36 protein-coding genes (1 of these 36 only partly in view) are annotated in these 43,789 nt (G+C 55.9%); 18 read left to right on the top strand and 18 right to left on the bottom strand.

Annotated elements, in window-relative coordinates:
* Positions 1-133: 133 nt before the first annotated feature.
* Positions 134-1,747 (bottom strand): GMC family oxidoreductase, encoded by a 1,614-nt coding sequence (locus tag ACR0CR_RS16795; RefSeq protein ID WP_480601264.1) that lies wholly within the window; start codon positions 1,745-1,747, stop codon positions 134-136.
* Positions 1,748-2,062: 315 nt separating this feature from the next.
* Between ACR0CR_RS16795 and ACR0CR_RS16790 the strand changes: the two genes are divergently transcribed.
* A complete protein-coding gene (locus ACR0CR_RS16790; RefSeq protein WP_480601262.1) occupies positions 2,063-3,622 on the top strand; it encodes an acetolactate synthase large subunit in 1,560 nt (519 codons plus the stop codon).
* A 65-nt stretch (positions 3,623-3,687) separates the two neighbouring features.
* On the opposite strand, the gene ACR0CR_RS16785 is transcribed toward ACR0CR_RS16790, so the two are convergent.
* A complete protein-coding gene (locus tag ACR0CR_RS16785; RefSeq protein WP_480601260.1) occupies positions 3,688-6,081 on the bottom strand; it encodes a fatty acid cis/trans isomerase in 2,394 nt (797 codons plus the stop codon).
* A gap of 195 nt (positions 6,082-6,276) precedes the next feature.
* Between ACR0CR_RS16785 and ACR0CR_RS16780 the strand changes: the two genes are divergently transcribed.
* The 3 genes from ACR0CR_RS16780 (at position 6,277) to ACR0CR_RS16770 (ending at position 9,198) form a co-directional block, all read left to right on the top strand.
* On the top strand, positions 6,277-7,035 hold the full coding sequence (locus ACR0CR_RS16780; RefSeq protein WP_480601257.1) for an IclR family transcriptional regulator: 759 nt from the start codon (positions 6,277-6,279) through the stop codon (positions 7,033-7,035).
* A gap of 69 nt (positions 7,036-7,104) precedes the next feature.
* Positions 7,105-8,514 (top strand): selenium-binding protein SBP56-related protein, encoded by a 1,410-nt coding sequence (locus ACR0CR_RS16775; RefSeq protein WP_480601255.1) that lies wholly within the window; start codon positions 7,105-7,107, stop codon positions 8,512-8,514.
* Between the two features lie 6 nt (positions 8,515-8,520).
* Positions 8,521-9,198, top strand: a complete 678-nt coding sequence (locus ACR0CR_RS16770; RefSeq protein ID WP_480601253.1) for a hypothetical protein — start codon at positions 8,521-8,523, stop codon at positions 9,196-9,198.
* A gap of 63 nt (positions 9,199-9,261) precedes the next feature.
* Here the strand turns inward: ACR0CR_RS16770 and ACR0CR_RS16765 are convergent, their stop codons facing one another.
* The 7 genes from ACR0CR_RS16765 to ACR0CR_RS16735 form a co-directional block, all read right to left on the bottom strand.
* Positions 9,262-10,413 carry a porin gene (locus ACR0CR_RS16765; protein ID WP_480601251.1) on the bottom strand — a complete coding sequence of 384 codons (1,152 nt, stop codon included), beginning with the start codon at positions 10,411-10,413 and terminating at the stop codon, positions 9,262-9,264.
* Between the two features lie 135 nt (positions 10,414-10,548).
* On the bottom strand, positions 10,549-11,478 hold the full coding sequence (gene arcC, locus ACR0CR_RS16760; RefSeq protein WP_480601248.1) for a carbamate kinase: 930 nt from the start codon (positions 11,476-11,478) through the stop codon (positions 10,549-10,551).
* A 3-nt stretch (positions 11,479-11,481) separates the two neighbouring features.
* Positions 11,482-12,483, bottom strand: a complete 1,002-nt coding sequence (gene argF / locus ACR0CR_RS16755; RefSeq protein ID WP_480601245.1) for an ornithine carbamoyltransferase — start codon at positions 12,481-12,483, stop codon at positions 11,482-11,484.
* 17 nt (positions 12,484-12,500) lie between these two features.
* Positions 12,501-13,730, bottom strand: coding sequence for an arginine deiminase (locus ACR0CR_RS16750; RefSeq protein ID WP_480601243.1), 1,230 nt, complete (start codon positions 13,728-13,730; stop codon positions 12,501-12,503).
* Entirely contained in the window at positions 13,727-15,064 is a 1,338-nt protein-coding gene (locus ACR0CR_RS16745) for an amino acid permease (protein ID WP_480601241.1), read from the bottom strand. Before ACR0CR_RS16745 ends, ACR0CR_RS16750 begins: the two co-directional genes overlap by 4 nt.
* A 9-nt stretch (positions 15,065-15,073) precedes the next feature.
* The gene (locus ACR0CR_RS16740) at positions 15,074-16,480 is read right to left on the bottom strand and encodes a YfcC family protein (protein ID WP_480601239.1); all 1,407 of its coding nucleotides are present in this window, start codon (positions 16,478-16,480) and stop codon (positions 15,074-15,076) included.
* Positions 16,481-16,719: 239 nt separating this feature from the next.
* Positions 16,720-17,751: a zinc-dependent alcohol dehydrogenase gene (locus tag ACR0CR_RS16735; protein WP_480601237.1), complete on the bottom strand. Its 1,032-nt coding sequence runs from the start codon at positions 17,749-17,751 to the stop codon at positions 16,720-16,722.
* 234 nt (positions 17,752-17,985) lie between these two features.
* Here ACR0CR_RS16735 and ACR0CR_RS16730 point away from each other — a divergent pair, with 234 nt between their 5' ends.
* A complete protein-coding gene (locus ACR0CR_RS16730) occupies positions 17,986-19,758 on the top strand; it encodes a M14 family metallopeptidase (RefSeq protein ID WP_480601235.1) in 1,773 nt (590 codons plus the stop codon).
* Between the two features lie 41 nt (positions 19,759-19,799).
* On the opposite strand, the gene ACR0CR_RS16725 is transcribed toward ACR0CR_RS16730, so the two are convergent.
* From ACR0CR_RS16725 to ACR0CR_RS16700, 6 genes are all read right to left on the bottom strand, one after another.
* Positions 19,800-20,561, bottom strand: coding sequence for an ABC transporter permease (locus ACR0CR_RS16725; RefSeq protein ID WP_480601233.1), 762 nt, complete (start codon positions 20,559-20,561; stop codon positions 19,800-19,802).
* Positions 20,558-21,358, bottom strand: coding sequence for an ABC transporter ATP-binding protein (locus tag ACR0CR_RS16720; protein WP_480601231.1), 801 nt, complete (start codon positions 21,356-21,358; stop codon positions 20,558-20,560). The genes ACR0CR_RS16725 and ACR0CR_RS16720 overlap by 4 nt, the downstream gene beginning before the upstream one ends.
* Before the next feature lie 44 nt (positions 21,359-21,402).
* Positions 21,403-22,404 carry an ABC transporter substrate-binding protein gene (locus ACR0CR_RS16715; RefSeq protein ID WP_480601228.1) on the bottom strand — a complete coding sequence of 334 codons (1,002 nt, stop codon included), beginning with the start codon at positions 22,402-22,404 and terminating at the stop codon, positions 21,403-21,405.
* Between the two features lie 201 nt (positions 22,405-22,605).
* Positions 22,606-23,403 carry a metal ABC transporter permease gene (locus ACR0CR_RS16710; protein WP_480601225.1) on the bottom strand — a complete coding sequence of 266 codons (798 nt, stop codon included), beginning with the start codon at positions 23,401-23,403 and terminating at the stop codon, positions 22,606-22,608.
* Positions 23,403-24,146, bottom strand: a complete 744-nt coding sequence (locus ACR0CR_RS16705) for a metal ABC transporter ATP-binding protein (RefSeq protein WP_480601223.1) — start codon at positions 24,144-24,146, stop codon at positions 23,403-23,405. The genes ACR0CR_RS16710 and ACR0CR_RS16705 overlap by 1 nt, the downstream gene beginning before the upstream one ends.
* Before the next feature lie 2 nt (positions 24,147-24,148).
* Entirely contained in the window at positions 24,149-24,661 is a 513-nt protein-coding gene (locus ACR0CR_RS16700; protein ID WP_480601220.1) for a Fur family transcriptional regulator, read from the bottom strand.
* Positions 24,662-24,717: 56 nt separating this feature from the next.
* On the opposite strand from ACR0CR_RS16700, the gene ACR0CR_RS16695 reads away from it, so the two are divergent.
* The 3 genes from ACR0CR_RS16695 (at position 24,718) to ACR0CR_RS16685 (ending at position 27,865) form a co-directional block, all read left to right on the top strand.
* Positions 24,718-25,824, top strand: coding sequence for a zinc ABC transporter substrate-binding protein (locus tag ACR0CR_RS16695; RefSeq protein WP_480601218.1), 1,107 nt, complete (start codon positions 24,718-24,720; stop codon positions 25,822-25,824).
* 318 nt (positions 25,825-26,142) lie between these two features.
* A complete protein-coding gene (locus ACR0CR_RS16690; protein ID WP_480601216.1) occupies positions 26,143-26,562 on the top strand; it encodes a hypothetical protein in 420 nt (139 codons plus the stop codon).
* An 82-nt stretch (positions 26,563-26,644) separates the two neighbouring features.
* Entirely contained in the window at positions 26,645-27,865 is a 1,221-nt protein-coding gene (locus tag ACR0CR_RS16685) for a tetratricopeptide repeat protein (protein ID WP_480601214.1), read from the top strand.
* On the opposite strand, the gene ACR0CR_RS16680 is transcribed toward ACR0CR_RS16685, so the two are convergent.
* Positions 27,862-31,116 carry an AAA family ATPase gene (locus ACR0CR_RS16680; protein ID WP_480601212.1) on the bottom strand — a complete coding sequence of 1,085 codons (3,255 nt, stop codon included), beginning with the start codon at positions 31,114-31,116 and terminating at the stop codon, positions 27,862-27,864. The two genes, ACR0CR_RS16685 and ACR0CR_RS16680, sit on opposite strands and share 4 nt — an antisense overlap.
* A 573-nt stretch (positions 31,117-31,689) precedes the next feature.
* Here ACR0CR_RS16680 and ACR0CR_RS16675 point away from each other — a divergent pair.
* The gene (locus ACR0CR_RS16675; protein ID WP_480601210.1) at positions 31,690-32,610 is read left to right on the top strand and encodes an EamA family transporter; all 921 of its coding nucleotides are present in this window, start codon (positions 31,690-31,692) and stop codon (positions 32,608-32,610) included.
* Positions 32,611-32,796: 186 nt separating this feature from the next.
* On the opposite strand, the gene ACR0CR_RS16670 is transcribed toward ACR0CR_RS16675, so the two are convergent.
* Positions 32,797-33,831 carry an NADP-dependent oxidoreductase gene (locus tag ACR0CR_RS16670; RefSeq protein ID WP_480601271.1) on the bottom strand — a complete coding sequence of 345 codons (1,035 nt, stop codon included), beginning with the start codon at positions 33,829-33,831 and terminating at the stop codon, positions 32,797-32,799.
* A gap of 541 nt (positions 33,832-34,372) precedes the next feature.
* Here ACR0CR_RS16670 and ACR0CR_RS16665 point away from each other — a divergent pair.
* From ACR0CR_RS16665 to ACR0CR_RS16630, 8 genes are all read left to right on the top strand, one after another.
* A complete protein-coding gene (locus ACR0CR_RS16665) occupies positions 34,373-35,377 on the top strand; it encodes a lysylphosphatidylglycerol synthase transmembrane domain-containing protein (protein WP_480601208.1) in 1,005 nt (334 codons plus the stop codon).
* Positions 35,374-36,318, top strand: coding sequence for a glycosyltransferase family 2 protein (locus ACR0CR_RS16660; protein WP_480601204.1), 945 nt, complete (start codon positions 35,374-35,376; stop codon positions 36,316-36,318). The genes ACR0CR_RS16665 and ACR0CR_RS16660 overlap by 4 nt, the downstream gene beginning before the upstream one ends.
* 1 nt (position 36,319) lies before the next feature.
* Complete coding sequence (locus ACR0CR_RS16655; RefSeq protein WP_480601202.1) at positions 36,320-36,634, top strand: hypothetical protein; 315 nt, start codon at positions 36,320-36,322, stop codon at positions 36,632-36,634.
* Positions 36,631-38,127, top strand: coding sequence for a DUF7056 domain-containing protein (locus ACR0CR_RS16650; protein ID WP_480601201.1), 1,497 nt, complete (start codon positions 36,631-36,633; stop codon positions 38,125-38,127). The genes ACR0CR_RS16655 and ACR0CR_RS16650 overlap by 4 nt, the downstream gene beginning before the upstream one ends.
* 147 nt (positions 38,128-38,274) lie before the next feature.
* The gene (locus tag ACR0CR_RS16645) at positions 38,275-38,490 is read left to right on the top strand and encodes a hypothetical protein (RefSeq protein ID WP_480601199.1); all 216 of its coding nucleotides are present in this window, start codon (positions 38,275-38,277) and stop codon (positions 38,488-38,490) included.
* On the top strand, positions 38,483-39,910 hold the full coding sequence (locus ACR0CR_RS16640) for a hypothetical protein (protein ID WP_480601196.1): 1,428 nt from the start codon (positions 38,483-38,485) through the stop codon (positions 39,908-39,910). Before ACR0CR_RS16645 ends, ACR0CR_RS16640 begins: the two co-directional genes overlap by 8 nt.
* A 4-nt stretch (positions 39,911-39,914) precedes the next feature.
* Positions 39,915-41,369, top strand: coding sequence for a hypothetical protein (locus ACR0CR_RS16635; RefSeq protein WP_480601195.1), 1,455 nt, complete (start codon positions 39,915-39,917; stop codon positions 41,367-41,369).
* 210 nt (positions 41,370-41,579) lie between these two features.
* The gene (locus tag ACR0CR_RS16630) at positions 41,580-42,593 is read left to right on the top strand and encodes an AraC family transcriptional regulator (protein ID WP_480601193.1); all 1,014 of its coding nucleotides are present in this window, start codon (positions 41,580-41,582) and stop codon (positions 42,591-42,593) included.
* Positions 42,594-42,916: 323 nt separating this feature from the next.
* On the opposite strand, the gene ACR0CR_RS16625 is transcribed toward ACR0CR_RS16630, so the two are convergent.
* Positions 42,917-43,120: a hypothetical protein gene (locus ACR0CR_RS16625; protein ID WP_480601191.1), complete on the bottom strand. Its 204-nt coding sequence runs from the start codon at positions 43,118-43,120 to the stop codon at positions 42,917-42,919.
* 368 nt (positions 43,121-43,488) lie between these two features.
* On the opposite strand from ACR0CR_RS16625, the gene ACR0CR_RS16620 reads away from it, so the two are divergent.
* Positions 43,489-43,789 carry the start of a sugar ABC transporter ATP-binding protein gene (locus ACR0CR_RS16620; protein WP_480601189.1) on the top strand. It continues 1,250 nt past the right edge of the window, so 301 of the gene's 1,551 nt are visible here — the first part of the coding sequence; its start codon is at positions 43,489-43,491; its stop codon lies off the right edge, out of view.

Raw genomic sequence — 43,789 nt, 5'->3', positions numbered from 1 at the left:
AAAAACAAACGCACCCCAAAAAATCAGCCAAGCACACCAAAAAACAACGTAACCGCAATAATACCAATAAAACCGTACGCTCATACTTGAGGCTCCTGCGCCGGTTCAAAAGCTGTTTTCAGGGCCTTTGACTTTAGGCTGCGGCCGCCTTGATCAGGTCGGCCGCTTTCTCAGCAATCATAATGGTCGGTGCGTTGGTATTGCCCGACACCAGCAGTGGCATGACCGACGCGTCAACAACGCGAAGGCCCTCAACGCCGCGAACACGCAAGTCCAAATCGACTACGGACATGTCATCGGTTCCCATTTTACAAGTGCCGACCGGGTGGTAAATCGTGTCAGCGCGGGACCGGATATGCTGTTCCCAGTCCGAGTCCGTGTTGGCTGTGTCAGTTCCAAACATTTCCTTGTGACGGTATTTGGCCATTGGCTGGCTTTCCAAAATCTCGCGTGTCAGTCGCGCGCCCTTGATCATAACGTCAAGATCGCGTTTGTCGGACAGGAATGCGGGATCGATACCAGGTGAAACCATCGGGTCCGTGCTTTGCAGGAACACGCTGCCGCGGCTGTCAGGGCGCAGCTTGCAAATATGACAGCTGAAGCCATATCCCGGATGCAGTTTGCGCGCGTGGTCATCCACCAGTGAAATCACGAAATGAAGCTGAATGTCGGGTCGATCCAACGACGGATCAGTCTTGATGAAACCTCCGCTTTCAGCAAAGGGGCTGGACAACATGGACTTGCCGTTTTTGCGCCAGTTCAGGATGTGCCCCAGCATACGTGCAGAGCCCGCAAGGCCGATGCCAAAATTGTCGGGGTCCTTGGTCTTGTAGGCCAGAACAAAATCAAGATGATCCTGCAGATTCTTGCCGACACCAGGCAGATCATGAACGACGTCGATGCCGTGACTGGAAAGTTCCTCGCCCGAACCGATGCCGGACAATTGCAGCAGGTGCGGCGAATGAAAAGCGCCGCTGCACACCAGGACTTCACGTTTGGCGGTGACAGTTACGTCCTTGCCTTTGTGGCGATACACAACGCCCGTGGCCCGTTTGCCCTCAAATGTCAGCCGCTTGGCATGCGCTTTGGTCACCACGGTCAGGTTCGGCCGGCCCATAACAGGGAAAAGATAGCCCGCAGCGGCCGAGCACCGCTCGCCATTTTTAGCCGCGTCGTGGAACTGCGTCACCTGATACAGGCCGACGCCTTCGTTGTCGCCACCGTTGAAATCGCGCGCGCGGCGGAACTGCATCTGCTCTGCTGCATCGACAAACGCCTCAGAAATCGGACGCGGAGCCTTCTGGTCCGACACTTGCAACGGCCCATTACCACCGTGCAGGTCGCTGCCACCCCATTCGTTGTTCTCGGATTTCAGGAAATACGGCAGCACGCTGTCCCAATCCCAGCCCTCACATCCAAGCTCGGCCCAACGGTCATAGTCCTGACGTTGCCCGCGCACGTAGAGCATCGCATTGATGGCGCTAGACCCGCCCAGACATTTGCCGCGAGGTTGATACCCCTTACGGCCATTCAAACCTGGCTGCTCGACCGTCTCCAACGCCCAATTGTTGATTTTGGGGCGCCCCGGCAGCATCGCCACAACGCCTGCAGGCATCCGTACCAACAAACCGTTTCCGGACCCGCCGGCCTCGAGCAGACAAACCTTGACGTTTGGATCTTCGCTTAGACGCGATGCCAATACCGAACCAGCAGATCCACCGCCAACAATGACATAATCGAATTCCATTTTGTTCTCCCATCCGAGACGCGATGTTGGCCGGATTCTCTTCCCATCTCCGGCGTCTCAATCGATTTGCAGCTGTCGCCAAATTCTATCGCAGGCAGCCCGCACTCTCCACATTCTTGTAAGAATGTCCTTCGGGCGGGTTTAAAGAAAGATCGAATGAGGACAGTCTTTTGTTTTTTCCGGACAACTCGCCGATAGCGCACTCTTTTTTCGCTTACTGTCATGATCAAACCGGGGATATTGCTGTGCGCGGTGCTTACTGGCAAAGTCGCAGAGAATGCCAAAGGTCATGAGTTTCAATGAGTGGGAATTGCTATGAATGGTGCGCGCGCTCTGGTGAAAACATTTCTTGCCAACGGCCTGGACACAGTTTTTGCCAATCCCGGCACCTCAGAAATGCACTTCGTCGCCGCGTTGGACGAACACCCGGAAATGAACTGCGTTTTGTGCCTGTTCGAAGGCGGTACCACGGGGGCTGCCGACGGGTATTACCGTATGAAACGCGATGTCGCCGGTACGCTTCTTCACCTTGCACCCGGGTTTGGGAATGCGTTTGCAAACCTGCACAACGCGCGCAAAGCGGGTTCCGGGATCGTGAATGTGGTCGGGGACCATGCCACACACCACCAGCGACACGAAAGCCCTTTGAAAGGCGATGTGACGGGCATCAGCAATACAATAAGCCATTGGACACGAATATCCAACACCGCGGCCAGCGTGGCCGCCGATGGTGCAGCGGCTATTCAAGCTGCGCGGTTTCGAAATGGCCAGATTGCTACGCTCATTCTGCCGGCTGATGCCGCATGGAACGGCGTGGATGCGTCTGCGGTGGTTCACGCCTCGCAACCCGAACTGCACTGCCCGTCTTCGGCTGAAATCGAAGCGAGCGCCGCACGGTTGAGAACGGACGGCGCAGTTCTGATTATCGGCGGTGCGGCCCTGTTCGGAGCGCTGCGCGAACTGGCGGGAAAAATTGCTGAGGTGACGGGATGCCGCTTGATGGCCGACACTATGATCCCGCGAATATCCAAAGGCGCTGGAACCGCGCGGCTGGATCAATTGGCATATCCGGTTACCACGAAGATCGACCAGCTTGAAGGGACATCTTCGATCACCTTGCTGGGATCGGAAAGGCCTGTTGCTTTCTTCGCCTACCCCGAACAACCCAGTGTACCGGAACCGGCAAACTGCACGGTCACTCAACTTTGTTCGCCAACGGACGACATCGAATGGACACTGCAGGCCCTTGCGGATGTGCTGGGCGTATCAATCAAAACGACCTTTTCGACGGTCTCGCTGAATTTACCATCCATCCCGACCGGTGATCTGACGCTGGAAAAGGTGGGGCGGTCTCTGGCCGCACTGCTCCCTGAGAACGCGATTATCTGCAATGAATCTGTCACGTCGGGGTTTCATGTCATGCCCCCGCTGGCAAACGCGCGGCCGCACGAGCTTTTGGGTGGAACTGGCGGTGCCATCGGGCTGTGTTTGCCATGTGCGACGGGTGCGGCCATTGCCTGCCCGGATCGAAAAGTTGTTGCGCTGACGGGTGACGGATCGGCAATGTACACTTTGCAGTCGTTGTGGACGATGGCGCGCGAGAACCTCGACATCACAGTCGTCGTATTTGCCAATCGCGGGTATCAGATTTTGCGCGATGAGCTTTCCAATGTTGGGGTCAATCACGTTGGGCGCAACGCGCAGGCCATGTTTGACGTCGAGAATCCCGAACTGGATTGGGTATCTTTGGCGAAAGGGCACGGAGTCCCCGCTGTTCGCACAGATACTGCGGACGGTTTTGCCAAAGCGCTGTCCAACGGCTTTGCAAACGATGGACCATCTTTGATCGAGGTCGCCTGCCCACCGCCGGGCTGAGGTCATAGCCCGCAATAGGCCAGGTGCCATCGGAAACACCGTCGTGATTGGCACCGGAACCGGCTTCAGGTCGGATCATCACCGGGCTTGGGGTCTTTGTACCTGTTGATGTCCAGTATCCCGGACTGAACCGGGTTTTGCCGGAAGAACGCGGCCTGAACCTGATCGACTGTCACCCAAAATTCAGGACTCGTTCTGCGCACGCCATATATCTGGATCACGTCAAACCAGTCACTTTGATCCTCGATTGACATCAGGGCCGCAACAAACGACCCGAGATTTTCTTCCGTGACCTTGAAATAAAAATTGGGATAGCTGCTGATAATCCCTGGCATAACTGTCAGCGCATCGGATTGTGGTGCCCGGCGCGCGCTTTCATCAAACAGAAAGGCCACGTTGTCATGGGCCTTGTCGTGCACCAACGAGAAAAGTTGGGTTGCGCCCTCGCGCTCGATCACAAGGACAGAGATGTCGGGCAGGTATTGGACCCAATTGCCGCGCTGGCCGACCAAATCGCGCAACGTGGACGCACTGTCGCTTTGGTTTGCGGCGCGGCAATCGGCATCCTTACATCTGTTGATCGGATCGGCCACCGACCACAATCCATCTCCGCGATCCAGTAACTTCAAAAGGAACTCACGCTTGGGATCCGAAGTATCAAACTCAATGCCTGTCGGGAATCTGCTATCGACATGGCGTTCATGCCAATAGGTGTGGATACCCGCCAATGCACCCTTGTACCATTCGGAATGCAAGTCCTGTCGAATTTCCTGAGGCAGGAAAGACAGAAAGGTATCCTCGCTTTCCATCCGCAATTCATCCATGTAAAGCCGCGTTGAAAGCTGATGCTCAACCCGACCAAAAACATCGTATCCGGCGACAAGATTGTAATAAATCCGTTCGAACACCGGGTAATCGATAACCCAAGCCGTCTCGGGAATATTTCCGTGAAACCCCGTCATCGCTGATGCGTTGTCAAAGTGACGAAACACTGTGATCAGCGCATTGGGATTGTGACCGTCGCCATCCCAGATCGCGGCATAGTCGAAACCGGTGTTATTGGCGGGGCTAGCTTGGTACTTTGCGTCGCGGAACTTGAGATATCTGACTTGGTTTTTGTGGGAAAAAGACTGCAAGTCGCCGGTGGCTCCGTTTTCAACCTGTGAAACGGGCAGCTCCAGAAAGGCACTTCCTTCTGTTAGAAACGTGGGGTCTGTTATCGAAATATCGGCGTCAGGATCAAGGAAGCTGACCCAGAAACGGTCTTCGATTACATCGACGGCTGTTTGGCCATGGCAGACGGGGCCACGAATAAAGCTGCGAACAAAAAATAGCGCGTCATCCAACAAAAACTGATACCGGCTGCGGGCTGGAATATCTGCGAAAGTTGAAAACGGGTCGCCGCCTTCTGCTTCGCCAAATGCCGGCAACTCAGTTACATTCCAATCCGGTTCCAAAAACAGTTGCTTGAACCGACCCAGACGCGCCGGGCCAAAGCTGTAGACGAGGTGTTCCTTGTGTACGATCGTTTCGCTGACCGGCTTCAGGCGGTAGTAAAATGAAACAACCCCTGGGGAATCAAAGGGACGGCGTGTAGCCATCACCTGAATGGCTTCGCCAGGTGGGGTCGATGACCGGACAAGTTGGAAAAACTGTCTGGACGGGCCATCCGGAAAGTGAAGACGTGCGAGGAATAGATGTTCGTAGATGTATCGGCTGGCAAGTTGCGTTCGAAGGTCTCGCTGGTTGAGAAACGCCTCCCACGCCTCGATCTGCGATGTGATCTCGTCCGGTATTTCCGGGTTTGAGCCAGGCAAAGGCACGCCATTCTTGGCCCATGTCTCCAACAACAGATATTCTTCTTCATGAAGTGGAGCAGTCGCATATGGCATGCCCGCCAGCGGGTGGTTGTCCCGAAAATCGCCAAATTCTTGCGGCGAAGGACACACAAGGGGTCGATCAACAGCAAGCCCGAGCTCTTCGGGGACATAGGCATCAGGCTTCAATGGATTTTCGCGACCCAAGGCAAGATATCTTTCCAACAGGTTCACCGAGGGGTCCGTTCCCTCAGCGTCTGGAATGATCGGATGAAACCCAAGTTCCCGCCACTCGGGGACCGTCTGTGCATCGATACCCAATCGGGTTGGCTGCGCGTCTTTCAGCCGTTGGGAATGGTACACCGCATTTTTGCTGCCCCCGCGCAGCAGGCCGGCTGGCGACGTGAGTTTCAGCTGGCACGGTGCGTCATAGCAACTGTGGCAGACAACGCAGCGGCGGTTGAGGATGTCTTGAACCTCAGTCCATTCTGTTTCTTCGGCAATATGGCCAACGCCTGCGTTCTGAACAATCGTTGACTTGTTGTCGTCTGCGGCTTTGACCTGATTGGTGGCAAGCGACAAAAGCGCAAACGCTGCCACGGCCAATGCGCACTGAAAACTCGTCAGTTGAAGTTTTTGCATATTTCTTCGAGCCAAACCCATCGCCAGACGACCGCAAGTTATCCTATGCTTTCTCAATTCTTACGCCACCCTTCGTGCTTTGTCCCGCATTGGATTTGACCCCCGAGAGATACGAAGCCAGCCACGCGAAGCTTGACCAGTTCAATTTTTTCTCATTCTATAATAAGGCGTCTCGTAAATTGGACTCATCCCGGAATGCACCTTGCGCGTCTGATCAACCTTCTGGACATCATTGCCGTGGCGGGTCGGCCAGTGACCGCTCGCGAAGTTCACACGGCGAGTGGAATACCAAAACCAACCTGCTACAGGCTGATACAAACGCTGCTGGATCAGGGATTGGTCGAGGAGCCTGAAGGCAAGGGCGCTTATGTGATCGGTGACAGGCTGATCAGGATCGCTTTGTTGGGAAAATCCGATATCGACGTTCGGCGTGTCTCGGCACCGCTGCTTAGATCCGCAGCGACAACGTATAACGAGACTGTCTTTCTGGCCCGATTCCGCGACAGTAAAATCGAGATCATTCACGTCGAAACACCAGAGGACCCGGGGCGCGCCTTCATCCACCCCGGAATAGGCGAGCGTCCCTTGCATGCGTGTTCGTGTTCGAAGGCAATCGCCGCCTTTGCCGAGCCTGACTTTCAGGAAACGATTCTGAATGGTACGCTCAAGGCGTTCACAGATCATACCAAAACCACGCGCGCCCAATTGGTGGCCGAGTTTGACCTGATCCAGAAACAGGGATTTGCCGACTGCGATCAAGAGATCGATATCGGCATTTCCAGTGTAGCAGCGCCCGTCACCGTGGGAAAGATTGGCGCTACGTTCAGCGTCGGTGCCGTCGGCCCGGTGCGGCGGTTCGGATATGAGAACCGGCAAGAGATCGGTGCTCAGCTCAAGGAATTGGCGACCAAGATCAGCGGCGCCATACAACTTTGTAACGTTGGAGACGTATGAGGAGACACTGACGCAACGATTGCAAACAATCCCCAGGGAGGTGGGGCAAACACAAAAGGGAGGACTGAAATGAACTTACGACCAGACCCGACGTTCCACGCGTCGCCCAAACTGGCCATGGAAGCGCCGGTCGAGAATTTTGCGTTTACGATAATGCTGGGCAAGGACGCCGATCACCATGATGGGCTTGCCGTTATTGACCTGCGATCCGGTTCGGACACTTATGGCCAGATCGTCCACACGGTCATGACGCCTACGACAGGTGACGAGTTTCATCATTTCGGCTGGAACGCCTGTTCTTCATCTCTGTCACCCTTATCCGGCCACGCCTTTCTGGAGCGTCGCTATCTGATTGTTCCGGGCATTCGGTCCAGCCGGATTTACATCTTTGACGTCAAGGAGCCGCTGGAGGCAAAGATCCACAAGATCATCGAGCCCGAGGAAGTGTTCGCCAAAACCGGATATTCCCGTCCGCATACCATCCATTGCGGCCCCGAGGGTATCTATGTCTCGACGCTGGGCGGCGCGGGGCCGGACGGCACTGACGGCCCTCCGGGTATCTTCATCATGGATTGCGAAAGCTTCGAGATCATCGGCCAGTACGAAATGGACCGAGGCAAGCAGGACAAACACTATGATTTCTGGTGGAACCTGCCGCAGGACTACATGGTCAGCTCTGAATGGGGCCTACCGCCTCAGTTCGAAGGCGGTGTCGTCCCCGAGGACCTGCTGAGTAACAAATACGGCCATTCGATCCATTTCTGGGACCTGCGAGCGCGCAAGAACATCCAGACCATCGATTTCGGCGAAAACTATCAGATGGCGCTTGAAATCCGACCGGCGCATGATCCAACCAAATCTTATGGCTTCTGCGGCGTGGTCGTTGATACGACCAACCTGCAAGGTGCAATATTCACGTGGTGGCGCGATGATGATGGCAAATGGCAATCAAAAAAAGTCATCACCATCGACCCGCGCCCTGAAGACCCAGAAAACCTGCCGGAATTGCTCAAGGGGTTCAGCGCCGTACCGCCATTGGTCACCGACATCGATCTGAGCCTTGATGACAAATACCTGTACGTCGCTTGTTGGGGTCTGGGTGAGATGCATCAATACGATGTGTCGGACCCGTTTAACCCTGTTCTGAACGGCAAGGTTGAGTTGGGTGGCATCGCCCGGGAAACCAAACACCCGAACGGCAAAGACTTTATCTACGGCCCGCAAATGGTCGAGATCAGCCGCGATGGGAAACGGGTCTATTGGACCAATTCACTGTATTCCACCTGGGACAACCAGTTCTATCCGCATCAGGAAGGTGGCCAGATGGTGATGGCCAATGTCGGCGATGACGGCGATGACGGCAGCTTTGCGCTTGATCCCGATTTCTACATCAACTTCCCCGAAGGCACCCGCGCCCACCAGATCCGTCTGGAGGGGGGCGACTGCTCGACTGACAGTTTCTGCTATCCCTCTGTCTAGGTTGTGATGGAAGACCTGTCTCTGGCGGCCCTTTGGTGGGCCGTCATTTTTTCTGGCCTGTATCACGGCATCAACCCCGGGATGGGTTGGCCCCTTGCCGTTTCAGCGGCGTTGATGGAGCGCAAACCTGCGGCCATGGCCAAAGCCTTGGGTATGCTAGCGCTGGGACATTTCCTGGCGATGATCGGCATTTTGCTGCCGTTTTCCCTGATGATCTTTCTGGTCGAACGCGAGACGGAAATCCGGATGGGGGCTGGCCTGATCGTCGTGGCTATGGGTGTCTACCTGCTGGTAAACCGAAAACACCCAAAAATTCTGGCCCGCGTCCACCCTGCCCGCCTCGTACTGTGGTCCTTCCTTGCGGCGATGGCGCACGGGGCCGGTCTGATGCTGGTGCCGATCTATTTGGGGATTTGTGGACTGCTGGAACCGGGCAACGTCGCTGCCACGGGGCATGCCGCGGCGCAGGCACTGATGAGCAATGATATTCTGACGGCCTTTTTCGTAGCAATCGTTCACACCTTTGCCATGACCGTGGCCGGCGCAGTGATCGCGACCGTCGTCTATCTTTGGCTTGGTCTTAGGTTCATCTCAAAAAGCTGGTTCAATCTGGATGTTGTCTGGGCTCTCAGCCTCATCCTTGTCGGCGCCTTTGGGTTCTATTCAGCCTATGCCGGGCACTGAAACAGGTTGAAATGAAAAAGCCGCATCGGTTTCCCAACGCGGCTTTTTGTTCCTTCGCAGAGATCAGAACCGCCAGCGCGCGCCAAGAACAACGGTCGACAGATCTTCGAACTCATCTGACGAGTCGTCATAGGCATAGTCCTGGTACGAGAAATACGCCTCCATGTTGTACCGGTCGATGTTTTGAACAACACCGATACCCCAGACATCCGAATCCGATCCATCGCTGTTGAAGTCAGAACCATCCCAATAGTGGACGCCGACACCGGTCTTGCCGAAGCTGAACCAATCCGCCTCATAGCCGATCTTTGCGTAGTAGTAGTGCGGGTCACTTGACGTGCTGTCATCCACGTCACGGTCACCTGCGGCAAAGGTAAAGCTCAACCCGTTTTCCAACAGCAACGATGCTGATCCGACGATATCCTCGCGTTTCTCGCTTTCAGCACCACCCGAACCGCTGTTGCCCTCTCCGCGGACCTGGTAGGCAAGGCCTGCGGCAAGCTCCATGCCATTGGCAAAGGTGTTGCCGTAGTAAACCGCAAAGTCATAGTAGTCACGGTCGTCGTCGAAATCTTCCTCCAGTACGTTCTGACCCCACGATGCGCTCAGCGTGAATCCGTTGAACGACGGGGTGTCATACCGGATACGTGTCCGACGCGAACCGTCGAAGTTGTCCGAGCTGTCCGCAACTGCCGGACCGGTCAAAAACCCGGCATCATCCCGGAACAGGAACGATGCGTTCGAGTCTGCCGTGTAGGAATAGAGGATCAAGCCAACAAGCGACAGGTCCTGCTCGGCCACACCGTCTGCGGACATGCTGCCTTGACCGGCCGAGAACGTACCCCAATCGCCTTCCAGCGAGAAATCCACGTGCCGAATGTCTTCGCGAGTCCAGCCACTGAAATCATCACCGAGCTGGTTTGTTTCGGTTGAATTGGGCAGACCCAGCGCCGATTCAAACCGGAAGCGGAATGTATTCGCGCCATAAGGCTGGCTTACCCGCAAACCGACGCGGCTGTTGGATGCGTCGTTGTCCCGAATGTTGGTTTCGGTCTCGTCACCGTCATCAACCGAAATGATGGCTGGGTTCAGCTGGCCGTACAGGACGACCGACCCGCCCGAGGCATTGTCGTATTTCAGCTCGGCCGCAGCGGGCGCTGCAACAGCAGTCGCCACAAGCATTGCCGAGGACATGAGTCTGGTTCTGCGTTTCATCTGTAATTCCCTCAAGTTGTCGTTCTCACCGACGCGATTGATCTATGCAGTCATTGGGATCGCAGGGATCAGCTTGCTCGCGCCGGTGGTTGTTTTTCAGCTGTTCTAGTCTCGTAGATCGACCTACCTCCTGTATCAGTGGAACCCGGTTTCACCCGCATCGGCGCGGATGGTGGTGCCTTTGGTGCCTGCAACGATTCCGGCCAGATCAGCCAGAGCGCCAATGGCAGCTGCCTTGCCGGTCTTACGGGCAAACTGGGTGGCAGCGTCGACTTTGGGACCCATCGAGCCTGCAGCGAAATCGTAGGCGTCGATCGCGTCCGGTGTGATGGATTTGATGGCGCGCTGATCTTCGGTGCCCCAGTCCAGATAGACGCTGTCGGCGTCCGTTGCGGCGATGAACAGGTCCGCCCCAACTTCACGGGCCAGCAGTTCCGAGGCCAGATCCTTGTCGATCACCGCCTCAATTCCTTCCAGCGCGCCCGCCTCGTTGTAAACGGTCGGGATACCGCCGCCTCCGGCGCAGATCACCACGGTCTTTTTCTCCAGCAGCCACTTGATCGGCCTGATCTGGAAAATCCGTTTCGGCAGGGGCGAGGCAACAACGCGTCGCCATTTGTCCCCGTCCGCGCGGATTTCCCAACCCTTGTCAGCGGCCAGACGTTCGGCCTCGGCCTTTTCATAGACAGGCCCGATGAACTTGGTCGGGTTGTCAAAAGCCGGGTCTTTGGCGTCGACCTCGATCATGGTCAGCAGCGTGGCCAAAGGCGTTTCCTGCGGCAGCCGGTTGCCCAGCTCCTGTTCGACCATATAACCGATCATGCCTTCAGTCTCGGCCCCAAGCACGTCCAGCGGATAGGCTTCGTCCGGCTTGTAGGCGTTGCCCTGCAGCGCCAGCAGACCGACCTGCGGACCGTTGCCATGGGTCACGATCAGCTCGTTGCCTTCGGCGATGGTGGCCAACGCCTCGGCGGCGATGGCTGTATTTTCGCGCTGGTTTTCCGCGGTCAGGGCCTGACCGCGGCGCAGCAGCGCATTGCCCCCAAGGGCGACGACAATGCGCATGGCTTAACTCCCCAGCGTGGCGACCAAAACCGCCTTGATGGTGTGCATCCGGTTTTCTGCCTGTTCGAACTGGATGCCGGCTGGGCTTTCGAAAACCTCTTCGGTCACTTCCATTTCGGTGATCCCGAATTTCTGGTGGATGTCCTCACCCACTTTGGTTTCCGTGTTATGGAACGCAGGCAGGCAGTGCATGAACTTGACGTTGGGGTTGTTGGCCGCCGCCATCAACTCGCTGTTCACCTGATATGGCGATAGCTGTTTGATCCGGCTTTCCCATACTTCCGCCGCTTCGCCCATCGAGACCCAGACGTCAGTATGGATAAAGTCCACACCGTCCACCGCTTCTTTCGGATCGTCGGTGATGGTCAGCTTGGCGCCATAGCGCTTGGCGGCTTCCTCGGCCGGACCACGGAACTCATCCGACGGCCACAGCTCTTTCGGAGCTGCGATGCGCACATCCATGCCCATCAGACAGCCCGCGATCATCAGCGAGTGACCCATGTTCGAGCGCGCATCACCAACATAGGCGTACTTGATGTCATGCAGGGGCTTTTCGCCATATTCCTGCATGGTCAGCAGGTCAGCCAGCATCTGGGTCGGGTGGAACTCGTCGGTCAAACCGTTGTAAACTGGAACGCCCGCATAGTCGGCCAACGTTTCGGCCAGATCCTGACCAAAGCCGCGATATTCGATCCCGTCAAACATGCGGCCCAAAACGCGGGCGGTGTCTTTCATGCTTTCTTTGTGACCGATCTGCGACCCCGAGGGGCCGAGGTAGGTGACGCCCGCGCCCTGATCCATCGCCGCCACTTCAAAGGCGCACATGGTCCGGGTCGAGGTTTTCTCGAAGATCAGGCAGATATTCTTGCCCTTCAGGTGCTGGATCTCCGATCCGGCGTATTTGGCGCGCTTCAGATCGCGCGACAGGTCCAGAAGATAGCGCAGTTCGCGCTGGTTGAAGTCGAGCAGTTTGAGGAAACTGCGGCCCTTGAGATTGAATGCCATCGTTTTCGTCTCCTATCTTAGTAATCCACAGGGTCGCGCCAGATCGGGCAGGTCATGCAATGCCCGCCGCCACGTCCGCGGCCCAATTCCGAACCGGAAATCGTAATGACTTCGACGCCCGCCTTGCGTAGCAGCGTGTTGGTGTATGTGTTGCGGTCATAGGCAACGACCACGCCGGGCTCCAAAGCCACAACGTTGTTGCCATCGTCCCATTGCTCGCGTTCCTGGTTGAACGCGTCACCACCGGTTTGCACGATGTTCAGCGATTTGATGCCCAGACACTCGGCAGCTACGTCGAACAGGTGCTTGTCTTCGCGTCGGAAGTCGATTGCACCTTCCTTGTTGCCGGGGCGCAGGCTGATGCATTGGATGTCATTGCAGACATCGACAAAGGCCGTCGCGGTTTCCCGGTCGCAGTGGCTGAACACCGTATCCAGGTGCATGGCCGCCCGGCTGCGCGGCATTTGGCACGCAACCACGCGTTCCGCAGCGCCCTTGGCAAACAGCGCCCGGGCCACCTGCCCTACTGCTTGCGGGCTGGTCCGTTCGCCCATACCGATCAACACGGAGCCATTGCCCCACGGCATGACATCGCCGCCCTCGACTGTGGCCGCACCGTGATCTTTGTCGGGATCGCCCCACCAGATATCGAAATCACCATTCTTGAAATCCGGATGGAACTTGTAGATCGCGGTAACCAGCAGAGTCTCGGGTTGTCGTGCGGGCCAGTACATCGGGTTGACGGTTACACCACCGTAAATCCAGCAGCTGTTATCTCGGGTGAACTGCGTGTTCGGAATCGGTGGAATGACAAAGCCATGCGTGCCCAGATAGCTGCCGAACATGCCTGACGGGGTGAACGGCATGTCTTCAACCGCGATACCGCCGATCAAATACATCGCAAGGTCCTTGGCCGCCATCTCGTCCAGCCAGCCGCGTAGCTCGTTCAGCATCCCGACGCCCACCTGATTTTCGGTGATGCGGCGATCCAACACCCATTTGCGAGCCTTCTTGTCCTTCAGCGTGGTTTCGAGCAGAGCGTGGAATTCAAGCACCTCGACCCCGCGTTCTTCCATCTTCATTCGGAAATCGGCGTGGTCCGCGCGGGCTTTGTGTACCCACAACACGTCATCATACAAAAGTTCGGCAGCGTTGCCGGGCGTAAGGCGGGAATGGGCCAGACCCGGCTCGCACACCATCACCTTTCGAAGTTTGCCAATCTCGGAATGAGCTCCAAATCCAGTCATGATTTCTCCTTCGACTTCACAGTTGTTGACTGCCAGCGCAGCCAGACATGGATGGGCAAACCTGCCAGAAGAAGCAGGACGCCCCAGAAAACGACATCCTCACCTGCGCCGTAGATGGCCCAAAGCGAATAGGCAAAGCCCAATACGGCAAGGACAACGGCGGCAGGAGACAATTGGATAGATTCGCCCCGGCGCACGCGGATCATCACCTCGGCCAAGGCACATAGAAGATAAGGGATTAAGGTCGACAGAGTGGCAAGCAGGATGATGAATTCAAACTGTTCAGCCAAACTGCGGGTGTAGTTCATAGCGATCAGTGCGCTGGCCAGCAGGCTCGACACGATCAGGCCAAAGGCCGGCGTCCCCGTGCGTGACAGACGCGCAAATTGTGCGGGGAATAGCCCGTCGAGGGCTGCACCCAATGGCACCTGTCCGGTCAGCAGAACGAAGCCGTTCAGCGTTCCAAAGGTCGAAATGCAGGCCCCGATTGCTATGAAGACTGCCCCGCCAAAGCCCCACATCACAGCTGCAACATCAGCCAGCGGCGCATTGGTACCAGCCAGCTTGGCTGCGGGGACTACCCCCAGCGCCACATAAGTGGTCGCGATATAGATCGCCGCCGCGACGCATGTGCCCAGAATGGTCGCTCGGGGGATTGTGCGTTTGGGGTCTTTCACATCCCCCGCCGGAACGGTGGCGGATTCCAGGCCCACAAATGCCCAGAGCGTCAGCGCAGCGCAGGCCGAAATCGCCGAGATATTCGACATCCCGCTGACGTTGACCGGCCGAAAATTGGCGCTGTCCACATAGGCAAAACCCAGCACGATCAGCAACAGCAACGGGGCCAGTTTCATCACAGTCGTCACAACCTGAATGATCCCCGCCTCGCGCACACCGCGCACATTGATCCAAGTCAGCAGCCACATCGATCCCAGCGCCGCCGCCAATCCGGCCAATGCGCTTTGGCCCACAATCGGGATCATGACGCTGAGGTATCCGGCAAAGGCAACTGCGACGGCTGCATTACCCGACCACAAAGCAATCCAGTAGCCCCAGGCGATCAGGAACCCAGCGAAATCCCCGAACCCTTCGCGGGCGTATGCATACGGCCCACCGGTATCTGATGACAGCCGTGCCAACCGTCCGAAGATCAGGGCCAGAACGATCGCACCACCGGCGGTCAGAACCCAGCCTGCCATCGAGATCGGGCCGAACACTGCCAGCGAAGACGGCAGCAAGAAAATTCCCGACCCGATCATGTTGCCCACCACAAGCGCAGTGCACATCCAAAAGCCAAGGGCGCGTTTGGTTTCTGACCGGGTCGAGTTTGTCATCGTCTTACCTCAGGCCATCGCGGACAGGCTGAGCCCGGCCATGATGATCACGATAAGGACCGCCAGCAGTGGAAGGATGAATTTCACCCATCGCTCATAGGGCACACGCCCCAGTGCCAGACCACCCATCACCACAGCCGAGGTTGGCGTGATCAGGTTTACCAGACCGCTGGCCGACTGATATGCGGTCACCACCAGCGAACGGTCAACACTTGAGAAGTCGGCAAGCGGCGCCATGATCGGCATGGTCAGAACCGCCAGACCCGAAGACGAGGGCACCAGGAAGGACAGCAAGCCCTGCAGCCCGAACATGGTGTTGATGAAGGCCACCTGCCCCAACCCGTTCACCGCGCCTTCAGCCCAGTTCAGAATTGTATCGGTGATATTGCCCGCATCCATGACGATCACGATACCGCGTGCGATACCGATCACCAGCGCCACGCCCAGCAAGTCGCGCGCACCGTCCACAAAGGTCGAGGTAAACTCTTCCTCGCCCATACGGCCGATGACACCCACAACAATCGAAGCCACGATGAACAGGCCCGACATCTCGGCCATCCACCAGCCACCGGCGGAAACGCCCCAGATCATTACGCCAAAGCTGGCGGTAAAGATCAGAAGGATGAGGCCATGCGTGCCAGTGAATGCAGACGGCTCATCTCCTTGGCGGTTGCCCTTGAGGAAATGCTCGGCGTTGCTTTCGCGCTTGTCTGCAACAATGGACAACGCAGGGTCGGCTTTCACTTTGGCTGCATAGCGCATGACGAATGCCACACAAGCCAGCCAGCACGCAGCCAGCAGGGCAAAACGCAGCATGATTCCATTGGTGAACGGAACCCCCGCCGCGTCTGATGCAATCACGGTGGCAAACGGGTTGATGGTTGAGCCCAACGTACCAACACCAGCGCCCAGCATGATAATGGCAACCCCAACAGTCGCGTCATACCCAGCAGCGATCATCACCGGGATAATCAGAGTGTAAAACGCCAGCGACTCTTCGGCCATGCCATAGATTGTGCCACCTGCGGCAAAGAACGCCATGAGTATGGGGATCATCCACCTCTCATGCCCTTTCATCCGTGCCATCGCCTTGGCGATGCCCGCGTCGATGGCGCCTGTCCGGGTCACGATCCCCAGAAAGCCGCCGATCACCAGCACGAACAGCGCCACATCAATGGCCTGTGCTTCGTAGGTGGCGGGATTGTAGAAACCGGCAATAGGCGCCAGCACTACATCATAAAACCCCTGTGGGTTCGGATCGACAACCTGATAGCTGCCGGGAACAGGCACATCGCGCCCCAATTCCTCATTGGCAATCCGGTCATATTGACCTGCAGGCACAAACCATGTTGCAATCGCGACAGCCGCGATCAACGCAAACAATATTGTATAAGCAGTCGGAAACTTGAACTTCATTTCACCGATCTCCTTTGAGTTCCGAAAACGAGCTCCGGTTCTTTTGTCGATCAAGCCTGTCAAGTGGCAGGACTTTTGAATCATCGACTCTGCGGGAAACTCGAATTTTTAGACATGTGCCCGAGTTCCGTTTGGTCAGCTTTGACCTAAATCAACAAAAACGGTAAAAATTGTAAACTTTGTATGACAGGGACCCAACTGCCTGCATCTGTCAAAGCCAAGCCGCGCAGGCAGCCAGCTTATGATGTGCCGATATCCAGAACGACCCGCCCGTCAATCTCGTTTCGGCGCATCCGGTCAAAAATGGCGTTGATATTCTCGATCGGTTCAGTCGTGTACTGCACCTTGACCTTGCCCTCGCCGGCAAAAGACAAACATTCGGCCAGATCCTGACGTGTGCCTACGATAGATCCGCGAATGGTCTTGCGCGACAGAACCGTGTCGAAGATATCCAGATCAAATGTACCCGGCGGCAATCCAACCAATGACATGGTTCCGCGACTGCCCAGCATCCCAAGACCCTGCGTGAATGCCTGAGGGGACACCGCTGTCGCCAACACACCTTCGGCCCCGCCGCACAAGCCCTGCACTTCGGCCACAGGATCGACCTCAAGAGCATTGACGGTCGCGTCGGCACCCAGTTGAGACGCCAATGCCAGTTTCTCGTCCGAGATGTCCACGGCGATTACATGCAACCCCATCGCCTTGGCGTATTGCACCGCCAGATGACCCAGGCCGCCGATACCGGTAATAACAACGGTTTCGCCGGGGCGCGCCTCGGTTTCCTTGAGGCCCTTATAGACGGTGACTCCTGCGCATAGGATGGGTGCGGCGGGTCCGAACTCTAGGCTGTCCGGTAAATGGCCGACAAAATTAGGATCGGCCAGAACATATTCTGCATACCCCCCGTTCACCGTATAGCCGGTCTTCTCTTGATCGGGGCACAGGGTTTCCCAACTGGTCAGGCAGTGCTTGCAATGGCCACAGGCCGTATGCAGCCAGGGCACGCCCACGCGGTCGCCTTCTTTCACGTTGGTCACCCCAGCACCAACGGCAACCACATGGCCGACACCTTCGTGACCCGGAATAAAGGGCGGCTGCGGCTTGGCGGGCCAATCACCTTCAGCAGCATGCAGGTCGGTATGGCATACGCCCGAAGCCACAACCCCGACCAAAACCTGACCCGGCCCGACCTCGGGCACCGGAACTTCTTCGATCATGAGCGGACCGCCCAGCTTGCGGACCACAGCCGCTTTCATCGTCTTGTTCATACATGCAATCCCTTTGGTGAATTCAGCATTCGTTTTCAGGAGTTGTCGGTAAAGATTTGTGCAAGTTTCGTATCACAGTGACACTGAGTGTCGCCACGCTAACCCAAGTAAAACCGACTTGTCACGCAGTTCCGACATGAGGGAGACACACGAAAACCCCGCACCAAGCAGATTGAGTCCATCGCTGTGTTTCGGCTAGCCTTAGAGCGACCGACACCTGGTGAAAGAACCCTCATGACAGATCGACGCTTCGCCATCACCCAGGCCGAACTGCAGCGGATGCTGCCACCATCACCTGATTGGTCGGGACGCAGCGCGTCCTTTGCCCTGCCTCCCGATCACGACTGGGCCACCCAAACCGAGCGGTCCCGCTTTACCGAAACCGCCACATACGCGCAGGTTTCGGATTATGTGCAACGCATAGCACAGGCCAGCGACCACGCCGAGCTTTTGTCGCTGACCAAGCTTGCCAATGGCGAGGACATTTGGATGCTTGTTGTTTCCGACGCCGCCGACAAATCACCTGTGGGGCTTCGAGCCAGCGGAAAGCCGACGGTGTTTATCGAGGCTGGCATTCATCCAGGCGAATCCATGGGCATCAATGCCGGTCTGATGTTGATGCGCGACCTTGTGGTTACCGGAACGCAGGCGGCATTGCTGGATAAGGTCAACGTCTTGTTCATCCCCGTCCTGAACGTTGAGGGCCATTTGCGCCAATCCGAGGCGGGACGGATCAACCAGCATGGCCCAAATACTTCGGGTCGGCGACCAAATGGGCGGTGGTTAAATCTGAACCGTGATTTCAGCAAGCTCGACAGCCCCGAGGTGCGTGCCTCGGTTCGCGTGATGACTGACTACCAGCCCGATTTCTTTGTCGACGCGCATTCCACCAACGGGCAGAATTACCAGCACGACGTCACGTGGAGCGACAACGGAGATGCTGGCCTGAGCCCCGCGATATACAAATGGCTGCGCGGTGAAATGACCAAGGACCTGTCGGCCTTTCTGACTGACCTGGGCCATTTCCCAGGCCCCTCGATCGACGCGAACGACTCGATGGACCCAAAAAAGGGCTATTACCCCTATTTCACCGACGGCCCGTCCTATTCCACAAACTACGCCGATCATCGTCAGATTCCGGCTTACTTGCTGGAAATTCACGCCTTGAAACCCTACCGGCAGCGGGTTTTGGGTGCCTACGCGTTTTTCCTTGGGGTTTTGACCATCGTTGGCGACAAAGCGCTCGGCCTGCGTAATGCAATTGCCGCCGATCAAGGCGCACGAGTTGATCCGGTACCGGTCGCATGGGATTTTGACAAACCGGCCCCGCAGGTGAATTACGATGTGTTCAGGCATGAGATCGTCCGCAATCCGGCGCTTGGGATCGACCAGATCGTCTGGGGACAGGACCTGTCATCGCTGACGGTTGAACAATCAACCCGAAGCGTACCTTCGAACCCGGTGGCGCGTCCTGCGGCTTATTACATTCCTGCTGTTTGGAATGATGTGATCGAACGGATCCGCGCGCATGGGATAGGCGTCGAAGTCCTAACCGAAGATCGCCTTATCGAAGTCGACCGCTATCGCATCACTAATTTTCAAATCATCGATCCAAATCGCGAGGGCCGTGCCATCGCATCGGGCACTCCGGTTTCGCGAAGCGAACGCATTCTCTACCGTCCCGGTGATGTCCGGGTTTCCACGGACCAGCCGCTTGGTACTCTGGCTGTGGCCCTTTTGGAACCGCAAGGCGAAGGCAGCTTTTTCTATTGGGGATTTTTCAACGCGCAGATGTTCAGCCATGAGTATGGCGAAAACTACATCACCACGCGGATCGCAGAAGTGATGCTAGAACGCGACGGGGATATCGCCGAAGCCTGGAATGCTGCGTTGCACGAGGACCCTGAACTCACGCAGCGCCCCGAAGATGTCTTGAATTGGTTTTTCGAGCAGACCGAATTCTACGATCACGAGGCGTTCATGCTTCCGATTGGCATCGAAAGATAGCCCCAGACCCGCGGCGCTATTCAGGACGCGGGCAGACTGCCTTATGCGGATTGGCGTTCCGCCCATCCCGCAAAGATCTTTTCTAGAACAACAACGATGTAATACAAAACGATGCCAAGGAAGGCGAGCGCGATGAGAACGGCAAACATCAGCGGATAGTCCGAGTTTGTTTTACCGCTGTCGAACAAGGCACCCAAGCCGCGCCCGTGGGGCGAGACGATCTCCATCAGGTTGGTTCCGATGAATGCCAGCGTCACCGAAACTTTGAGTGCACCGAAAAACTCGGGCAATGTCTTAGGAAGTGCGATCTTCCAGAAAATCGTTGTTTGGCTGGCTCCGAGAGAGCGCAGGATATCCCGGTATTCCGGCTCCAGCGTTGACAGTCCGATGGACACTGATACCGCAATGGGAAAGAACGAGATCATGAAGGCGATCAGGATCGTGTTGAAATCATGCGCGCCCACGAACAGCAGCGCCACGATTGGCACGATCGTCGCTTTGGGTATGGCGTTGAACCCGACCAGCAGCGGATAAAGAGCGTCGCGCATGGTGCGCGAAAATCCCATTACCATACCGACGGCTACGCCGAACACGATGGCAAGGAACAGTCCGACAATCGTCCGCCACAGAGTCTGCCAACCCATGACGACGAACAGTTCCCAATACCGGGTATAGGCGGCAGGCAGATCAGATGGGGCAGCCATGATGTAGTTGGGCCAGCCGTTTGCCCAGACCAGAAGTTCCCAAAGCGCCAGGAACACGACGATGGCAACGAAGGGCACAGTGAGTTGGCGAAACGTCATGCCGGTAACTCCGCGGCGGGCGCTCGACCTTGGGCAATTTCGATCTGGTGCCGCAAAGTGTTAAGACGCTCTGCGGCTTCTGGCGTATAGAGATCATCCAGGATTGGGTGCGAATTGCGCTTAATATTCATGATGTATTGCGTTGTGGCGGGGCGCGCTGACAAAACCACCACCTGATCGGCCAGAAAGATTGACTCGCGCAGGTCGTGGGTGATCAGAACGCCCGTAAACGGCTCTTCAGCCTTAAGGGCGTGCATAGTCTGCCACAGATCTTCGCGCGTAAATGCATCAAGCGCGCCAAAGGGCTCGTCCAGAATAAGAACCTCGGGTTTGTGGATCAGCGCACGACACAGCGATGCACGTTGGCGCATGCCCCCAGAAAGCTCGGATGGGCGTTTGTGTTCAAAACCCGAAAGCCCAACCAAATCGAGAAGATGCCGCGCGCGTTCCTCTTGTTCGGCTTTTGACATCTTGGTCGGTACGATTTCCAAAGGTAGCATGACGTTTTTCAGGATCGTCCGCCACTCCAGCAATACAGGGTTCTGAAAGGCCATACCAACGGTCGAACGGGGCGATGTGACGGGTTTGCCATGCAGCCAAACCTCGCCTCTGTCCGGCTTCATCAGCCCGGCGATCAAACGCGTCAGCGTTGACTTCCCGCACCCCGAGGGCCCGACAACAGCCACAAACCCGCCCTCAGACACGGACAGGTTGAGGCCGTTTAACACTGGGAGCCGCCCCGCCTTGGTTTCATAGGCGAGGTGGACATCTTTGATTTCAATGAGAGCTTCAGTCACTTGAGTACTTCTTGCGAGTGGAGAATCTACCAGGCACTCGCCTTCTACTTCAATTGGAACCCACCCTCAGGAAGGTAGGCATCCGTAAAGTAAAGGGATACATCCTGGGGATTTTGAAACTCGTATGTCTCGCCCAGTTGCTCAATAGCCTTTTCCATCCGTGCCGCGTCCACTGCGCCCATACCATTGGCTTTCACGTAGTCAGTGAAGACATTCTGGTCGATTGCGATCTGCAAGCGCTCTTGTTCCAGTCCCTTGTCGGCCGCTGGGTTACGTTGAACGAGCGAGTCAATCCCGGCAGCTGGATCATTGATCACATCTTGCCACCCAGCCGCGACGGCGCGCAGAAACGCCCGTAGGGTATCGCCGTTCTCAGCCGCCCAATCCGTATTGACCAGGATCGCGTTTCCGTAGAGTTCCAACCCATGATCCGCCATCAGAATGTTCGAGATATCGTCGTCCGGCACGCCGAGACGCTTAAGGTTGACCACGGATGAGAACGAGAACCCGGTGATGGCATCCACGTTACCTTCCGCTAGCATTGGTTCGCGCGTGGGAAAGCCAACAGGTTCAACCGTCACTGCGGCCGGGTCAATGCCGGTTTCCTTTGCAAACACAGGAAACTGCGCCCAGGCTCCATCGGGGGGCGGTGCTCCAAGCACTTTGCCTTCCAGATCTTTCGGTTCTGACACGCCCTGGCTTTTACGACCGACGACAGCGAATGGGGGTTTGTCATATACCATCATGACCGCAGTGACCGGCGCGCCAGGGTTCTGATCCAGAAATTTGATCATGGAATTGATGTCACCAAAACCCACGGGAAAAGCACCCGTCGCGATCTTGGGGATTGTCTGGACTGACCCCGAACCGGCCTCAATGGTCACCACCAAATCTTCACTTTCAAAGTGCCCATTGTCGATTGCTGCAAAATAGGCAGCCGAAGGGCCTTCAAATTTCCAGTCCAGTGCAAACGGCAACTCGGTCTGAGCGGCGGCAACCGTCGCGGCCAATACGCAAGCTACGGTAGAAACAGCGCGGTGAAACATTTAGAGCATCCTTCCTGGGCGGTGATTTGGTTCGGCCGAGCACCTTCCTTGTGCTAACCCATTCAATACACCAGCAGTTACGGATTCACCAAGCCGTCATTGTCGACCAATGCCCAAGGAATAGGCGCAAATCACGCCCTTTGCCTTTTTTCTGAACGCCAGTCCAGAAGGCCCGTGTTCGTTTCGCGCGCTAGATAAAACCTAAATGCGCCGCCCCGTTTGCCAACCTGTGAGACTTAAGACCGCGAACAAAAGGGCGGCGACACAGACGATTGATGGCCCTGCCGGCGTGTCAAAGACATACGCCGCCCTCAGCCCTGTGACTGCTGAAACAGAGCCGATCACCGCCGCAATCACAGCCATCGCTTCCGGTGAGCGTGCCAAACTGCGTGCAGCCGCTGCCGGAATGATCAGCATGGCCGCGATCAACAGTACACCGACGACCTTGATGGCAACCGCGACGGTGACGGCTAGAGACAAGGTCAGGATAAGTTGTTCGCGCTTGGGATCAAAGCCGCTTGCATAGGCCAGTTCTTCATTCATCGTTGCCGTCAAAAGCTGAGACCAGCGCCATGCGATCAATGCAACAACAAGCGCGGCACCGCTCCAGATTACGAGCAAATCTGCACGCGACACGGCGAGGATGTCACCAAAAAGGTAGGCCATCAAATCAATCCGTACCCCTGACAGGAAGGAAACGGCCACAAGCCCAAAGGCCAGAGCAGAATGCGCCAAAACACCTAGAAGGGTGTCAATCGCATAGCCGCGACCGGCCAAAAACGTTACAGTCAGCGCCATCAACAGGGCCACTGCCAGCGCCCCCGCGAAAATCGATGTCTGAAGTGCCAGCGATAGGGCAACACCTAGAATTGCGGCATGCGCCGTCGCATCTCCGAAATACGCCATGCGGCGCCAGACAACGAAGCATCCAAGTGGAGCAGCCGCAATCGCGACACCAACGCCGGCCAGCGTCGCTCGGGTCATAAAGTCATCAAGCATTATTCTGCCGCTTCCTGAGGGTTTTCGCTGTGATCATGATGGTGGTGATCGTGGTCATGGCGATATAGCGCTAGGGCGCCTCCGGTGCCTGTTCCGAACAGGGCACGATATTCCGGGGCCGAGGCCACAACAGCTGGTGAGCCTTCGCAGCAGACATGACCATTTAGGCAGATCACCCGGTCGGATGCGCTCATGACCACGTGCAATTCGTGACTGATCATCAGAATGGCGCAGCCGGTTTCACGCCGCACGGCTTCAATCCGGCGGTAGAAGGCCGCCGAACCCGGCTGATCCAGTCCCTGCGTCGCTTCGTCCAGCAACAGGACATCGGGTTGATTGATCAGGGCCCGCGCCAACAGAACGCGCTGGAACTGCCCACCCGACAACTGCGACATCTGGCGTTTCAGAAGATCCGGCACGCCGGCAGCTTCCAGAGCCGAGGCGCAATCGTTCCGCGACACGTGGTTGGTCAGACGCATAAATCGTTCCACGGTGACCGGAAGGGTCGGATCGATATGAAGCTTCTGGGGGACGTACCCAATCTTCAAACCCGGCTTCAGGGTGACACGCCCAACTGACGGCTTTGTCGCTCCGATGATCGCCCGCAAGAGGCTGGTCTTGCCTGAGCCGTTCGGCCCGACAATGGTGACGATTTCGCCCGGTTCAATCTCCATGTTCACATGCCGCAGCACCGTATTGGCGCCGTAGCGCACGCTGAGGTCTTGAACGGTGATTAGAGTCATCTCTACGCCTTTTTCGTGCAGTCCGGGCAGATTCCCTCGGCTTCTACTACCGTTCGCTCGATCTCGAAACCCACAGCGCGCGCAGCCGCACCCAACACGCCTTTGGCAGGTGCCGACTGTGCCTCGGCCACAGCATCGCACTTTCGGCAAATCATAAATGCAGGGGAATGTGCCAGGCCCGGATGCGAACAGGCGACAAAGGCATTCAACCGTTCGATCTTATGAACAAAGCCGTTTTGGACCAGAAACTCCAGCGCGCGATAAGCCACCGGCGGTTGAGAACCAAACCCTTCATCCCGCAACCGGTCCAGAATAGCGTAAGCACCTAGCGCACGATGTTCTTGCAGCAGCATCTCCAGAACCTTGCGCCGAACAGGGGTCAGGCGCAGCCCTTTCTCTTTGCACTTCGCCTCTGCCGTCGCCAGAGCGGTTTCGACACAATTCTTGTGGTCGTGTTTCTGGAAGCCGACCAACGCGGTTTCACCAGTCGAAATGGCTTGCGTGTCACTTGTCATGTTATTCCATATCATGTATGCCGCCCGTAACGTTATAAAATCACACAGAGGGTCCGATGTCCAGAAAGCTCCTTCCACTATCAATCTCGACAGCACTCATGGGTGGAACAGCCAATGCTGAGGTTCCGAACGTCGCAGTTGACATCGCCCCGGTTCATTCTCTGGTTGCCCGCGTCATGGAGGGTGTTGGGACCCCTGACCTGATCATATCACCGGGTGCGTCACCCCACGAATACAACCTGCGCCCCTCCGAGGCGGCAGCGCTGCAGAAGGCCGATTTGGTCTTCTGGATCGGAGAGGATCTGACACCCTGGATGGAGGATGCCGTCGAAACGCTCGCCGATGGAGCGACCGTCACGGCGTTGCTGGAATCTGATGGCACCGTTTTGCTGGAGTTCCGCGAGGATGCCTTGTTCGAAGCGCATGATCATGGGGATCACGAGGACCATGATGAGCATGCGGAACACAAAGATCATGATGATCATGACCATGAAGACGAGCATGCTGACCACAAAGAACATGACCATGACGATCATGTAGAAGACAAGGACTATGACGACCACGATCATGATGAAGATACAGAGAGCGAGGCGCATGATGATCACGCACACGGGGAAGAACATGATCACGCGCACGACGAGCACGCACATGGCGACCATGATCCGCATGCTTGGCTTTCCCCGGCCAACGCAGAAATTTGGCTAAATGCAATCGCCGCGCAACTGTCAGCAGCTGACCCGGACAACGCTGGTCCATATTTCGCGAATGCCGCAGCCGCGCGTGAAGAAATGGCAGCACTTTCCGCCGAAGTGGCTGAAACACTGGAGCCGGTCCGTGGCGGCAAATTCATCGTGTTCCACGACGCCTACCAGTACTTCGAGGACGCGTTTGATTTCCCAGCCTCGGGCGCAATTTCATTTGGCGATGCATCCGATCCAAGCCCGGCCCGCATCGCTGAGATTCAGGCGCGAATAACGGACGAAGGCGTTGATTGCGTTCTGTCCGAGCCGCAATTCAATCCAGGCCTTGTCGAGACTGTATTGGATGGAACGGAAGCGAAAACCAGAGTAATCGATCCGCTGGGATCGGATCTGGAGCCCGGCGCGGCGCTTTATCCTCAGATTATCCGAAACATGGCCAAAACACTGGCCGAGTGCCTTTGAATTCTAGCGCGACCGGCGTTGAAAACGCTGGTCCGCTAAACACCGTCGGGGGCAACACAGGTAGTTTGTGTTTTGTTTCCATTGACAGCGTTGTCCCCGACGTATTTGCCCAGACAAAATAATGCCGCCACTTTTCCGCGAGTCTCAAACTAACCTGCGCTCGGGTTTCTTCTTCGCCAGAAACGACATCCAATGGCAGCCGCAAGTGACAAACCCATTCGCCAGTTCTCGTAAGGCTGTGCTTTTTCTGAATAAAAGTGGCTGAGAATCCAAATTTGTGTTATCAGAACCTCGTTTACGATTATTTGGAGCATCTCAATGAGCGACGCCACATCCATTTCAATGCACATTACAAGTCTGCGGACCATGACCGAGTACCAGTCTGCCGCCCGGAAGATTTCGATTGCCTCAACTGCGAATATCCAAACCTGGGCCAGAGATTCCAGCACAACGGATTACGCCCAGCTGCGTTTGATCATCGGAGTCTGGGAAAGGATTGCCGGCATCATTCTACCCTCAAAGCCCGATCAGGACACGGTATTTCCCTGTGCTCCTGTTGGCATGATGTGGGATAAACTCAAGCCAGCCATTGATATCATCCGCACAGATCTGAACCTGGAATACTATGCCAGCCAGTTCGAAGAACTGAAGGACGAATACGAGGCTTGGGGCAAGACCACCGCAGGCAGCAGGTACAGCACGGTCGATAAACAGGCGATCTGCGCGCTTTTCGGGTAAGTACAGAAAACGGGCGTGATGCAGCCGTTGCATCGCGCCGGTACGCCTTAAACCAAACGAACTAGGACAGGCCGGTTTTCGGGTGATCAGAAATCTGCTGCAGCCCTATCTGGACCTTGGGACAAGCGACCGGGGACCCATATTCGCCGAGGGCATCCAACACTATTGGGCCGCGGTTCAGGATGTTGAAACGCCCCGTTTCGCATTGCAAAGGACGCTCCCTCCAGCGTTCCGCTCCATTGCACTGACCGAGATGGGATGCACAGACCATATTGTCGAGGATCCAAGGGACCTGCCGCAGAACCTGCGCACGCCGAATTGGCAAAAGCTGTGCGCGGCGCTGGAACGCTGGTCAGATCTGCCGGCAGTCGCGCAAAGCCGCCTGGGCTTGTTGTTGCATGCCTTGTGCTTCTATCAACTGATCGTTCGCTTGGTACCGCCCCTGGACGACGTCAGCCGTATTGACGATCCCCATATGGCGGATCTGGCCTATACACGCGCATCGGCAAGCTATGCCCTGTCTTTACCCAACCGGGTTTCGGACTATGCGGATGCTGATTTGTCCCGTTTCATTCGGATTTCAGGCGCGGAAGGCGTGCATCCGCAAATCGGCTTCAACGCAGCGATCAAAGTGTTCACACATATCGCAAAAACATCCACCTCTCTCGACGATTTGCGTGAATGGGAGGCAAAAGCCGCTCAATTCCTGCACCAGATCAGTGAGCGCGGAACCGAGTTCGACCATCTGCTCAGCTCCAGCCGGTTCTACCGCGCCACCGCTTTTGTTCCTATGTATGCGGGCGATCGGGCTGAAGTTGTTCGTCAGATGGATCAGGCCAGTGAATTTGCGCAGGCGCTGCAGCCGGAAACTGCGGCACAGGATGTCTTGCGTCGCGAGAACCTGCACCCTCTTCTGGAAAGCCGGACCAAAGAATCCATCTGGCTGGGTGATCTGCAAGCTGCGTTGGGATATGCGGAACAAGTCACGCAGCTTGACCCATTCGAGGCGCGCGGCTGGCTGGAACTTGGCGATGTGTTCATGAAACTTGGCCAGTGGAACAAGGCGCTGGACGCTTATTTGACCTCGGCAACAATCGGCCCTCCGGCGACGGCCATTGCGCAGCATATGGCGGGGTTGTGTCTGCTGGAAATGGGCCAGACCAGCGCCGCAGCCTATCTGTTCAAATCGGCGGTCGAGACGGATCCGGGCGCTGTGTCCACGCGCAATCAGATTCGAAATCTGCCGGATACACAAGTGATTTCGGAACTGAAACGCTGGAACCTCCAAAGCATCGATTTCTAGGTGCCCCAGAACATCAACTGCATCTGGCCTTGCAACTCCGAGGCCCGAGCCCTGTAGGTATCGGCTTGATCGAGATTGCCAAGCTCTGCCGTGATTTCCGAAAGCGCAATGAGGCAATTGGCCTGCAAGGGGGTGATCTCGAGTTGTGATCCCAGAGCTATTGCCCGGGTCATGTTGTCTTGGGCCATTTCGGGTTGTCCGGACCGGTGGTTGACGCGCCCCAGCACAAATAAGGAAAATGCCTCGTTTGCCCGCTCCCCCAGGGCGCGCGCGCGTGCAACTGCTCGTTGCGCCGCATCTTGCGCGTCCGCAGTGCGACCGACGGCCAGCAAAGCCTCGCTCAGATAAGCCAGCCGCAAGGAATGGCGCGCGACAAAGCCATTTTCTTCCGCCAGTCGGACTGTTTGCTCCAACAGCGCCAGGCCCTGGTCCGCCCGTCCGTCAAGTACATAGGCGTATCCAAGGTGCAGCGCGACAAAGGAAAACCCGACCGGGCTGTCCGAAAACCCCTGATCACTGAGCGCGTTCTCGAATTCAGTAATAGCCTGACCGACCCTGCCCTGCCGCAAATAAGCGACGCCCAGCCCAAGATGCGCGTAGCCGATGCTGAACGGGTGTTTCGCCGCGCGTGCCAGATCAAGTGCCTGCAACCCGATCCGTTGGCCTTCATCGAATGCGCCCAGTTCGGCATGGCTCCATGCGATGAAACTCTGCGCGAAGGGCGTCGGCATGACAAACAGGCCAAACCGCTCGCTACTAGGGCTTTGGGAGACCGCTTGCACACAATCATCAAAATGCCTTATCGCATCGCGATAGCCGCCCATCGTATGGTGCGACAGGCCAAGCGGCAGGTTGGTGATCACGTTTAGTCTGAGGTCCTGTGCCGCAGTGGCGACCTGCAACGCGTGTTGTCCCGCAAGGATCGAGTTTTTGTACTCACCCACAATCCAGAAATGGTCGGTAAGGTAGGATTGCACCCAGGCACCGCGATGCTGATCCGAGATCTCGCCAGCCAAATCTTCCGCCTGCTTCAGAACCTCAAAGATGCGCTTTCTGTCGCCCAGCGGTTGCAGCGCATTACGCAGATTAAACAGCAGATCAATCTCAAGCCCGATGCGGTCCGGCCCATCCCCCAACTTGTCCAGAACCTGCGTCGCACGCGAGAAGAACTCGACCGCCTGCCGGAAAGCGCCGCGCGTTATCGCCGACTCGCCCGTGAGCTGAAGATACGAAACCGCCTTGTCCCATCGCTGACTACGCAGCGCGTGTGTCGCCAGCACTTCGTGGTGCGGATCCAGCCTGTCCGCAAACAGGCTTTCGGTTTCATCAACTATGGACGAGTGAATTGTCCTGCGGACGTCGCGCAGCAGACCCGAATAAGCGACCTCTTGCATCAGGATATGCCGGAACTTGAATTCCGCAGCGGGCTTTTGGCTTGACTCAATATAGACAAAGCCCTTGCGCATCAGCGCTTCGATCTCGCCAAAGAACCGTTCAGATGGACCGCCATAGACCTTTTGCAGCAGCCTGAGCGAGCCTTCGGCACCAACAACCGCAGCGGCGCACAAAAGGTTTTTCGTATCCTCCGACAACCCATCGATACGCGACGCCAGGATAGAACGCACGTTTGAAGGCAGCTTTCTTTCAAGCTCCGAGCCGGTCAACGCCTCTGGGCCTTCAAGCGCCAACAACGATGGGTCTTCCAAGGCCGCACGGGCCAGTTCTTCGGCAAATAGCGGATTGCCCTCGCTGCGCCGTACCAATACCTCACGCAGATGCGCGGGGACCCGTGCGGTTTCCAACACCTGATCAACCAAAGAGATCAGGCTCGCAGTATCGAGCGTTCCAATTTCGATCTCTTCGCCACAGATCAGGTCTGTTTTGGTTTCATCCGGACGCGTGCTGCACAGGATGAGTAACCTGGTCAGCTCGGCGCTGCCAGCAAGGGTGCGGATGAACTGCCGTGTGGGTTCATCCATCCAGTGCAAATCCTCGAACACCGCAATAACCGGTCGCGTCCGTGTCTCGGCCCTGATCAGAGATTTGATCGCCTGCTCGATACGTCGTGAACGGGTGCCGACATCAAGCGCCGCAAAATGGTGGTCGGTGTCCAATGCCCCAAACAGGTGCAGAATGGGGGGGCCTGTTTTTTCGGGGTCCAGCGCTAGGCGGTGTATCGTCGAGGCCAACCTGTCCTCAATCGCGCTGGCTGTGTCGTGAGCTGTAATGCCCAGATAGGTCTGCAGCAATAAAACAAGGCCATGATATGGTGCAATGTTTGCGTAGGCGCTGGCCTTGCATTTCAGGACAAGATTGTCGGTCGCTTGGGCCTTGCCAAGAAATCGACGGATGATTGTGGTTTTTCCGATTCCGGGATCACCAACAAGAGTGACGCAACCGGGTTGGCCTGCACTGGCGGCCTGCAAATGTGATTCCAGCCTGGTCAATTCGGATTCGCGGCCAACAAAATGTGCCTGAACGTCATCCTCCGCCGCGTTGGAAAACGCATCGTGATCTGTATGGCCAGCTACCCTATGAACCAGAACCGGTTCCGACAGCCCTTTGACGTCCAATCTCCCGACCGGGCTGAACTCAATCGGACCGCTGGCTTGTTTGAAGGTTGCATCTGTCGCAAAGATTTGTCCCGGCGGAGCGTTTTGTTCCATGCGCGCCGCAAGGTGCACAGCCTCTCCGATCACGCTGTATTCCCGGATCACGCGTTTTCCGAATATACCGACAACGGCCTCGCCCGAGTTTAACCCAACCCGCGCCTGTACGTTCAGGCCCTGCGCGTGAAACTCTTTCTGCTGAACGATTTCCTGAATCTTCAATGCGGCGATACAGGCCGCAGCCGCATGGTTTTCGCGCGAGATCGGCGCACCAAAAAGCGCCATGATGCCATCACCCAGGAATTGCAGAACCATGCCGTGGTGGTCGTGAACTGCTTGCCCCATTTCTTCCAGGAGCGGGCTCAGAATTTTCTGCGCATCCTCGGGGTCCAGCGTTTTGATCAACTCGAATGACCCGACGATATCCGCAAACAGAATCGTGACGTCCTTGCGTTCAGCCGTGATATCGCGCGCTTCTGATAGGCCTGGTTCTACAGGAGTTTCGTCCTGAGTATCGCTGCGCGTCACCCTAGGTAGCAGGCGCGCACCGCAGTCCGAGCAGAATTTTTCACCGTTGCGGTAATCCTTGCCACACAGCGGGCAAAAGTCGATCTCGTCGATCTTGAACTGTTGTTGCGTCATCTGCGCGAACTGCGTTCGTTAACGTTCACAAGGTAGGCGTCGGGACACAATGATGCAATTAATCAAGCCGTTTGGCTACATGATTCGCAGTCAAGCATAGACAGCCAGGGGAACAAGGCGGAGCCTCAATTCTGAACCCGTGCCTGCAACGGATTGAACACCATCGGATTGTTAACGGCCTTAAACAACGATGGCACGAGGTTTCGCCGAAGCAGGTGAAACTGCACCCGGTCGGTCGCGGTGCAGTACATTCAAACTCGCGTTTTTTTCGTTTCGGCAGCGCCCGGCAGGTCGTGCCCCAGAGCCCGATCACGGCCATAATCCTGTGTAGAATTTCAAGGGCGGAGAAGCCAGCAACGCCCCCTTGGAAGACAGAATGACGTGCCAGTTCGTTCTTGTAACGCCCGAACGCGCAGGTTCTGCGACCCGATTGAAGGGCCGTCATGCCAAAATGAACAATTCCTTCCTATCGCATGTCTATCACCGCGTTTACTTTCATATCCGAGTTTATTTCGACATTTCACATACAGATCACCCATATTTTTCCGGGGGCGCCTTATTCATCATGACGTAATGAGCAAGCACGTCATCGCCTCGCCACATCAGAGCACCAGGCTGTCCATGATCGCGACACGCGTTACACCGCACACATGGTTCGGCGTTTCCGCTGTGTTTCATTATCTCGGCCCGGCCTTTGCCGTTCTGCTGTTTCCGGCAATCGGCGCATTGGGCACCGCTTGGTTCCGGATCGGCTCAGCCGCTCTTGTCCTGGCCCCGATCACCAAGCCCTGGAACACGTTCCGCAATGCCCCGATGCAAGAACGCGTATTACTTTTTGCTTTGGGAGGATGCCTCGCGGTTATGAACAGTGCGTTTTATCTTGCACTGGATCGGCTGCCGATCGCACTGGTTGCCGCCATCGAATTTGTCGGCACTGTCGGCGTCGCGCTTTGGGGTTTGAGTAGTATTCGGAACTACCTGGCCTTCTTGTTGGCCAGTCTTGGCGTGACCCTTTTGATCGACGTGCCGTCGCTTTTGTCGGCAAACGGACCGGCGCTTCACTCAGACATAGCCGGGCTGATCTGGGCATTTCTGAACGGCGGGCTTTTTGTCGTTTACCTTATCCTCGGACACAAGGCCTCTGAGTGTGGCGCGTCTCGGGGCGTAGAGCGTTTGGGTGCCGCAATGATGATTGCCTTCCTCTGTGTCATGCCCATCGGCTTTGCACAGGCCTTTGCGGCATTCGGGGTACCATTGCTGGTACTGTCGGGTATCGGCGTCGGCATATGTTCATCGGTCATCCCCTACATTTGCGATCAAATGGCAATGTCCCAATTGCCGCGCGCCAGCTATGCCGTTTTGCTTGCGCTGCTACCAGCTACGGCAACGATAATCGGCCTGGTTGTCTTGCGGCAGATCCCATCCGTGATCGACATGCTTGGTGTACTTTTAGTTATGCTTGGTGTCGCCGTACACAGGCCAGACACAGCATGAGTCCCTTCAAATGTCAGGAAGCGACACCGCGTATGATTGGACAAAACCGCTCCAGGCCGAAACTATTTGCAAATCTGGCTCTGAAAACGCCAGCTACAAAAAGTACTGGACCTCTGTCATGGCGGGCAGAATGCTCTGCCCGCAATTCCTGGTATGCGAAGGGATGGTCAGGTATCGGGACAGCATTCAACCGCCGACATTCACCACCATTTTGCCAAAGTTTCCGCCGCTCAGAAGCTGGATCAATGCCTCTGGCGCGTTTTCCAGACCGTTGACCATATGCTCTTTGTACTGGATTGCCCCGTCCTTGATCCAACCCGTAACGTCTCGTCTGAAATCCTGATACACAGACGGCGGGAAGCTGTCGAAGATGATGAACCCCTGCATCTTGACCTTCTGACGCAGCAACGTTCCCATGATGGCAGGCCCCATATCCGGGCCATCCGGTAGGCTTGCCAGATTATACCAGGCCACGACACCACAGACCGGTATCCGCGCAAACGGGTTCAGCAACGGCAGAACCCCGTACAGGACTTTGCCGCCGACATTTTCAAAGTAGATGTCGATCCCGTCAGGGCAAGCCGCCGCCAATTGCGCGGCAAAGTCGTCAGCATGATGATCGACACATACATCGAAGCCCAGAGTGTCCTCGACATATGCGCATTTGTCCGCGCCACCGGCAACGCCAACAACGCGGCACCCTTTCAACCTTGCAATTTGCCCGACGGTGGCCCCAACCGGGCCGGACGCTGCCGCGACAACAACGGTTTCGCCGGGTTTCGGCTCTCCGATCTTCAGCAAACCTGCGTAGGCGGTGTAACCGGGCATACCCAGAACGCCCAATGACCACGACGGATTTTCCGGAGATTTGCCGAGATTGATGACCTCGGAACCGTCCGACACAGCGTAATCCTGCCAGCCGCTGCCCGACAGCACGTAATCACCGGGCGCGTAGCCTTCCAGATTCGAGCTTACCACTTGCCCGACGACCTGCGCCGTCATCACACCACCGATGGCGACGGGTTCGGCATAGGATTTGGCATCATTCATCCGGCCGCGCATGTAGGGGTCCAAAGACAGGTAAACTGTGCGAATCAGCATTTCATCAGCACCAGGCACCGGAATATCGGCAGTTTCCAGGCGCAGAGTGTCCGCGTCCGGTGCGCCATTCGGGCGTTCGTTCAGAACGATCCGGCGGTTGATCTGTTCGGACTGGGGCATCGTGATCTCCCTTTTGGAAATAGATTGGCTGGCATGAACGCCGCCGGTTTTCGGCGTCCCGGGTTCCGCATTGTGCTGGTTCGGACCGAAATCGGGAAATCCGGCCAAGGTCCACACATCATAAAGGCACAGGTTCACGACAAAAGCAGGGATCGCAAGCCCAAAACGGGTGCCGAAGACAAGAATGGTGAATTCCATACGACAACACCGCTTTCCGCCAATTCGGGCAACGAGGCAGTGTCGACCAATTGAATTGTGGAATCATCGGGATAGGCAAAGCCGGAAAAGGCCTTGCACGTCGTTCACGCCCAACCGCGAAAACCCAGCTTGTCGGCCATAAATCAGTACAACACCTGCCCAAATCCCGACACAAACGATGCGTAGAATTGGAAACAGACTGTTTCGAGATTTTGCTGCTGCGAGTTGGGGGCTTATGAAAACCAGATCCAACAATAGGTGCTTCCCTGCGCCGGCTTTGCGCGGCGATGGCACTCGCGGCAATATTGCAGTTGGCAAGTGAAGAACGCAGACAGATACGATGATGACGCGGCAAAACATTATTCCAGGCGCGGAAACAAAGCGAAACTGGATCTTGATCGGCTTGTTGTTCACGGTTTGCGTGATCCTGGGGTTGATCGCTTTTCTTTGGGGCAGCGGCGCCACATTCGCCAATTTCTTAGCCCTATGCGCCCGCGTCCCGGTTTGGGCATACGGTCTTATCGCTATAGCCCAGGCCGCAATCGTGGTGTTGTCGGCCCTTCGCTGGAGAGTTTTGCTTAAAGCCGTCTCGCCACAGGGTGAAACCGTGTCACTCGGGACTGCAACGGCAGCGACAACAACCGTCGTGATCGTAGGGCAGGTTCTTCCTATCCAGCTTTGCACCCCGGTCATTCGCGCGTGGTTTGCGGCGCGTTTTGATATCCCGATCTTGCGATCTCTGGGCACGTCCGCCTTAGAGCAAACCTTTCAACTTCTGGTATTGGTCAGCGCGGCTGTACCCAGCTTTTTGTTTCTGCTACCCACGGTCGGCTGGCTGTTCGCCGCGATTGCACCGATCCTGATACTGATCGCCATGGTTGTTTTTGTCAGATTTGTCATTCAGCTTGCCTCGAAATTGTTAGGCAGTATCGCAGGCCGCGGAACGCCGCTATTGTCTGAATCCGCCACCCGCCTGCGTCAGGGTTTCGACAAAGCCGCGCGGCTTCCGGATCGACTACTGGCCTCGGTCACCGCTCTGAGCCTGATTGGATATGCCATTCTTGCCGCGCTGAATGTCTTGCTGCTCAGCGTCATAGCCGACGTGGACATTCTGCCGCTGCTAATTGCCTATCCCCTGGTTCTGTTTCTGATGTCACTGCCCGTATTCCCGGGCGGCCTTGGAGTGGTAGAAGTCACTTGGGCGGGCGTGCTCGTGACCGAAGGCCTGCCGTTCAATCAGGCGATCGAAGCGGCGTTGGCCCTGCGGGTGATCTCGACCTCGGGATTTTTCTTGATTGCACCTCTGCTATTCACCGGCCTTCAATCCCCAAGGTCGCGCACACCATGACTCACCCCTGGCTTTCCGTGATAATGCCGGTCTTCAATGGCCGAGCGACGCTTGAGACCGCGCTGGCATCTTTGGCAGGCCAGAACGATGGTCTTGAAATCATAGCCGTCGATCAGGGCTCCACCGATGGCAGCCGAGATGTTCTAGAGGCAGCGAAACTTCAACTGCCGCTCCGGGTTTTTGACAATCCCGATGCTAGCTCTTGGACTGCGAACACCAATTTCGGCTTGCGCGAAGCACGCGCACCACTGGTCACAATGCTGCATCAGGACGATGTCTGGTCGCTCGGGCGAGCCACATTGCTAAAAGGCATGAGCACCCAGGTACCGGACGTGGACATCTGGGTGCACGGCGCCGACATCATCGACGTGCGGGGCAAGCCTATCGGACAAATGTGTCCGCCTTTCGGGAATGACCGGCGTGTCCTGTCAGCTGAACAGGCGCTTTCGCAGCTCATAGTCCAGAACACCTTTGCGCTGCCTGCGGTCATGTTCCGGCGCGACGCCGCGTTGCGTGAAGGCGGTCTTGACGAAGAACTTTGGTACACAGCGGATTGGGACCTTTGGTTGCGGCTGTCGCGAAATGGGCTGGCCTGGGACCCCACACGCGCCGCATCATTTCGGGTTCATCAAAAGTCGCTGACCATGACCGGATCACGAGATCTTCAATCGTTCCGCCGCCAATTGCGGATACCGCTCGACCGTCATCTCGTGCATTTACCTGATGGATTGGCGACACGCGCCCGCAAGCGCGCCGAGGCTTCCAACGCGCTCAACATCTGCTTGGCGGGCCTGCATCATCGCAGCCTGGGCGATGTCGGATCAGCTCTTCGGAAATTCCTCTTGCTTGGCCCGCTCGAATGGCGGGATTTTCTGACCACTTCGCAGATTGCAAACCGACTAGCACCCCGGCTGAAGCTGGCATTCAAAAGAGGAACTTGACATGGCTTCGATTGGGGCAAGTGGACGGCACATTGCATCATCTTTTGAGAGGAATGAACCGAAACCGCGCCAGCGTCTTCTTAGTGTTTTGGAAGGCAAGTCAAAAAGGATAGCTGGCCGGTCGGATTGGACAGCAATTTTCAAGAACGTATGCGGCAAAGAACGCGCCGGTCAGTTCCACCTGGCTACGATCATCGGCGCCGCGCTGTCCAAACAATCTGGTTATCGGGCTCGACACAAACGCAGCGAATCCACCTGTCTGTTCGTGTTCACGGAATCGCGCAATCAAGGCTGCGAAGCAGGGAACAAAGGATGACGTCCGCCGCCCACATCCAGCCCGCTGATCTTAGCCAGGAGCAAAGGCTCTGGCTCGCGCTCAGGCTGTTCGTATTGATGAAAATTGCCATTTTGATTGTGCTGGCGGTCAATACGCGCTTTGTGATGGACGAGTTTTGGCATTTTACCCAACCCGTCTATCTGTTCGATGGAACGTTCGAGACAATCTGGCCCAAAAAAGCTGTTGGATACGCCGTTTTTTATGAACTCTCACATCTGATCGGCTGGGACGCGACTTCAATGCTGATGGTTGGTCGGCTGACGACCGCAGGCCTCGTATTGGCGCTGTCTTGGTGCATCTACCAATGTGCCCGCGCCTTGGGATACGAGCGCATCACTGCTCTTCTGTCTGTGGCGCTCTTGCTCTGCTTCAGCAACTTCATCGAACGCGGGTTCCGCCTCAGATCCGAGCCGTTGGCAATCTTATTTGCGGCTTTGGCCCTATGGGTCGTAATCCGATACGAAACCGACCGCGCCAAAACCCTATTCATTGCCGGTCTGCTAAGCGGGCTTGCGTTTGTGACAACGCAAAAATCCGTCTATTTCAACTTCGCACTTGGCAGCGCTCTGGCGGTTGATGCTTTGTGCATGAGGTCCGTCACGCGCGCCCTCAAGCGCGGAGCGCTTCTGTGCCTGGGTTGGGCCCTCGCCATAGCCACTTATGGCCTGGTGCTTGGCGGCCAAGCCATGCCGCAGGTTCTCGAAGTGTTGTTTTTTGGCCCCGCCGAACTCGCCCTCAACGGCGGCAGCTACTATGAGGGGCTTGCCTCATATGTCCGGCAAACGCTGTTTCGGAACGCTTTGCAATATGGGTTGGTTGCCTTTGGGTTGCTGCTGGCCGCGAGGCGGTTTTTCGATTGCAGCAGCGCGTCGCGCATATTCCTTGTCTTCACGACCCTCATCACCACTTTTGTGTTCTTTCACAATCAGACATGGCCCTACGTGTTCACCATGGCGTTGCCCTTCCTGGCCATCTACGGCGCTGGCGCGGTGGAATACCTTGCGCGGCAGCATCAGAATCGCGCCACGCTAGTACCAGGACTGCTCATTATTATCGCCGTGCTCAGCACCGCGCGAAATGTGCAATACCTGAGCCACGACAATCGCGCGCAGATAGCGCTTATCCAGCAAGCCGAAGCGCAGCTGGAACAAGACGAGACCTATTTCGACGGCATCGGCATGATCCCGAGCCGTCGCATGGAGCCGCGTCTTTGGCTTGACGCCCAAGCGGTCCTTAAGATCAGAAAAGAAGGGCGGGCTTCAACTGTCTACAAGGCCCTTGTCGAAGCGGAACCCGATCTGGTCATTTCAACCTATCGCACGGACAACAGCGGTGATGCCATCAATTCGGCCCTCAAGGCCAAATACGGCTTTCTGTCTCAGTATCTTTTGCTGCCCCTCGACACCAACCCGGAACTCTCGTCGGAACGACCCGAGCGGTCCTCTCTCTTTTCGGGCATTTATTCCTATTGAATCAGGCAGAACACCCTTGCGCCAACACGGTTTGGTGCCGCAAAAAACACAATTTAGCCATACTAATTGGTCACAGATAAGTGGTTGGTAAATAGATTGGTGTGCTGACGTCTTCCTTGACAATTCAGCGCCGAAAACGAGAGCAGAATGACAAACGCAGTTACTCTTGGTGCAACAAGCACAATCATCTTTTTGGCCTCAGCAATCCCGGCTTTGGCCTATATCGATCCGATCACCGGAAGCATTATTATCCAGACAATCGTTGGCGGACTGGCAGCGGCTGCGGTTGCGATGCGTTCGGTACGCGAAAAGATCGTGGGTCTTTTCAAGGCCAAACCACGCGACGATCACGAAAATGCGTGACAATACCGCGTCGCCGGTTCGGGATGCCGGTTCGTTTCGCGATCCGAACGGGTATGTTTTTAAACACGACGGTCGGATCGTTCGCGCGATCATGCCCGCGATGCACGACGAGTTTGCCGCGATCTATGACAGCGGTATTCTCAGGCGGCTGGCAGACAAGGGGCTAATGATCGAATGCCAGCGGATGAACGCTGACGATCTTACGCGGGCAAGTTTTACTGGCGCTCGCGGAGAAGTCGCGGCGGCGCTTTACGAGCATCCCGAAGTTCCGATGCTGAGCTACCCCTACGAATGGACCTTCACGCAACTGAAAGACGCTGCACTTTCCCATCTTGAGCTGCAGATTGAAGCTTTGAAAGAAGGGTATGTGCTGTCGGACGCGACCGCCTATAACATGCAGTTTGTGGACGGAAAACCGATCCATATTGATGTACTGTCACTGCAACCCTACGAGGACGGGCAGCCGTGGAGTGGCTATAACCAATTTTGCCGTCAGTTTCTTTTGCCGCTTCTGATCGAGGCGTGGGGCGGTATGTCCTTTCAGCCAATGTATCGCGGATCGATTGATGGAATCTCATTCGAAGATGCACTGGCAATTCTGCCAAAGCGGAAGCTGTTCACCAGCCTCACAGGTTTTTCCCATGTCTATTTGCATGGAAAATCCGTCACGGCGGCCTCGTCCGCAAATTTCGAAAAACCCACGAAAAAAACCGCAGAGGTCAGCAAGAGCAACTACCTTGCAATCCTTATGCAAATTCAAGGTTTTCTGAAAAACCTCGAGAGCCAGAATCGCGGAGCCTCTTACTGGAATACCTACGCCGTCAAAAACAGCTATTCGGACACAATGCGTGATACCAAGCTGGATTTTGTCAGGGCCTGGTCGGAAAGCGAAAAGCCCGACCTGATTTGGGACATCGGTGGCAACACCGGCGATTTCTCCAGTGCTGCAATCGAAGGCGGCGCAAAGCGGGCTGTCGTTCTTGATAGCGATACCGACTCACTTGAGTTTCTTTACAACACCCGCACGAAATCAGGTGCAGCTCTGCTGCCGTTGAAGATGAACCTTTCGGACGCGTCCCCTGATATCGGCTGGCGCCAGGCTGAGCGCAAAGGCTTGATGTCGCGCGCGAATGCCGATGGTGTGCTTGCTCTGGCGGTCATTCACCATCTCGTCATCGGCGGCAACCTCCCTCTTACCGAAGTCGTCGATTGGTTCCTTGATATTGCGCCGACCGGTGTCATTGAATTTGTTCCCAAGCAAGATCCGATGGTGCAACAGTTGTTGCAACTGCGCAGAGATGTCTTTCCCGACTACACCGAAGACCATTTTCGCGAACTTGTCGGGCGTCGGAAATTGATTTTGCAGGACCACAAGTTTGAATCCAATGGACGCCTTCTGCTGAGCTACAAGGATAGGTGACGTCTTGCGCATCGCCTGCATCAGCCTGTTATTCGCCGCTTTGCCATTCGCGCATCTTTTAGACCTGGGCTACTCTTTCTTCTCTTTCGAAGTCTGGGCCACGTCCTTTTTGTTCTGGTGTGGCGGGGCGCTGCTAGCTGTCCTGTTTGTGCGCTTTAATTTGCTTTTTGTGCTATCGGCGTTTGCTGTTTTCGCCTTTGCAAGCGTCTACTTTATTGGAGCGTGGCGTTTTCCGACGTTTACAATTGTCGCGATCATCTTTCTGGTAATCGTCGTCATGCGAAAGGCCGAGGCTTCGGTTCTGCCGGCAGCAGCCGCATTCGCGGTTGTCTTCAGCCTGTCCAATGTCGCCGTACCCAAAAGCAAACAGGTCGTGAACTCCAATGGCGCTGCTGAAACCGCAGTTATCCAAAATCGCCCAGCGAGCGCTCTGTTGCACATTATTCTGGATGAACAAGCAACTCTGGCACCGGAGACCGACCTGACATATGCCACCGAAGTTGCGGCATCGATGGCGCGCGACTATCAGGATCGCGGCTTTAACGTATACCCCACCGTGCGTTCCATTGACCAGGAAACATACAAATCGCTGAGCACACTGGTGTCGCTGAATGGCGATACAAACAACTATCTCCATCACAGACGCGAATATGGCTATGACAAATCCGTCATAACCAACTCTCTTTTCGAGCGATTGCAGGGGGCAGGATATCGCTTGCGCGTCTATCAGAGCAATTACATGGATTTCTGTCTGCAGATGCAAAGCATCTCGTGCAGCAAAACCACCCACATTGATATGGGCGTGTTCGAGACGTCGGGCCTGTCCTATCTGGACCGCGTCAAAACAGCTATGTTATCGCTGTCGCGCGACTATATGGACCAATCGGGTCGACGCCTTATTGTTCCCTATCGCGCAATTGCTCATGCGATCTCTCCACACCAGAAAAACTTCCTTTTTCCATCTCTGCCCCTGAATTCCTTGGCCGTGATGGATCAATTGCGCCATGATGCAGCGAATCTAGAGCCTGGTGACGCCTATTTTGCGCATCTGTTGATACCCCATTTTCCTTTCGCTTACGGTCCCGACTGCCAACTCAAAGCCCCTGAGGATTGGGCCTATCCGATTTATCAAGGCCGCCTGCAATCCAAAGATGCTGTCGAAACGGCCTATTGGGAGCAAAGCGCCTGCACACATGACAGGATCATGCAGATTTTGGATGTGATCGCCTCCAAACCTTTTGTCACAGTCATGATCCACGGGGATCACGGCGCACGCCTGTTTCGCAAGACAGAACACGAATCCGTGTCAGACAACCTCGATACTTTCTTTGTGGTGCAAAAATCGGCCGCCGATCATATCGCAAGACCAGGGATACCAGTGCTGCAAGAGGTTTTCGCCAGCGAGTTCGAGGCTTTCATCGACAAGGATCGAGAAACAGACATCACGCGGCTCAGGTAATCCCACTCTCTGCGGCCCAACCTTGTGTCAGAGGCATGTGAGTGGCTTTGAATGAATCTTTCGGGGCTTTTGCAACCGTTATTCAATCGCCCGCGCGCCCGGCAATAGAGAGCGAAACAAACCAACCAAAAACCTTGTGCGATCTTAGGGGCATAGGCCATATTGTTACCCGTCTGGTCACGAACCTTGTGAATCCATGTCGGAGGAGACTTGAAAGAAAGACACTACACCGCCGCAAAACTGGATGCGGCCGTTCGCGTATTGCATCGCCGGGAACTGGACTCTGCCGTCGTGTTCGCGGGAACAGATGTTGACCGATCCAGGCTTGGCGACAAGGACTACCGCGTGTCTCTCGGTCAGATTGTCGGCGTTCTGAGGAATATCTCAGAACAACGCTGGCACCCGGATATACCATATGAGATTGGCAGAAACCTTCATATCTCGGACTATGGGCTGTATGGCTACGCAGTGCTGTGCAGCACGCGGTACAGGGATACGGTAGATTTCGCGCAGAAGTTTCACTATCTGGCGGCGCCAACAGCCGATATGAAATTCGTGTTCGATGATGACCGCCCCGCTTGGGAATTCGAGCCCATTTCCTTGGTCGAACAACCCCCTGACTTTTATGCCTTTCTGGCCAACCTTCAAGTCGGCATCTTTGCGTCGCTGCATCAGGATGTGTTGGGGCAAGAGTTTCTGAGCAGCCTGATTGAACTGCGTCATTCGTCTGATGGGTTTTATACGATACCTGCCGACGCCGCGAGCGCTGTGCAATATCTTGCCGGACAGAACCGATTTTATGTGCCGTCAAAATGGATTGATCGGCGGTTGGAACTGGGAAATCAGATGACATTTCAACAGATCGTTCAGATCTGCGAAAAGGAACTGTCCGAACTGATGAACCGCGACAAGGGCCGCGTTACACGTGAGGTTCGCAAGGCGTTGGTTCAAAACGCCTGTTTCGGCTCGAACATGGATTTGATCGCGCGTGAGATTGGCCTGACCAGCCGAACGTTGCGTCGGTATCTGAAACGCGAAAACACGACATTCAGTGATATCGTGGATTCCACCCGGTCGGAACTTGCGCTCAGCTACTTGCGTGATGCAGAACTCAGCACTGAGGAAATCGCCTTTGTTCTGGGTTTCGCGGATTCCGCCAGTTTCATAAGAGCCTTTCGCAGATGGACCGGGAAGACTCCAAAACACTACCGCGTTGGATATTGAATTGCGGCCTGGCAACTGTATTTCGCAGGCGACGGCATGATCTTTTCTGGTCAACTGGCGCGCAGATGATGCGTCCTGATCAGCATGGTATTCTCCAATCGTAGTGGCTTACGATGGCGTGATGCTCGCAAAGAGCGTGGCGCCAGCCCAATTGAAGACGTCTGCGGCCTATCTTTGCCTCGATTGGGCAGGGAGTTTCTATCATCGCGGCGCGTCATTCATGATCGGCCCAAATGTCATTCAATTTTGACCGTGGACTTCATGATCAACGCGCTTGCATCCCCAGCCGAACGCCGAGTGCGCAATAGATGCTGCCGACAGATTTATCCTGCCACTTGAGTACAGTTGGGCTGCGGCGCAAGAGTGCCAAATCCGCCAGCTGCGTCCGAATAGACAATGGTGCTGACAAACTCGATCAGAGCAAATACGACACTCAAAACGTTGAGTTGAAGTACGACGTTGCCTTTTTCCGGTGCGATGAACTGAGGCAAAAGCGCCAAGAAGTACAGCGCTGTCTTAGGGTTCAATTGGCCTCAGCTTCATGCAGGTTGTCGAAGTTCTGGCGGCACTCGAAACCGCCATTGGCGTTCGAACTGCATCCTGCAATTTATTTTGAAACGGATCTTGTGACCAAGGTTCCTCAGATGTGCGGTCTTTGCAGGTCAGGCCAATCATGATCGACAGCTCCACAGTAGATTTCTTTAATAACAAAGAATTACGGAGAAAATTTTAGTATTTTCCATCACGTGGATTCTTCTGTTCGGGCTCAGATCAAGCACAAAAAGAGTCTACCGTGTCGAATGCTTAAAAAAAGCTTGACGGTTCGCCTGTGCACGTGGTTTCGTATATAAAACGATTTTACGGAATCGCATCTACGGCGAAGGGAGGCGCTGTAATGACGAGCAAGCAATCCGCTCTGCGTGCAACGCAAGGCACAGAAAGTCAGATCACATTGTCATTGAACGGCATTGGCATGTCGTTCTCGGGTGTTTCCGTTCTGCGCGATGTAGATTTGACTTTTGACGGCGGTGAAATTCACACGTTGATGGGCGAGAACGGTGCTGGCAAAAGCACGTTGGTCAAAATCATCAGCGGTGTCCAAAAACCAACGTTTGGCACTTTTCAGATCGATGGCGAAACCGTTGAGTTCGATGCTCCTCGCGATGCGGAAAAACATGGCATCGTCATCATGCATC

The sequence above is a fragment of the Ruegeria sp. AM2 genome (assembly GCF_056540685.1).
Note: the sequence above shows the minus strand (reverse complement) of the source record. Positions and strands in the feature narration are given on the sequence as shown.

Excerpts from the sequence above, each read along its gene's own strand:
- ACR0CR_RS16795 (WP_480601264.1), bottom strand. The coding sequence starts at position 1,747 with ATGGAATTCGATTATGTCATTGTTGGCGGTGGATCTGCTGGTTCGGTA.
- ACR0CR_RS16790 (WP_480601262.1), top strand. The coding sequence starts at position 2,063 with ATGAATGGTGCGCGCGCTCTGGTGAAAACATTTCTTGCCAACGGCCTG.
- ACR0CR_RS16785 (WP_480601260.1), bottom strand. The coding sequence starts at position 6,081 with ATGCAAAAACTTCAACTGACGAGTTTTCAGTGCGCATTGGCCGTGGCA.
- ACR0CR_RS16780 (WP_480601257.1), top strand. The coding sequence starts at position 6,277 with ATGCACCTTGCGCGTCTGATCAACCTTCTGGACATCATTGCCGTGGCG.
- ACR0CR_RS16775 (WP_480601255.1), top strand. The coding sequence starts at position 7,105 with ATGAACTTACGACCAGACCCGACGTTCCACGCGTCGCCCAAACTGGCC.
- ACR0CR_RS16770 (WP_480601253.1), top strand. The coding sequence starts at position 8,521 with ATGGAAGACCTGTCTCTGGCGGCCCTTTGGTGGGCCGTCATTTTTTCT.
- ACR0CR_RS16765 (WP_480601251.1), bottom strand. The coding sequence starts at position 10,413 with ATGAAACGCAGAACCAGACTCATGTCCTCGGCAATGCTTGTGGCGACT.
- arcC (WP_480601248.1), bottom strand. The coding sequence starts at position 11,478 with ATGCGCATTGTCGTCGCCCTTGGGGGCAATGCGCTGCTGCGCCGCGGT.
- argF (WP_480601245.1), bottom strand. The coding sequence starts at position 12,483 with ATGGCATTCAATCTCAAGGGCCGCAGTTTCCTCAAACTGCTCGACTTC.
- ACR0CR_RS16750 (WP_480601243.1), bottom strand. The coding sequence starts at position 13,730 with ATGACTGGATTTGGAGCTCATTCCGAGATTGGCAAACTTCGAAAGGTG.
- ACR0CR_RS16745 (WP_480601241.1), bottom strand. The coding sequence starts at position 15,064 with ATGACAAACTCGACCCGGTCAGAAACCAAACGCGCCCTTGGCTTTTGG.
- ACR0CR_RS16740 (WP_480601239.1), bottom strand. The coding sequence starts at position 16,480 with ATGAAGTTCAAGTTTCCGACTGCTTATACAATATTGTTTGCGTTGATC.
- ACR0CR_RS16735 (WP_480601237.1), bottom strand. The coding sequence starts at position 17,751 with ATGAACAAGACGATGAAAGCGGCTGTGGTCCGCAAGCTGGGCGGTCCG.
- ACR0CR_RS16730 (WP_480601235.1), top strand. The coding sequence starts at position 17,986 with ATGACAGATCGACGCTTCGCCATCACCCAGGCCGAACTGCAGCGGATG.
- ACR0CR_RS16725 (WP_480601233.1), bottom strand. The coding sequence starts at position 20,561 with ATGACGTTTCGCCAACTCACTGTGCCCTTCGTTGCCATCGTCGTGTTC.
- ACR0CR_RS16715 (WP_480601228.1), bottom strand. The coding sequence starts at position 22,404 with ATGTTTCACCGCGCTGTTTCTACCGTAGCTTGCGTATTGGCCGCGACG.
- ACR0CR_RS16710 (WP_480601225.1), bottom strand. The coding sequence starts at position 23,403 with ATGCTTGATGACTTTATGACCCGAGCGACGCTGGCCGGCGTTGGTGTC.
- ACR0CR_RS16705 (WP_480601223.1), bottom strand. The coding sequence starts at position 24,146 with ATGACTCTAATCACCGTTCAAGACCTCAGCGTGCGCTACGGCGCCAAT.
- ACR0CR_RS16700 (WP_480601220.1), bottom strand. The coding sequence starts at position 24,661 with ATGACAAGTGACACGCAAGCCATTTCGACTGGTGAAACCGCGTTGGTC.
- ACR0CR_RS16695 (WP_480601218.1), top strand. The coding sequence starts at position 24,718 with ATGTCCAGAAAGCTCCTTCCACTATCAATCTCGACAGCACTCATGGGT.
- ACR0CR_RS16690 (WP_480601216.1), top strand. The coding sequence starts at position 26,143 with ATGAGCGACGCCACATCCATTTCAATGCACATTACAAGTCTGCGGACC.
- ACR0CR_RS16680 (WP_480601212.1), bottom strand. The coding sequence starts at position 31,116 with ATGACGCAACAACAGTTCAAGATCGACGAGATCGACTTTTGCCCGCTG.
- ACR0CR_RS16675 (WP_480601210.1), top strand. The coding sequence starts at position 31,690 with ATGAGCAAGCACGTCATCGCCTCGCCACATCAGAGCACCAGGCTGTCC.
- ACR0CR_RS16670 (WP_480601271.1), bottom strand. The coding sequence starts at position 33,831 with ATGCCCCAGTCCGAACAGATCAACCGCCGGATCGTTCTGAACGAACGC.
- ACR0CR_RS16665 (WP_480601208.1), top strand. The coding sequence starts at position 34,373 with ATGACGCGGCAAAACATTATTCCAGGCGCGGAAACAAAGCGAAACTGG.
- ACR0CR_RS16660 (WP_480601204.1), top strand. The coding sequence starts at position 35,374 with ATGACTCACCCCTGGCTTTCCGTGATAATGCCGGTCTTCAATGGCCGA.
- ACR0CR_RS16655 (WP_480601202.1), top strand. The coding sequence starts at position 36,320 with ATGGCTTCGATTGGGGCAAGTGGACGGCACATTGCATCATCTTTTGAG.
- ACR0CR_RS16650 (WP_480601201.1), top strand. The coding sequence starts at position 36,631 with ATGACGTCCGCCGCCCACATCCAGCCCGCTGATCTTAGCCAGGAGCAA.
- ACR0CR_RS16645 (WP_480601199.1), top strand. The coding sequence starts at position 38,275 with ATGACAAACGCAGTTACTCTTGGTGCAACAAGCACAATCATCTTTTTG.
- ACR0CR_RS16640 (WP_480601196.1), top strand. The coding sequence starts at position 38,483 with ATGCGTGACAATACCGCGTCGCCGGTTCGGGATGCCGGTTCGTTTCGC.